This is a genomic window from Paenibacillus turicensis, assembly GCF_050461185.1.
Classification (GTDB): domain Bacteria; phylum Bacillota; class Bacilli; order Paenibacillales; family Paenibacillaceae; genus Fontibacillus; species Fontibacillus turicensis_A.
Genome location: NZ_JBCMOR010000005.1, coordinates 840,779 through 898,449, shown reverse-complemented (window position 1 = coordinate 898,449; position 57,671 = coordinate 840,779). Strand labels below are relative to the sequence as shown.

Genomic DNA, 57,671 nt, shown 5'->3' with positions numbered 1-57,671 from the left:
TAATGGGGAGTCCGAACGTTTGCTAGTAAAGGCTGCACTTGATCGGTGTCATTCACCAGAATATGTGTTGATTGGCGGCTTAGGCGTAGGATTCTCGCTACAAGAAGTGTTAAAGGATCATCGAATAAAGCAAGTTACGGTGATTGAAATTGATGAAAACGTCATTAAATGGAATTCCTCATGGCTTGCTAAATCCAATCATAATGCAACTAGTGATGCTAGATGTCATCTTATTCAGGCTGATATGATTACCTGGATGAAGGAAACAACGATGAAGTTTGATTTGATTTGTTTAGATATCGATAATGGCCCAGACTGGGTAGTATACGAGGAGAACGGTTCCCTCTACAATCAAGCGGGATTACAGACAATCCAATCTCGATTGCGTCCTGGTGGATGCATAACCTTTTGGAGTGCTACCGCATGCCCTCAGTTTGTACAGCTGCTCCATTCATTTTTTGGAGAAGATGCTGTTGCAGTTAAAGAAGTAACACAACAGCGTGGTGAGCCTGACTATATTTTTATTGTGAAACCATCGTAAAAAGGAGGGTTAACTAAGTATGAGCATTCAGAAGATTGCTGATCGAAAAAAAGTAGATAAGCATGTATTAGATATGCCATGGTTTGTTCAGCAATTTATTGATTATAAGCTCCCTGACCTCTCCCCGTCTACACTACTGGAATATATTCGTGATTATGAGCAATTTTTTAACTGGTTACGTGCTGAAGGTTTATCCCACGCATCTGCAAATACAGAGGTGACCTTAACTGAGCTCGAAGTTTTGCGGATGGAAAGTATCGTTGCTTATCGATTACATCTGGCTACCCGTTTGGAGGGTACAAATTCTAAAATTACGATTTCCCGTAAAATGTCTTCACTCCGCTCATTATTTCATTACTTGAGTCAAATTGCGGAGGATGATGACTTTTATCCTTTGTTAAAACGTAATATTATGGCCAAGGTTGAAATAAAACGTACACACAAGCCTAAAGATACCGCTGCTAAATTAAGGGGTAAAATACTAGAGGAAGATGAGCTTCTTGAATTTATAGGTTATATTGCAGAAGGCTATGAAGCAGATATCGAAAATAATAAACAAGCCTTATATGCATACCAGTTAAATAGAGAACGTGATGCCTGTATCGCAAGTCTTATACTTAATTCGGGGCTTCGCGTATCAGAGGTTGTGAATTTGAATCTGGATGACCTTGATCTTGACAATAAGCTAATCTATGTATTTCGCAAGGGTAATAATGATGAAACGTTTAAAACACCCGTTTATTTTCGGGAGCAATCTAAGGATGATTTAGCACAATATTTAAAGCTAAGAACGACAAGATACAAAACACCTAAAAAGGAAAAGGCATTATTTGTCGCGATTCCAAATGGTAAGCACGAGGGTAATCGAATGAGCAAGCGTGCGATTCAGGCTATGATTATTAAGTATGCCAAACGCTTTGGTAAGCCATATCTCACCGTTCACAAATTGCGCCATTCCTTTGCAACCGACTACTATTTACAAAATGATATTTACAAAACAAAAGAACAGCTTGGTCACGCTTCTACAGAAACAACTGAAATTTATGCTCATCTTACTGATAAAACGATGTCTGAAGCGATTGAACGACGTGGAGAATAAAAATTTAAAATATCATCCCTAAGCTAACTAACTGCTAAAATGGGCTTCCTGTCTGCAATCTACTCTTATTGTGATTACAGCAGGAAGCCCATCTTATTTTTTGTTTACTATTTGATGTTACATTGCAGGAATTGTTGAAACAATGCCTCCACTCGATCTGAAATTTGTAAAATCTGTGCTTTATTGAGGTTATCATAATGGATTCCCATCACAACGCTTACGGTGCATTGGAGTTGATTAGCTGCACGTTCGGCGATACTTTCAGTTAACGTATGTTCTTTATGATGTGGAATAGCTATAGTCTCAACCTTAGGCTGCCCATCATGCCAATATGCAGTTGAGGTCGCACCAATATGTGCTTCGCCCCCAGTTATGAGCAGCAACACATCAGAGCCCGCTTCAATTACTTCTAGCTTAATATCTTGAAAAGTCATCATGACCACATTGCCCCCTATAATAGCTCTCCTTAAATAATTCCACGAATTTCATCTAACGAATTAATTTTTTCAGCTTGCATCCATGTTTCAAGATCCTGAAGTAATTGTGTGCCAGCGTGTAAATTCATAAAATTGTATGTGCCAACTTGTATGACCTCTGCACCTGCCATTATAAATTCAATAATATCACTTGCACTTGTAATTCCGCCCATCCCCATCACTGGTATAGTAACAGCCCTACAAACTTGATGTACCATTCTAAGTGCAATTGGCTTAATCGCAGGCCCTGACAATCCTGCATACGTATTATCAAACACACTACGACGCTGCTTGATATCAATCTTCATGGCAGAAAACGTATTAACTAGGGACACGCCATCTGCACCTTCCTCCTGACACATGACAGCCATACCAACTATGTCTTCCGCATTTGGAGATAGCTTAATAACTAATGGGAGTGATGTAGTTTGGCGAATTTTACGTACAACCTCTCTAGCTACTTCCGTTTGGATCCCATACGCCATTCCACCTGCTTTAACGTTTGGACACGATATATTTAATTCGATCATATCAACAGCTTGTTTATTAGAAGCAATCCGTTGTAGGTTATCCTCGTGAATTAATCTTGCACCCTCCACATAGTCTTCAATCGTATTCCCGCCAAGATTGGCAATCCGAACAAGATCAAGACTTTCCCATTCGGGACATTCATCTTGGAGAAAACGTTCAACACCAGGATTTTCTAATCCTACACTATTTAGCATTCCGGAAGGTGTCTCATATACTCTAATCCCTTCATTACCTGGTTTAGCATTTAACGTTAAGCCTTTACCAGATATGCCTCCAAGCTTATTAATATCATACAACTTGCCATATTCCTGGCCAAAACCAAACGTACCTGAAGCCATAATAATCGGATTTTTAAATTGAATTCCAGCGATGTTACAGGACAAGTCAATCATGCTAAGATTACCTCCTCTGCACGAAACACCGGACCATCTGTACATGCCTTTTTACGCTTGTCGACACACTTAACGCTGCAAACAAGACATGCGCCTATCCCACAGGCCATCCGATTTTCTAGAGAAACATACACATCTGCATTACTTTTAGTATGTAGCTGCTTTTGCTGAACAGCTCTAAGCATGGGATGAGGGCCACAGGAGAAAATATAGTCATATTCATGGAAATCGACCTGATCTAGTATAATGCCTCCGATATTAACTTCAACCTTACCCGTTGTTGCTTCTTGAAACTCCTGTATCATATACCCTTCCTTACTATAACCAAGGTAAACATCTGCATGAGGAATACTTCTAAGGGCATGATAAAAAGGCGCAATGCCAATTCCGCCTCCAATAAATGCAACTTTAGCTTGTTCATGCACCTCAGGAAAACCATTACCAAATGGTCCATCCAATGAGATTGGATCACCTGGCTTTAGTTTAGAAAAGAGGCTTGTCCCTTCTCCTACAGCTAAATATAAAAATTCAATATAATTTTCATCAAGATCAAAAATACTCAAAGGCCTAGACAATACAGGATAGTTATCCCAAGCTCTTAGCATATAAAACTGCCCCATCTTACCTGAAAACTGACCTGATACTCTCATACGGAACACACTAGGTGCTACTTCTAAGTTTGTGATAACCTCTGCCATGTTCTCTCCCCTTCCTATCGCAACCAAACACTGCATATTAAGATGCAATTTTTCTCTCATTAAGTCTGTGATATTAATCACATTATAGCACATTGAATCTAATAAAGCGTATAAATTCACAATGTTAACAAAATTATAAAAAACAAAAAAAAGGGCATAACATTAAGACATCACTCAAAGGAGATTATTTCAATGCGTATATGTAAGACTTCTATTTTGCTTGCGTTGTGCATATTCATTACGAGCCCTATAAGTGTATATGCTACTAGCAATTGTAATCATTTAGTTCAGACAGCTAACCCCATTGTTAATATTGAAAATCAACAGAAGGATATTCCTGTTTCAAGCCGCCCTTTAAAATTAAAGGATCTAAGAAAAAAATATCCAGATACATTTAAATTTCAAGGTCCTCATGTTCAGCAAATTGCCTTAACCTTTGATGATGTTCCTGACTCTAGGTTTACCCCGAAGGTTCTCGACCAATTAAAACGACAAGGGGTTAAAGCTACTTTTTTTATCGTAGGTCATCGTGCTCAAAAACATCCAGATTTAGTCCGTAGAATTCATGCAGAAGGTCATATCATCGGTAACCATTCTTATACTCATCCTCAGTTTAAACGACGCACAGTCAAGCAATTCGAAGTTGAAATTAAAAAAACAGAAAAGATTATTGAAAATATTATTGGTTACCGTCCTAAGCTGATCCGTCCTCCTTATGGTGAAATTAATGAAGCTCAATTAAAGTGGGCTCAAAAAAATGGTTATTGCGTCGTAAATTGGAATGTGGATTCATTAGATTGGAAAGGTCTGAATAAGCAACAGGTAAAGAAAAATATAATGAAGGGAATTTCTCCAGGTGCAATCGTGTTACAACATGCAGGTGGTGGAACTAGCTCTACTTTAGATGGTACAGTACAAGCAATACCTGAAATTGTGCAAGCGATTAAAAAGCGTGGTTATAAATTTGTTACCTTACCAGAGCTATTGCATACCTCAAAAGCAGTAATAAAAAAACAGCCTCCTAACTAAAGTAGGAAACTGTTTGTTGAATTATTAGTCTAAAATATAAAGCTTAACATCTTGAAATCCAAATGTGCTTACACTTGCTTGACTACCGGGAATAAAAATGTCAATACGATTACCTTTAATTGCGCTTCCTTGATCTGTAGCTGTGGCAACAAACGCCTTTTTAGGTAAACCAGGATGGCTATGACCAGTCACTAGCACCTTTGTTCCCATCGGAATCACCTTAGGATCCACTGCAATAGTTCCTAGCTTTAACGGGCTACCAAAGTAGTCAACAGCACCCCACTTGCCATTTTCACTTGCCGCAGCAGAATATGCTGTTGCTCTCATATCAATGGTGCTTGAATAATTAAATGTTTTGCCCCAAGCCTCAACTACCTTCTCGTTCGCAAAAACATTTAAGGATGGCTCAGGTGTGCCAGTGTTTGAATTTAAAATTTCAATATCCTTATTTGAAGATTGTGTTACTTTACCATCTGGAATCGTGATAGAGAGTCCTGCGTAGATATTGTTTGCTTCAATTGTTGGATTGCTATTCATCAGCTTGTCCACATTCACGTTATACTTCTGTGATAGCAAATAATAAGTATCTCCTTCTACCGTTGTATGTACAGTATCTGCATATACAGGTGCACTTTGTAGCAACAAGCTCACTGCGACTGAGGCAACAATTGGCTTCAGACTTTTAATTAAAAGTTTAGGTTTTAACATGATGTCCTCCTTTTGTTTTGCCTGTTTTAATATATCACAGTTTTGTAACTATTTGCAGATGAAATTGTTTCCATTCTGTAATATTTAACTTAATCTTTGAGGTGATCCTATGTTGCTTGAAGCCTTTTATCATGTTCCACGAGACAAGTGGGCCTATGCCTATAATGAAAATACGATACATTTACGAGTCAGAACAAAGCATCTAGATGTTGAAAAAGTAAATGTGTTATGTGGAGATAAATATGATTGGGCTGGAACGTTTGCAGAAATTTCGCTAGAAAAAATTGCACACGATGTCATGTTTGATTATTGGGAAACCGCTGTTACACCAAAATATAAGCGTTTATCCTACTACTTTAGTTTAAGTGCAGGTTCGGAAACTGTCTTTTTATTGGATACAGGCATTCAGCATGAAACTCCAAATCCCCCGGAGCAATGTTTTGAATTTTCATATATTCATGAAATTGATGTATTTAAAGTTCCTGAATGGGCAAAAAAAGCAATTTTTTATCAAATTATGCCTGATCGCTTTGCAAATGGAGATCCCTCGAATGATCCAGCCAACGTTGTAAGCTGGAATTCTAAGCCCGATAGACATAATTTTATGGGAGGAGATTTGCAGGGGGTAATTGAGCATTTAGATTACTTAGTTGACCTCGGGATCAACGCCATCTACTTTACCCCTCTGTTTTTGTCTCATTCCAATCATAAATACGACACGATCGATTATAAGCAGGTTGATCCCCATTTCGGGAATAATGAATTACTTAAAGTACTTGTAAAAGCGTGCCACGACCGTAACATTGCAGTTATTTTAGATGCGGTATTTAATCATTGTAGTGAAAAATTCCCTCCCTTTCAGGATGTATTAAAGTATGGGGAACAATCGAAATACAAGGATTGGTTTCATATACGTGAATATCCAGCCCAGATTAAGGACGGACGTCCAACGTATGATACTTTTGGATTTTTTGGATATATGCCTAAATTTAATACTGCCAATGAAGAGGTACGGCAATACTTATTAGATATTGCACAATACTGGATTAAAGAGGCTAAAATTGATGGGTGGCGACTGGATGTTGCTAATGAGGTAGACCATCATTTTTGGCGACACTTTAGGCATGTGGTGAAGCAAGCAAATTCTGAAGCTTACATTATTGGTGAGGTGTGGAGTGATTCATTAAATTGGCTTCTTGGCGATCAATTTGATTCTGTCATGAATTATCCCTTTGCAAATAAAGTACTGCAATTTTTTAATGGAGGAATGGATGGCTATCGATTTGCTTGTGAAATGGGCGGTTTAATTATGCGCTATCCGCAACAAACCAATGAGGTAATTTTTAATATGCTGTGTAGCCACGACACACCACGTTTATTAACAAGTGTAGGTGGTGATAAGCGTAAGCTGAAGTTATGTGTAGTCTTTTTGTTTACTTACATTGGAACACCTTGTATTTTTTATGGAGATGAAATTGGGTTAACAGGAGAAAGCGATCCAGACTGCCGCAAGGGCATGATCTGGGGTACAGATCAACAGGATCATGAGCTTTATGACTTTTATAAATTAATGATTAAACTTCGTAAAAAGCATGATGCTTTAAGGCATGGACGTTTTTCCTTTTTAAAAGCAGAATCAGGAGACCCTTGTATCATCTATGAACGGATTGATGAAACCTTTCATTTTACAGTATGGATCAATAATACCGACCAGACGGTTACATTAAGTCATCCTATGCTCACTAATGACTGGCGTGACGCGCTTAGTGAAGATCTGCTTCACAGTGAACCAAATCAGCTCAATGTAACATTAGAACCGTATGGTTACCGTATTTTATATCGTAAGCTGTAGAGAAAAAGCATTCTCTACAGCTTTATTTATTTTGAACTTGGTGATGTTGAATAGCAGCATTGTAGACATCAATATACGCTTGCGCTGACTTAGACCAGCTATGATCTTCACTTAATGCACGCTGAACAAGATGGTTCCACTTTTCTTTGTTATGTCGATACATGCTGACCCCTCGCCGTAACGTGTACAACATATCGTGAGCATTATAATTTTTAAATGTGAATCCATTTCCACGTTCTTCATACTCCTGATAGCTATGAACGGTATCGTTTAATCCCCCCGTTTCACGTACAACAGGAATGCTGCCATAACGTAACGCAAGCAATTGACTAATACCGCAAGGCTCAAATCTAGATGGCATCAGAAAGAGATCACTACTAGCATATACTCGATGAGATAAGCCCTCATCAAATCGCATAATGGCAGCCATTTGTCCTGGAAAACGATGGGCGGCTTCACTAAACCAGTGCTCATAGTGATGATCACCAGTTCCAAGTATTACAAATTGAACACCATCCTGAATTAGCCATTCATCCAATACACGTGTAACTAAATCTAGTCCCTTTGGCTCAACTAGTCTTGTAACCATCCCTATAAGTGGGACATCCCCTTCTACGTGCAAACCAACCTCTTGCTGAAATTTCGTCTTATTTTGGGACCGTTTTTGAAGACTTCTTTGATATTTTACTGCAATAAGCTCATCATGGTTTGGATCATACACCGCTGTATCAATTCCATTCACAATCCCTGTTAATCTACTATCTATGGATTGTAATACACCTTCTAAGCCATAACCATAAAAAGCAGTTTTAATCTCATTGGCATACGTAGGACTGACTGTGGTAACATGATCCGAATACTTAAGTCCTGCCTTCATAAAGCTAATATTTCCTTGAAATTCAATTCGTTCTGGATGGACATAATGTGCTGGTAAGCCAAGGACATCACCTAGCATTTCAGAGGGATATATGCCTTGATATAATAAATTGTGAATCGTAAACACAGTGGCAATGCCCTCATAGCTCTCGCGAACTTGATATTGCTCTTGCAGCAATAAAGGGACCATAGCTGTATGCCAATCATGGCAATGTAATACATCAGGATAAAATTCTATCAAGGGCAAAAGCTCTAAAATTGCTTTATTTAAAAATGAAAAACGCTCTCCATCATCATGATAGCCATACACTTCATCGCGACCAAAATAATATTCATTATCTATAAAATAAAAGGACACGCCCTCTAGCTCTAAAGCCTCTACCCCTGCATATTGTTTTCTCCATCCTAAACTAACCTCGGTATGACCAATATGTTTCATTTGAGCTTTATAATGAGCTGGTATTTTTGCATATTTAGGCATAATGACTTTTACATTATGTCCCTTCTCACTTAACACCTTAGGTAAGGCGCCAATAACATCTGCCAGCCCCCCTGTTTTTATAAATGGTGTTGCCTCTGCGGCTGCAAATAAAATTTTCACCCTTTGCCCCTCCTCGACTTTTCCACATTTCTTTTCCAAATCGTAATACTTAGCGCAGGAATGTCCATCACGATACTTTGTTTTTGCTCATGCCAAGCGACGATCTCCGATTTTAGTTGGTTAGCTATAGTGTTGCCCTTTCCACCAAAATTTACATCATCACTGTTAAAAACAAGCTCATATTGGCCTTGCATTGTGACGCCTACTCGATAATTTAATCGTTCAACTGGTAAAAAATTGATGACAACTAATACTTTATCTCTTTCCCTTTTGCCTTTACGCATATAACAAATGACACTTTGTGTTTCATCATGGGGATTAATCCACTGGTAACCGTCAAAGCTATGATCCACTTCCCACAATGCACGCTCCGCTAAATAAAATTGATTAAGTGCTTGGTTATACAGAGCCATTTTGTTATGCATTTCATATTGCTCCTGCAAAAACCAGTCTAGTTCGCCATCCTCTCTCCACTCAATAAATTGGCCAAATTCAGCACCCATAAATAACAACTTTTTACCAGGAAACGTCATTAAATAGCCAAGCAACACGCGCAGGCCAGCAAACTTTTGTTCATACTCCCCAGGCATTTTGTTCAGTAATGATTTTTTGCCATGTACCACCTCATCATGTGAAAAAGGCAATATATAATTAGCAGAATACGCGTAACAAATAGGAAAAGTTAGTAGCTGGTGCTGTAATGCTCTTGCTTCAAAAGGTGTTTCAATATATTTGAGCGTATCGTTCATCCATCCCATATTCCATTTATAGTGAAAGCCTAGACCACCTTTGGCTACAGGAGCGGTTACTCCCTCCCAAGCACTTGATTCCTCAGCAATCATCATGGCATGAGGACAATGTGAGCGCACAGCTTCATTTAATTTTTGTAAAAAAGCGATCGCTTCTTTATTTTCCAATCCCCCATCCTCATTAGGCTCAAATTCGTCACTTTTCTTCTCAAAATCAAGTCGTAGCATACTAGTTACTGCGTCAACGCGTAGCCCATCAAAATGATAATAGCTAAGCCAATAGAGCGCATTTGAAATTAAAAAGGATATTACCTCAGGCTTACTAAAATCAAAGCTTAAAGTGCCCCAACCCGGCTTCTCTGCCTTTAAAGGATCTCCATATTCATACAAGGGTGTACCATCAAATTGTCTAAGGCCATGCTCATCCTTCGTGAAATGACTTGGAACCCAATCCAAAATAACACCTATGTCATGATTGTGACATTGATCCACAAAATACATTAAATCCTTAGGTGTACCATATCGACTTGTTGGTGCATAATAACCGGTTGTTTGATAACCCCAAGATCCATCGTAGGGATGCTCTGTTAGTGGCATTAGCTCAATATGGGTATAACCCATCTTTTTAATATAAGGAATAAGCTTCTTTGCTAATTGTCTATAGCTGTAAAGTTCCCCTGCACTTGTCTGCTTCCATGTTCCAGCATGTAATTCATATACATGAAGTGGTTTTTCGTAAGGAATGCGCACCTTTCTTCGCCAAGCCTGATCCTGCCAACGATATCCTGCAAGCTCATAAACAATTGACGCTGTTGCAGGTCTTACCTCTGCATAAAAAGAAAATGGATCTGCTTTCAGGCTCCGCTTACCATCCGCACCAATGATATCGTATTTGTAAAAAATACCTTCGGTGATCCCAGGGAAAAAGCGACTCCAAATTCCTGAATCGGGTATCTTATATAATACATCGTTATCCCCGGACCAATGATTAAAGTCTGCGGCAAGACCTACCTGCTTTGCATGTGGTGCCCATACTGTAAACCTGACACCGGACTCACCATTTTCAACACTGAAATGAGCGCCAAAGCTGCGGTAGCAAATGTATAACGTGCCTTGATGGAACAACTTGATATCACTTGCTGATATGATTTTAGCTTTATGTTTACTTGACATAAGATCACCTATTTTAAAATAATGTCTGCTTTCACCTGCACGCAGCGATGGAATAAAGGTTAAACGTATAGAAATTACAGGATTGAAAAAGTATATGTAATATTTTCTGAGAATTTCCATATTTTTAATTTCAACGGTATTTATATCTAAGTTTATGTATGTAGCACACATGATAAACATACGGGAGGAATCAAGCATGAGTAAAAAAAATTGCATCGCCATGTTACTAGCTGGAGGAGAAGGTAGACGCTTATCACCACTCACCTCAAAACAAGCTAAACCAGCGGTCCCCTTTGGTGGGCATTATCGGATTATTGATTTCCCCCTCAGTAATTGCGTGAACTCAGGTATCGATACGATTGGCGTACTTACCCAATACGAAGCTGAATCTCTACATCATCATATCGGCGAAGGGAGCGCGTGGAAGCTCCCACGGTGTGATAACAACGGCATTACATTACTCCCCTCTTATAAAACAAAGGGAAAAGAGTACGCAGGTACGGCAGATGCCATTTTCAAAAACATCGCTTATATTGATCAACACGAACCCGAACAAGTACTCATTTTATCAGGCGACCATATTTACCATATGGACTATCAAGCTATGTTAGAGTTTCACCTTAGTCACAATGCTTCAGCTACGATTTCCGTTATGCTTGTGCCATGGGAGGAAGCACATCGTTTTGGAATCATGTCTACAGACAGTAGCGCCAGAATTACGGAGTTTACAGAAAAACCGCAGCTTCCCAAAAGTAATTTAGCTTCGATGGGTATTTATTTATTTGATTGGCAATTTTTAAAAAGTCATTTGTTGCTAGACGCTGAAGATGTATTTTCAAGTCATGATTTTGGTAAAGACATTATCCCTAAAATGTTGGCAAGTGATGCGCCACTCCATGCTTATGAATTTAATGGGTACTGGCGTGATGTAGGTACAATTAACAGCCTATGGGAAGCCCATATGGATTTGCTGGATGAATCACTTCCATGGCATCTTCATAATGAGCGATGGCCTATGTTTACAAAGGAACATGATTATGGTGAATTTAACAGACTCAAGCTTCCCTTAAATGCAATGGATCATTCGATGATTCACCATCGGTGTTATATGGATGGTCAGGTTCAACGATCTGTGATCTTTGGGGGTACACAGGTTGGAAGGAACTCAAAAATTAATGAAAGTGTAATTATGCCAAATGTTACAATTGGAAAACACGTCACGATTGAGCATGCCATCATCGGTGAAGGTGCTGTCATTAAGGACGGTACAATTATTACTGGGAATCCCAATGACATTACAGTGATTGGTCCTAACGAACTGATATCCCCTAAAATGGTTTTACGTCCACAGCCTTCCCGAATCCTTCAGGATGTATACGATCAAACAGCCCGTCTTCGTGCAGGAGGATTATCGTCGTAATAAATTACAATTGAAAAAAAGAACTGGATTAAGAGTCCTTTCTCTCATCCAGTTCTTGTTGTTCTGTTAAATTATTTTGCTCAGCTAACAAGCGTTCCGACTCACTTTCACCCTCTAACAGGGGTAATGTTACAGAAACTGTCGTACCAACACCTAGCTCACTAGCAATGTTCATTGTCCCATGATGCAAATCAATGATTTGTTGCGTAATCGCAAGCCCAAGACCAGTACCTCCGCCTTGATGATTCACTTGGAAAAAGCGATCTTTAACCTTCTTAAGATGCTCTTCACTAATACCAAGTCCACTATCTCTAACCTCAACTAGCACTTCACTCTCATTTCGAATACTCATCACGATATCGATCCAGCTATTTTCATTAGAAAATTTCACAGCATTATCTACAATGTTCAGAAATACCTGCTTTAAGCGATTGCCGTCGCCAATAGCAAGCACAGGCTTCTCTGACTGATTGTCCAGCTTAAGCTGAATTTGCTTTTTCTCTGCTTTTGCCCACACATTTAGCATCGTTTCCTGCAAGAGCTCTTTCATATTGACTTCACCAACGACTAGCTTCATTTCATTTTGCTGTAGCTTAGAGAAATCTAATATTTCTTCAACTAGGCCAATGAGACGATCGGTTTCCTTTGCAATGATCCCCATCCCTATTTTCGTTTCCTCAGGATCAAAGCCTCCAGAGGTCAAGGTTTCACTCCAGCCTTTAATCCCAGTTAGAGGTGTACGAAGCTCATGAGAAATTGATGAAATAAAATCATCTTTAATTTGATTACTACGGACAATCTCTTCAGCCATATAATTTAATGTTGTGGCTAGCTCACCTAATTCATACTTATAATCGCCTTTGATTCTCGTATCAAACTTACCTCTCGCCATTTCAGCAGAGACGGCCCTAATATTATTGATTGGCTTCACGATAGAGTTCGCTAAACCAACGCTAAACAAAGTAACCAAGGCTAACACTGCACCACAAATCCCAATAGAAATGAAGGTTAAATTCAATAAACGCTTATTAACGAGTTCCAAGGAGGTAACGTACCTAATGATATAACGATCCTCACCCTTTAGCCTTAGTGGTGTTGAAACTGCCATAACTAGCTCACCAGTACCCGATTGTCTTCCAATCCACTTACTTCCAAGATTACCTGACAAAGCACCTGTTACATCGCTCGTTTGAATTGGCTTGTCACTTTGGAACTGAGTACTGCTCGCTCTCACTTCGCCTTTACGGTTAAGTATAGTTAGCTCCGTATTTGGAATAGCGAGAAAACGCAACATTTCAGTAAAATAATTAGGATCATTTTCAGCGTAAGCTTTAAAGTAATTTTCATAATCATTCGCTAATCTTGAAGAAGGATTGGAGATATGATCATAAATAGTATCGTAATAATAAGCTCGAATGGATACGGTAAAAATTCCCCCCACTAAAAACAAGGTCACAAATACAACAATGACATAGTGGAGAACAATTTGCCGACCAATCCCCTTTTTGATCATTGATCTTCGCCCTTCCATTTATAGCCATGTCCCCATACAGTTTGTAGGAAGGCGGGTTCAGATGGGTTGTCCTCAATTTTTTGACGCAAGCGACGGATGTTTACATCTACAATTTTAGGATCGCCCATATATTCTTTCCCCCACACATGATCTAGTAATAGATCACGACTGAGTGGTGTATTTTCTTTTTCAAGGAAAAACTGAATAAGCGAAAATTCCGTTGGTGTTAGCTCTACGGGCTGTCCATTTTTCTTAAATTGCTTGGAAATCAAATCTAACGTGAACGGTCCAGAACTAAATGATACTTTCGCATTACTTTCACGATATACATTTACTCTACGTAGCAGTGATTGAATACGAGCAATTAATTCTGTCGGGCTAAACGGCTTGCTGATATGATCATCTGCACCTACCGATAATGCGTAAACCTTATCTTGCTCCTGTACCTTCGCAGTTAAAAATATAATGCCTAATCGTTCGTTGGTTTCGCGTATACGGCGACATACTTCAAAACCATCGATGCCTGGAACCATCACGTCCAGTAATGCAATATCGATGTCAGGTACCCGTTGCAATTGATTCAAAGCATCATGCCCATCCCCTGCTTCTAATACTTCGAAACCGTTTCGCTTTAAATTGATCACAATAAAACTACGAATCGACTCTTCATCTTCTAATATTAATACTTTGCTCAAGTATACCGCCCTCTTTCTCCCACTTTTTTAACGCTTAATTTCTTTTTCGCTTTTATCGAATTTCAAGTCAGTATGGCTGCGAAAACCGATCATTTTATCTTTATCACTATCAAGTAGCTCCCATTCATCCTTGTTTTGCTCCCATTCTGAGCGAGAGAAGAATCGAATTTCAGCTAATGTTTCACTATTGTCAATCCGTATAAAACGAATATAACGATTTTTATCAGAATTTTTAGTATCAATTGTAACGTTCCCGTACCATTCTGTAGGGAAATTAAAATAGAAACGTCCTGCGGAATCCATATATTGCTGCATTACAAATTTTAATCCTTTTTCATCATCCCACTGGTAATAAGAATACAACCAAGGAATTTCATCATATGAAATGTATTCCCAGCCTTTTGGCATTTCCGGTCTTCCTATTTCCAATATCCCATCATCGTTGACATCACCACTTAAAATAGGAACGGCTTTGTACGTATAATCCTGGTTCACCAAATCAACGAGCTTCCCATCACGCATAATAATGATATGAGAATAGGCGTCTTTGGCTCCTAATCCTGCATCAAGAATAATGCCACGTGTTTTAGGTGTTACATTGCCATGAACAATATTGTAGTACTCTTGAATGTGATCATCGAGTTGAATATGGTCTAACTCTTGAAATAAATTGTTGTTATATTGATACGTAGTAATAATCGCATATTGCTGCTTACGTAACGTTACAATCGTTAAATCTGCTTTACCATCGTGATTAAGATCATCAATCATATAATAATTGTAAGGCAGTGAGACTAGTGTTTCTACCTTGCTACCTGTATACGAATAGACCGTTAATCCCTTTTGGGCCTCATTATTTTCACCAGAGTAACCGACGATAATATTAATGTGACCATTGCCTGTCATATCCTTAAGCTCAAAAGATTCAAGTATTTGCCCCTCAATGTCAAATTTCGTTTGTACTTTCCATTGATCATTAATATTACTTAATATTAAACCATGGAGACGTACAACCTCCTCAGGCGTTTCATAAAAGACTATCGCTTCCTTAACTCCATCCTGATTAAGATCCGCAACTCGAATCGAGCTTACATCATTAGAGTTACGCGGCCTGACAATCGTGGCGCCCTTCATTTCACTTCTGATCTCATTGTTTATAACACTCAGCAAAGTAGATTTATCTGAAGACAATGAAGGTTCACGCATCAACAGCTTAGGGTCTGTTATGATGCTGCAGCCACTAAGCAAGATGAGTAGGAAGCTGAGCCACATCAGATTGATGCCTTTTTTTACTCTTATTTTATTTCTCATAACAAGTGAACCGACCTCTTCTCCTCTGCAGTTAGTCTACGACCTGCTACATCAAATGTAATTGTGCCATCTGCAATGCCAATAAGGCGGTGACAATACCGCTGTGCTAAATCTATGGGTAATGCAGTTACAATAATTTTATTTTGCTCCTCACATAGCTTTTTTAATGTAAGTATAACCTTTTCAGCCGTTTTGGGATCTAGTCCAAGTACGGGTTCATCCGCTGCCATAAATGTAGCACCATGGACAAGCGCCCTGCAAATGGCTACACGTTGCAACTCTCCACCACTTAGGACACCTGCCTTGAGGTGTGCTTTATCAAGCAAACCAAATTTCTCAAGCTCATCCATCGCACCCATATAATCATTAGAACGAATCATACCTGTTAATCGTCTTAGCCATGATGTTTGTCCTGCTTGTCCGATAAGTACATTTTTAAGCGCAGTTTTATCTTTATTTAATGAAGGATTTTGCTCTAGGTATGCCGCTTGGGAGCGATATTTTCGCGAGGCTTTCCCCCCACCAGAAATTACTTTTTTATCATCCCACTGTAAATCTCCAGCATCCCATTTTAGTTGTAAGGCAATGGAGCGCAAAAATGTACTTTTCCCACTCCCACTTGCTCCAATTAGCCCTACAAATTCACCTTGCTCAAATTGTGTTGTAATATCATTAAGGATCGTTTTTTTATTTTGCTCATGTTCATCATAAACAGATTGCTTCAAATGAGTTACTTTTATCATTTCCGTATTATCTCCTTTTCGCCTCTCCAGCTCCAGCTTACCAATCATTAAGTCAAATACGTAGGCTCATTTCATTGATTATACCTAAAAAGTGATTAAAAACGATTACACCATTTTAACATTTAACTTACAATTTAAGTTGTTTGTTGTTGCTTTTGCTTGAAGAGAACACCTGAAAATGTAAAAATCAAATAACTAATTCCTAAAAACACAAATAATAGACCTGCATTTCCAGCCTGCATCACATAACCACTTACATTTGGCCCAATAATACTACCTATACTAAAATGAAACGAAGCAATCACGTTAGCAATTGGTAGCATATGCTTAGGTAAAATATCAGCAGCATAAGCTAAGCCAAGCGAGAAAAAGGAACCAACTAGGCCCCCTGCTCCTACAAACAGCAGTAAGGTAGCCATAAGATGATTGCCGACAAACGGAACGATGAGGAATAAAATACCTCCGCCAAAACCAGCCAACATCAAAATCGGCTTGCGTCCATACCGATCGCTTAAATATCCTAAAGGGAGCTGAAGAATCAACCCACCTAAACCGAAGAAAGGAAGCAAGGTTGCTATTTCATTTGAAGTAAATCCGATCCGAAGTCCATAAATAGGAAAATTGCTGTTCATTGCGGCCTCCATATAACCGTATAATAATGAAGGTAATAACGCAAACCAAGCCAGCTTATATATTTGAACATAGCTACGTTTTGGCTTAGATTCATGGCTCTCAGTTTTTATTTTTTCTGGATAAACCTCTGGCATAAACCTCATAACAATAAGAAACGAGAGTAGAAATAACAAAATAACAACTACAAAGGGAACCCAGTCACCTAAAAACATTAGCCGAATTCCTAAAGGCCCAATGCTAAAGCCAAGCCCATACGACATACCATATAATGAAATGTTTCTTCCACGCTGCTCCGCAGGTGTTATAATTAACATCCATAGCTGTGAGGCAAAATGAATAGCACTATCGCCAATCCCAACTAAAATACGTAATAATATCCACCATCGCATATCTGTTACCCACAAAAACAAAGGCATCGCAAATATTACAAAAACTAAACCACCTGCCATCAGCTTTTTAAAGCCAGTTATTCCCAGTATTCGTTCTGCTATAATAGACATTGCAAAGGACCCTACGTATAATGCCGCTGCGTGTAGCCCATTTACTGATGCAGGGACCCCCTGTTTTTCCATCATAATAGATAGTAATGGTAGTAACATGCCTTGACTTAGGCCAGACATAATAATGACTAAAATTAAAATTTTAAAAGGTGTAAAAAAGGTAGAGCTTGGTCGATCCATTACAGACATGTTCAAAATACTCCTTCTTGCATGGTTACAAAACAAAGAAAATCGTCAACAAACTGTGACGACTTTGCGCTGAATTTGGTACAGTTATACATTCCTATACACATTATAGTGGACAAGGCCACACCTAACAAGAGATAATAAAATGGTATGCTAAGTAATCAAGTGAAGGAGTGCTAAACTCATGACATATCAATTAAAGATTGATGTATCGCCTGTTTATGAATTGATTAGCAGCTTTTTAATATATACAACACAAAAATGGGTAAATAATTTAGATGTTGGTTCTCAGTGGATTGAAGATGCACATCAATTGATAAGTTCTGAGCATCATGCTGACTTTGAAGCAGCTAAATTACTTCCATTTACAGATTACGATCATTTATACGCATTAGCAATTACACGCCAAGCTGAGGTAGGGATCCCTGAGTTTCTTGATTTTCTTAATATGCAGGAGGCGACTGCGCTCGCTGATGATATCTCTTCGCTTGTTCCTCATGTTAAAATAGAGGATATGGTACGTATTAAGGAAAAATACACCCCATTACTGACTGTATGGTACGAATGCTACTTCACTACAGTAGAGGATCAATATGTCCCTCTTCTAATGGAAGATGCTGCTGAAAAATTAATATTAGCTAATAAAATGGATATGGATATGTTAATTGAGTATGCTTCAGGTGGACTCGTGCTCGAGCCGGAACAACACATTGATAAAGTTATCCTGCTCCCCACTATCCATCTTAGACCGCTTAATACTTACTATTTTTATGAAAACTTGCTGTTTATCCAGTATCCGATTGATTTACCTCAGTGTGATGAAGATGAGCCTCCAATTTCATTGCTTCGTTTAACTAGAGCGATATCTAAAGCGGAATATCTTCGTTTATTACGTTATGTCGCACTTGGACCTAAATCAATGCATGAAATTGTTGCGGCACTTGGAATCACTAGAGATGAATTATTGCATCAGCTACTTATTTTGCGTGTAGCTGGGCTATTACGTACCCACCTTCTTGGGCAAGATGACGAGAAATTTAGCATTCGCCCGGATGGTGTAGCAGAATTACCTATCTTCTTAGAATCATATATTCGTTTGTAGCAAGGAGTGAACTTTTTTGAAATACGGACAACAAATTTTGTTTGATTTAGATGATACACTTGTATATTGCAATCGTTACTTTGAAATGATTTTGGAGCAATTTTCTGAAAAAATGATTTCGTGGTTCCCAGCTTCTCGATTAACTAAAGCAGAGGTGCGTTCTAAGCAAATAGAGATTGATGTAGCTGGCGTGCACATTGTTGGTTTTACCAGTATTCATTTTCCAAATTCATTAATAGAAACTTATCATTATTTTTGTAAGGAATTAAATGAGCCTATAGTGCCACAATATGAGGACGAGTTGATGTTGCTTGGCATGAGTGTGTATGAGCAACCCGTTGAGGCTTATCCTGGGATGGTAGATACGCTTACCTCGTTGAAAAATCAGGGGCATGAACTATTTTTGTACACGGGTGGGGAAACTGTCATCCAGAGCCGGAAAATCGAGCAAATGAAGTTGGCTCAATTTTTTCAAGATCGGATTTATATCCGAAAGCACAAAAATATCGATGCATTAGAAGGTATTTTGTCATCGAGACACTTTAATCGAAATCATACTTGGATGATTGGCAACAGCTTACGTACAGATATCATGCCTGCGTTAACAGCAGGACTAAAGACAATTTATATTAATTTGCCTGATGAATGGGCATATAATGTCATTGAATTACAACCTCCATCTCGTGGCACAATGTATACTGTAAACTCACTTCAAGAAGTTCCCGACATCATATTCCACAACACATCTTTTGCAAAAACACAACAAAATTAATTTTCTTAGTGATTTCCTTAACGACTGCCAAGCCTTCTTGGCAGTTCTTTTTCACAATTTACATATCAAAAGGTGGTACACATGAGTAATCAAATAAAACAGCAAGGTAGCAAGCCTACATTAACAGAAGGTCCGATTGCCAAAACGTTATTTTTCTTTTCTTTACCGTTACTATTTGGGAACATACTTCAAGCACTGAATAACTCCATCAACTCGATCTGGGTTGGTAAATTGTTAGGAGAAACTGCACTCGCGGCTACGTCTAATGCAGGGATTATAATGATGTTCTTGCTAAGTGCTGTATTTGGAACCTCTATGGCAGCAGTTATTTTAATTGGACAAAATTTAGGCGCCAAAAAAATTGATGAGGCTAAAAAGGTTGTCGGCACAAGTGTTGTTTTCTTTATTGGCTTATCCTTGATCATCGGTGTAATTGGTTTGTTATTCACCCCAACCATTTTGGAGCTAATGAATACTCCCTTAGATGCTCAAGAAATGGCAATATCCTATACACGTATCTTATTTGCAGGAATTCCCTTTATGTTTGGATATAACCTCGTTATGGCTGTGCTTAGAGGTTCTGGCGACTCTAAAACACCATTTTACTTCATGCTTATTTCAGCAATTATCGATATTATTCTTAATCCACTACTTATAAAAGGAATTGGTCCATTTCCTGAAATGGGCATTGCCGGTTCATCCGTCGCAACCTTTATTGCTCAATGCACTTCATTAACACTATTAATTATTTATTTATATCGTAAAGAATACTTTTTACGCATTCAAAAGTCTGAACTACATTTATTACGAATCAATTGGAAAATTATCCGTACGTTAGTCAACAAAGGTGTGCCGATGGGATTACAAATGGTTGTAGTGTCATTAAGTAACTTACTTTTAATTCATATCGTAAATTCCTATGGCTCAGAAGCTACGGCTGCATTTGGAATATCTAATCAATTGTCTGGATACGTCCAAATGCCAGCGATGGCAATTGGCGGTGCAATCACTTCAATGGCTGCCCAAAATATCGGAGCTGGTCGGTGGGATCGGATTCACAAAATTACAATCACAGGGGTCATCTTCAATATCCTGTTCACTGGTTTTGCTTCTGCCTTAATTTTATTTTTCAATCGCCCTGTATTATCTATTTTCCTCCCTGCTGAAGGAAAAGCGATCGAGCTTGCGGCACATATTAACATGATTACTTTGTGGTCGTTTATTTTATTTGGTATTTTCAACATCGTTGCAGGGGTTGTCCGCTCGTCTGGTGTAGTTATGATTCCGTTGTTAATCACCACCTTCTCCCTGCTATTTATTCGTAATCCATTTGCTGAATATTTAAGTAGTCATTATGGATTTGATGCGATTTGGTGGAGCTTCCCAACGTCCTTCTTGTTTGCTGCAATTATGAATACCTTATATTACGTATTTGGGAATTGGAAGAAAAACAAGATGATGACGGCGACTTCTTAAATTTTAAGTTTTACGTAAGGAGAGCAATAATATGAACAATAACTTTGGCAAATATGGTATTCCACCAACATTGCAGATTTTGTTAGACATTAAAAATAGGGTGGGGTATGAATCATTTGATCGAGCTTTACATTTCGACACTTCACTCGGAAATTTTCGTTATTTTAATACACCTATGGACGTTGTTATTTTTGGCACAATTGGGGTGGATGGCATTCATTATGGCTTCCTCACTGATTTTGGTCAATGTGATAAATTGGAGGATTCCCCTATCGTTTGCGTGAGTCCGATGGATTTTGAATGTCCTACTCGTATTATTGCTAATAATCTACGTGAATTTTTAGCATTAAACTGGGATGATTCAGCGCTTTTTTATAATTACTTTGAAAGTGAAGAGGACTATTTAAATAGCAAAAAAAGGTGGGCGGAGGAATGCTCCCGCTCACCTTATCAACCAACAGAAGCTGAAAAACAGACTGAAAAAGAGATTCGAAAAATGCTGCTAGATCATATTAATTTACCAGTTATAGATAATCCTTATCAGCATATTAAAATGGTCGAGCAGGAGCGATTCAATCACATTACAATAGATACCCAAGATCATCTAGGGGTTATCACTCCATTGCCTAATGACACTGTTCATCTGTATTTTCCAGTTGATGATTCCATCCCTGATCTTGAGGATTTAAAGGAGTTTTTTTCGGTGGCTCCACTTGCCTCAAAGCAAGTCTTGTTTAGAGACATTCAGTCTAATTCGTTAATGATAGATCATGAGCCTTTACTGAAAATTATTTTCCAGGAATTAAAAGATCAAGGTTTGTATAATGAACTGAATCGACTAGTTCATAGTTAATTATTATGAACCAGCCCCGCGATACCGCTTCACACCTTGATTCCAAGCGGTAATCCCAATCGTTAAAAAGACAATACCTACGACTGGGGTTAGGTATGCCATCTGGGACAACCCTTCCTTTTGCAAAAATAAAGAGGCAGGGTACACCCCTACAAATGCAAACGGAATAATCCATGTTAATAACACTTGAATCGCTCGATTGTAAATTGTAACAGGATAACGCCCATAACCTTGAATGTTATACATAAGGGGTAAAATCCCCGTTGGTGCATCTGAGTAAAAAGAAATCGATGTTAGTATCGTATAAATCCCTGTGTAAATCGCTACAGCACTTAGCGTAAGAATAATAATTGCTGGAATGCTCCACCAAGGCCACACGAGATCAAGCTGTGCGCCACTGACGATCATAATAACAATACCAACAATCGAGCCCATTAAGGCAGGAGGATCTACATTTTCAAGAAAGATTTGAAATAAATTGTGGGCTGGTCTTGTCATGATCCGATCCATTTCCCCTTTTACAATGTAACGCTCACTAAAGCCCCATAAGTTCACAAAGCAGCTAAACACACCATAAGGAAGCATAAAAAATCCATATACAAAGATGACCTCATTTTGGCTCCAGCCACCTAAGCTATTTGTATGCATAAAGATGACAAAAATAAAAATCAAATTCGTCACCTGAAACATCAAATCTGAAATGACCTCAACCCAAAAATCAGCACGATACGTTAAACGAGATTTCATATAATTTTTAAGATATTCATTAATTAGGCCTAAATAATACACTTTTCTTTAACCTCCTTGCACAAATACACGTCGTCTTGAAGCGTGGTACAACATCACCATAGGTAGCAATAGAACGATAAACCACACAATTTGAATACCTAACACGTTCCAAATGCCTACGCCTTCAATTCGACCTGTAAATACAGAGCCTGGGAGATATGTGATTGCTTGAAAGGGTAAAAATGAAAGTAGCTTAGACATCCATTCTGGGAACAAGCTGATTGGAATAATTAAGCCAGAAAACAGATCCACAACAACCCTCTTCATCCGCATAAAACCTTCGTTATTTTCCACAAAAAATGACATAAGTCCTGTAATCATATTAATTTGCGAATTAATTAAAAAACTAAAAAACAACATCACCAAAAACCCTGTCCATGCAACCCACGAGGTGGGCAACGTCACTGGAAATAATAAAATCGCGATCAACATACCAGGAATCATAAACAAAAGAAAACGAAATAGGCCTTCGCCAAAGCCTTGCATCATTTTAACAAACAAATAGTTGTAAGGACGAATAAACTGGATCGCAATACTCCCATCACGAATATCATTTGAAATTTCACGATCTAAATTGTTAAAATAAAATGCTCTCGCCATCCACGAAACGGCAATATAGGTCGTCATTTGTGATGCACTAAAGCCTCCTAGCCCTCCCCCACCACCGTAAATCGCCTTCCAAGTGAAATAATAAACACCAATATTCAGCGTATAAATTAAAATCCCTGTATAATAATTCACCCGATAAGCAAGCATTGTCAAAAAACGAATTCGAATAAAATCAACATAAGCACTCATCTGACTTTCTTTAAACATGTGCAGCTAACTCCTCATGCTCAGATGATTTTGCCGCAGGCTTTTCTGCTGAACCAGAGCTATAAATACTTCGTACAATTTCATCCGTATTTGTCTCAATAATTTTAATATCTGTAATGTCCGCTTGTCCTACAACACGGCTTAATACCTCTGATACATTGATTTCAAGTGGAATAAATACTTTTGCACCAAGCTCATTTTCTGCACTCCATGTCACGTTTAGTCCAGAAGTCCATGATTTTAAATGGTCAATTTTTGTCCCAGTACCAAATTGGAAAATCACTTCACGTCCTGTTCCCCAACGTGTCTTTAATTCATCCAAGCCACCATCATAAATGATTTGACCATCATCCAGCATAATGACACGCGAGCAAAGAGCTTCAATATCTTGTAGATCATGCGTTGTTAGCAAAATAGTTGTGCCATGCTCCCGATTCATATCCTTCAGAAACTCCCGAATTTCCGATTTAACGACGATATCAAGACCAATGGTTGGTTCATCCAAAAAGACAATCGATGGATTATGAAGCAAAGCCGCCACAAGCTCGCAGCGCATACGTTGCCCAAGACTTAATTTACGGACAGGACGATGGAGCAAATCTTGTAACTGCAATCGCTCCACTAGCTCATCCAAACGTTTCTTGTACGCTGCCTGTGGCACACGATATACTTTGCGTAATAACTCAAACGATTCGATGACACCGATATCCCACCATAACTGACTACGTTGTCCAAAAACAACACCGATATGCTGAACAAACTTTTCTCTTTCTTGAAAAGGAACGTATCCGCCAACCTTTAAAGAGCCTGATGTCGGTACTAAAATTCCTGTCAGCATTTTAATCGTTGTTGATTTCCCCGCCCCATTTTCACCAATATATCCACAGATTTCCCCTTCAGGGATTTGGAAGGTAATATCCTTCACCGCAGGTACTTCACGATATTGTCGTTTAAATAAATCTTGAAATGCACCCTTTAAGCCTTCTCTATTTTTTTGAACCTTAAATGTTTTCCTTAAATCCTGAACCTCTATAGCTGCCATCCTGAAGCACCTCTTTTCACTTTAAGCCTATTTTGCCTGTATTTTTAAATTCTAGACTTAATGATTATAGTCCAAGCCATATGTTTCGTAAACCTTGTGAAAAGTGAGAAAACACAAAGAAGCGCTCTCATAAAAGAGCACTAACAAAAAAACGCCCCTTATGGTGAGGAGCGTTTTAGCATAATAAACTTGGGTGCAAATTTGTATGATGAGGTTTTATTTCACTGCATTCCCTGCATAATTGCATTAATAATGCCTTGCTGTGTTACTGTATTATTATAACGGTTAAACAAGGCAAAGCCATATTGGCCATTAAATCCGTTATCCCAATACACTGGAACAAATTTATATTTTTTAGCTGTTGCTGTGACTGCTTTGGCATACGCTTCTCTGTACTTATTATTGTTTGAATCATGTGAGGTTTTATCTATAGAGCCAAATTCACCGATAACGACAGGATAACCTTGGACACCAAATTTATCATACATCATTTTAAACTGAGAATTTAAATAATCCTCTTGTCCCCAACTTGATTTCTTAGCAGGATTGGTAGCTGTTGCACCCCACTGTGTAATGTTTCCATTCTCTTCACCCGCAAAATCCCATGGAGAGTAGTAATGTGCAGAAATCATAATTCTTTTTTCATTACTCGGAATACTCGTGGATCTAAAGTTATCACTTGGCACTACAAAACCATAGTTCCCAGCGGTAAAGTCAATATTCGTATTCCAACCAGGGACAAGCAACCATCTTGAACCATTATTACCACCAGTTTTTCTTACTGTATCTACGAAAATTTGATTATAAGCGTTGAGATTAGCATAATAAGATGGATTCGGGTTACCATATTGGCCATCAAACACTTCATTCATCGATTCAAAAATAAGACGTTCACTATAACCTTTAAATTTATTTGCAATTTGTTGCCATACCTTTTCAAACTTCGCTTTGATTTCATTTTGGTTCCAGCCATTTACGAGCAGCCAGCTCCCTTGCACAGAATTGAAGCCATCTCCATGAATATTAATGATGACGTACAACCCTTCACTATGGGCATAGTCGACTACAGTCTTAATACGATCGAGCCAAGCACTATTAATTGTATAATTGGGAGCGCTTCCAATTTTGCTTAGATAAGATACAGGAATCCGGATTGTTTTAAAGCCTGACGCCTTTACTTTTTTAATTAGGTCCTTCGTGATCGTTGGATTGTTCCAAGCCGTTTCACTAGGGGTACCGTTTACAGATGCTTCTAAGGAATTACCTAAATTCCAGCCTGCCCCCATCTCATACACAACTTGATTAGCATTGGCAGCGGATGCTGGAGCCGTCCAGCCTGTTAAACCAACAGTCGTTAACAAAGCTGCAACAAGACCTAACATCCCATATTTTTTAAGTTTAGCTAGCATATCCATTCCTCCATTTTAAATTAAGAGATTTAAAATATTGAGTTTAGAATATAATGTTTAATTTTAATGTTTAAAATAATGAAAACATTTGTACTTCAAATTGTGCCTAAACTCTCACTCCTCTCTATTAAATTATGAAAAGAAATTACGAAACTAGCAGGAAAACTTTATCATAAAAAGAAAAATAACCTATTTCACCATAACAATATCATATTTATGGAAAAATAGGTACTCTGATTCATTATTTTTTACTTTTTTTTACACAAAAAATCATTTTAGAACAAAATTTGATTTATCCTATTTTTTTAATCCTCTTTTATTTTTCATTCTTGCTCTATGATAATATCACGACAACGTAAAATTAGCTCTGACATACCTTCAAAAAGCACATGAACCTCATATCCACCATCCACGCAGTATAATTCACTGTATAGCCATGCATGATTTACAATCTGACCTTCCTGCAAAATTATTTTCGACTCAACAAATGTAATTTTGTTATTTAGCGTAAAGCCCCCACTTGTATCTAAGAAAAGGATTAGATTAGCATCTGATTCGTTCTCAACATTATCGTCGTTAGAATTAGTGTCAACAAGATTAATTTCGAACTTCAATTCTTTTACCCAACAATCGTGAAAATTAAATTTCTGCCGAAGCTCTTTCGGTATTGCTTCTTGACTTTGCGCCTTCTGAAATTGCTGTAAGCCGTCATTCGTATTTTTTTCACTTTGTTTACTATACAAATTTAAGAGTTTAAAAACTTCTTTAGAGCAATAGTCTAATGCAAATACTCGAATATCCGCAATCTTGTCTAAAATAGGCACTGGAAGCTTAACGCGATAATGTTCGCAATTCCACTGAAAGCTATCTTGGAATCTCTTTTTCCATTCAGTTTCATCAAAAGGGGGCCTTGCTTCAAATTCAGCAACCTGCTGTTCAAATCTAGTCCGATTCTCTAAGCTCATCTTAGCAATGATTTCATCGATATTTTGGATTTTCTCTTTGCCTTCAAGCCATACCTCTACAGGGTTCATATCCATTAACATTTTTGTTGGGCCATAATTATAAATCTCACGCTGCTCCTCAATAAAATGCTTCTCTTTCTCCTTATAAAGGTACAAAAATAAAGCCTCATTAAAGTTCCCAGCTTGTTTATGTACCTTTTTACCAAGGTTTAATCCCATTTGCTGACTTTGTATATACCATTCCTTCGTTAAATATTTCATTCTTCCCCTCATTCCACTAGTGTTGAAAATAATTTTTATTGATTGTAGACAACCGATTTAAACACTTCATCTAGACGTTTATTAGAATCATTTTTCTCTTTTAAGTACTTAGTTTGTGATTGTGAGTTGCCTTGTGAGCTCATGCTCGTAGCCAGTTGCTCGAAATAATGGATACGCTCCTCTAAATATAAGTTTAGGTCTGTAATTTGCTCACCATAGTCTAGCTCATCGCCACTTCTCTTTTGCTCTAATAAAGATTGAACGCTATTAAAAATTTCATGCTCCTGTGGTATTAATTCATCAACAAGGATTTGAAATTGAACAGGTGGAATCGTACCATACTTTTCAATCCATCCACATGCCAGAATAGGTCGCAGCACATAAAAATATTTTTTAAGCTTCACTTGCTCCCCTTTTAAATACTCTCTATAGTTACCCTTTGCCATATGCAAGTAATGGAAAATACTTGATTTTGCTGAAAATAAATCAGATACCAAATTGTACAAAGGAATGGTCAGATGCTCCTGATTTAAATATTGAATTGGTGAATGGAGCCATTCTAGTAATGGTGGATTTGATTTGCGTAATAGCTGTAATGCCTTGCGTATATCCCATCCATTTACATCAAGATCATTTTCGAGAGGGCGTTCAATCACATCTCTTTGCTCAAAAATTGTTAAATAATCGTCAAGAGGACGTACATATATAAACCTAACATCATAATCACTATTTTGTGATTCAAACCCCCATGCCCGACTCCCTGACTCACATGCGTATATAATTTGAACCTGCTCTTCTAGCTCAATTTGTTGTAGCTTATGTAATATTTGTTCCTTCATTTTCACAACCTCCTTAAATACATCTTTACAGCAACTAAAAATCATTTATAAGCCTATCATGACTGAAACTGCCACACATTAACATGGCAAAAGTATTACAACATCCAAATTTTATAACATTTCTGCTAAAATAGAAAAATATATAGCACAGAAACGAGGTTAGACCTATGGCGAAAGAAAGCTTTGACAAAGAAATCCAATTACTCCGCATGCTTGTCTTAACAAGTGGCACATTTAACCGAACTGAATACGCTAAAAGACTAGGTATCTCTGTACATACTTTAGATAAAACGTTACGTAGATTAAAAGATATGATTGAAACTAGCTATCAACCTGAGACGAACAAATCAGAACAAAGCTTCGACTCAGCGATCGCCTACAATTATTACGATGCTCACGATCCATTGCTATTACTACTATTTAGAGCAAAGTCAGTTAAGCAAAGTGAGATTGTACGTTTATCCCTTATACTAGCAGCATTAAATGAAGGTCCACGCACCGTTATGGAAATGTTAGAATTATCCACGACTGTGACTACAGAGGATTCCACGTTGCCTGATGAAAAAACGATTCGTTCTGACCTAAAATATTTAGAAAGCGTTGGCGTTATTGCTAAACTTGGCACACAACGCCCTTTTCGTTACAAGCTAAATAATGAGCTTGTTACAGCGCTTACTAGTGAGGAGCTACTAGATTTATATGATTATATTGATGTGATGTCCAATACGCAGGTTCCTGCCGTTCCAGGGTACTTATTGCGTGATGGCTTAAAAAAGCAACTCTCTTTGTTTGATCAACAGCATGAACTCTTTTTATATAAATATCATTATTACTCTAGAATTTTAGATGAAGCTCATTTATTTTCATTATTAGCTGCGATTGCTTCTCATCGTTATATTACATTTACTTATTTTTCACCCAAAAAGGAAGTTAGCTACACGTCACAAAATAGTAATCCACAATTTCAGAAAGCTTCTTCAGGAAGTTTACAAACGACATTACCTTTAAAAATCGTTTATGATCACCAGTATGGTAGATGGTATTTGCTTGGCAGCAATCGAGAAGGCATTCGAAAATTTCGAATGGAAGGCATGACTGGTATTACAGAAGAACATGTGGCAGAACAAAAGCATTTTGAAGACAAGCTACAGTCATTAGAGGACGCTTTGCAATATAGTTGGCTTATCGATACAGGTAAAACAGTCAAGGTACGCGCCTTTTTTTACACCCCTACTGGTGCGCCAATTAATTTTGTAAAGGAACGTGTTCTTCTTCAAGGACAATGGGGAGAAATTGTGGAAGAAAATGAAGAGGGTTTTATTTATGAAATTATGGTGAATGGAATTACTGAGATTAAACCTTGGTTAAGAAGCTTTGGATCTAGCTGTGAGGTGCTGGAACCAAGATCACTTCGGCAAGATTTGATTCAGGAATGGCAGGAAATCAAAACCTTTTATGAACCAAATTAAATAAGTTAGTAAAAAAAGAGGATATATTTGTAATAATTCCAGTTGATAACATTTTTTATATTATCTATAATAGAAATGACTTCCATATATTTCTTACTTAACATTTTATGAAAGCGCTCTATTTTAATAGAAAGGGGCTGAGCTGCTTCCAAAATTGATTTGATAAAAAATAGATTAGAAATGATTGGGAGGTTTTATGATGCTGAAAGGTAAACTTTTTAAAGGCGCTTTAATCGTTACATTACTTAGCTCTATGTTTATTATTCCACCAGCTCCAAAAGCTGAAGCAGCTGACTTTAAATGTACAAACGGATATGTTGGTTTAACCTTTGACGATGGCCCAAGCCCACAACATACACGAAGGCTACTTACTGCATTAAAGCAAGCTGGCTTAAGAGCAACTTTATTTAACGTCGGACAAAATGCACAAAATAATCCTGGTTTAGTGAAGGAGCAAAAAGATGCTGGAATGTGGATCGGAAATCACTCCTTTACACATCCCGATTTGACCAAATTAAACAACTCTCAAATCACTTCAGAAATTACTCGCACACAACAAACGATTCAATCTTCAGCAGGAGTGACACCTAAATTGTTCCGTCCACCTTATGGCGCTACAAATAACAATGTAAAAAATATTATAGCTCAAAACGGCCTCAAGGAAGTATTGTGGAATGTCGATTCTATGGATTGGAATGGCGCTTCCACAGCACAAATCGTAGCCGCTGCTAACCGACTTAACAATGGCGATGTTATTTTATTACACGAACAATTTAATGCAACAATCCAAGCTATTCCTCAAATCGCTCAAAACTTACAAAACAAGGGGCTCTGTAGCGGTATGATCTCCCCTACCACGGGCAGAGCAGTTGCACCTGACGATAATCCAGGAAACCCTGGAAACCCAGGTGGTACTGTGGTACGAGTTGAAGCTGAGAATATGACTAAAGGGGGTCAATATACTGGCAATATTACTTCCCCATTTAATGGTGTGGTGCTATATGCAAATAATGACTCTGTAAAATTTACTCATAACTTCACTAGTGGAACGAACAATTTTTCACTCCGCGGGGCATCCAATAACTCCAATATGGCACGAGTTGATTTAAGAATTGGAGGCGTTTACAAGGGAACGTTTTATTACGGAGGTAGTTACCCTGCTGTGTATACGATAAATAATGTAAGCGCAGGCACTGGCAATCAGGTTGTTGAGTTGATTGTGACAGCAGATGATGGTACATGGGACGCATTTTTAGATTATTTAGAGATTCATTAATGCTCTATTTAGAAATCAGTACTTGACAATGACTAGTGGCTGGTAGCTACGATCCAGAGAGTTCTTGCGATTGTTGTTAAAATCATATTCCTTTTAAAATATATTTATGGTTGCAATTTTATTTTAAGAGACAACCTTCAGAATCTCTCTGTCTCTTCGCTAGTTTGGGTTAGTGGTCAAGCACTGATTTCAAGATTTGGCCTTAATTAATGGCATAAATAATATAATAATGGATTATCAATAAATGAAAAAGTCCTGATAAGATGAGCTACTCAACTTGTCAGGACTTTTCATATTTGTATAGATGGAGCCTAAAAACGAACTAACGATCTAACTACAGCCTTGGATCGATTTCCTTTTCCGCTGCTACTTCAAACAATAGATTTGCTGCAATATTTTTATACTGTTTATTTTCAGGCGTAATATCCGCTAACTTTACACCAAGCATTTGTCTTCCTAAACGATACTCATTTAGAGAAGTTTTTAGTTTACGTTGGATATTTTTTTGCTTGAACAGTTTTTTGTATTTATATGGGAACCGGTAATCATAGCCGTATACAATGCTTAAATATTGTTCATTTCGCACCTTCATATATGGCACAACGTTATCTGTTACATATTCTGGCTTAATGACCACGCCTTCCATTTGCTTCGCTGTCGTGAGTGTATTGAAGTATTCCCTTGCTAATGAATAGCTACCTTCACCTTCTAAATCTAGTACTACAAATTCATCCTCAGATAAAAAGGAATAAATTTGAGATGTTGCCCAGTCTGGTATAGACTCACTTCCATCTTCATAAATAAACTTTAAGATTGAAAATGGCTTATAATTGATTTCTACTGATGAATCATCTGAAGCATAAATTTCAAGCTGTCTCTTATACACTTCAAATGCCGCTTGTTGATCTGACACAGGAACATGTCTTTCCATAATTTCACCAACATGCTTATACGTTTGATAGACTGCTGAACCATATTTTTCGTTTAATTCAGCTTTTGTAACTTTAAACTGCTCTTGCTTAAATCCACTTGCCTCAAACTGACTCCTAAGCTTAGCAAGCTCATTATCAAACCCATGTTCAGCGAGAAAACCTAACTCATCTCCTAAGCCTTGCTCTATCACTTTAAACTGGCGATCAATTAAGCCAGCCCCCATGACACGCCAAGGCAGTAGTTCACCATCAAGCACCATCACTGTAATCTTATTTTCATCCATATAGGTACCAAATTTATTTAATAATGAAGTATAAATCGAAGTGAGGTCTACCCCTTTAATTTTATATCCGTTCCGACTAATTGCATAACAGGCTTCAAGCTCACGATTTAAGTAAATATTACACCGAGAACCCATATATTTTGGTTGGAGCACAACCTTCCCCACGCCACGATGTTTAAAGTAATCTAGTCCTCGCTCTAGCGATTCGAGTTCCCCTGTTTCTTCATTTTTATCTGCAGGTGACATTGTGCCTGAAATAAAGTTAACTTGGTTGTGTGTACAATAAGACAATCTACGTAAATCCGCTTCTGCCAATTCATGAACCATTACCCCAGTATTTTCACGTGCAAACAGGATAGGAAGCTCATCATCTTGCATTACCCCATTTTCACAGGATACTGATTTAAAAAATGGCTTATGCGCAATTTCAACTCCAGTTAGTTTATTACCATGTACCGCACCTGAATCCACATGCACTTTATTTTTCACTCGGAACGCATGCTTGGCAGCGACATGACCAAAAATATGAAAAGGATGGTTACTCACTGCTTCGTGCTCAATAAATTTAATTTGCCCCTCAATCGGCTCAGTTCGATCTAATCTAAAATTGCGCTGGTGCTTCAAGGACACATTGTCCAGTTTACCAATATACTTGTTCTGACATGGAGCATGGGTAATATAAAAGGAAGCGTGCTGTCCGCCTTGACTTGTATAAAATGGCATTGCAATTTCACATAAATGGTTAAACTTATCCCGCAACTGTGCATCTTCCATCAGTACCTTTGTGGAATCAAAGTAGGAGTTTAATAAATCCTGATCTATTCCCTTTAGCTCACCACGTAAGTATTTGTACACAAAGTTCTCATGGTTCCCAAGTACAAAGTAAAAATAGGCCTGATTATCGTACAAAAAGTTAATGATCGCGGCTGTATTTTTCCCTTTATCAATCCAATCCCCGACAAGCACTAATCTTGTATTTTCTAACTGTGCGCTTGCCACAAGCTTCCCATCTTTAACCGCATAACCATAGCGTTCAAGTAAGGAAATTAAAGATGACAGACACTCGTGCACATCCCCAATGACAATATAGTTATAATTACTAGGTAAAAAGGTTTGATGATATAACGCAACATTAGCTATTTCTACAGTGTAGGCTGGATTAGGTAGATCGGCTAATATAAAATCTTTAGCACGAACTTTGTGAATTTGATGATAACCTTCACGCGCTAACGCCCCTAACACTTCCTTACGCATGCGGTTAAGATGCGCGGTAATTACCTTTTTAGAACGATCAGATGCATAGTAATCCTTGCGATCCCGATAATCGAACAATACCACTTCTAGGTTGTAATGGTTTTGCTTCGCAATGGCGCTCACCTTTTGTCTAAAATCCTCTGCAAGTCCAGTTGTATCTACAACTACAAATTGAGCATTGATCGGAAAGCTAGTCACCGCCTGTAGCTTCTCAAACAACATATGAAACGCACCACTGCTCGCCTCCAGCATAACCTGATCATATTTATCATATTGGTAGCCTAATAGCTCTTGTCTAATTTCATCGGAAGATATATATTGCACATTACTTTGGACTTTATTGTTCGCTGTACTATGCATCGTGCTTTGTAACGTGCCTTGAACAGTGTCGTCCATTTGATTGTTTAAAGCAAGCCCCGCCTGTAGCTGAGGAATTAAAATTTGCTTCGCAAAGGTTGTTTTTCCACATTCCGTAGGTCCAACAAGCATAATAATTGTATGTGTATTTAATGTGATTTTCATTATTTACTCCTCCTTCCCTTTTACAATGACGCCTTGGGTTGTATAAATTCCATTTACCGCATCGCCGATCTCAATATACTCATAATAAAATCCAAGCTGTTCCAATAGCTCATGTATCCAAGCTTTAAACTTTGCTTGCCCCATTTCCCACTTGTGATCCTCATGTCTAAACTCATTAAGTCCATAATAGGTATTAAAATCCGCGTTTGGCGTTGTGATGATTAATTGTTCAAATTTAACATGAATACATAATTGAATGATCAGCTCTGTCGCTTGCTTCACCGTCATATGTTCAATAACCTCGGTCAAAATCACATCACATAACTCTCCGTTATATTGAGCTAAAAACTGATCTAATGAGCTGAATGTTGCTATATTATCTATATTTTTATTTTCTGCCTTACGGGCTACGGTTTCGATACATGCTTCGTCAATATCAATCGCATAATAGCTGTCTTCAATTTTTTCCGCAAAAGGAATCGCATAAAACCCTTCCCCACATCCTAGATCAAGTATTGACTTGTTAAAAGGTAAGTGTTCCCTAATAAAGTTGCGTCGTTGAAGCGCAGTACCCCCATAAGCAAAATCAATGTTGTACCATTTCGTTTGCTCCATTACTGCTTTATATTTTTGGAATCTATTTTTTCCATTCAAGAAATTACGAACAAATAAACTACGAATATAAAATGGAGCATCGATGATTCCAATACTTTTAATATATTTATCTAAAATACTGTCTGTCACATCCAAATGTTCATTACCAAACATCGCTAAAAATAGACAAAGTACATTGGCCGTATGGAGAAGCTCATATAAACTAGTTTGAGACGTTAATGTTAAGGAATAGCTTTTATGCGCCTTATGCTCCATTTTGAACTGAACATCTGTAATGTGCTGCTCAAAAAATGTAATATATTTAGGTAGCTCAATATGAATTAGATTAATAAATAACGTATGTGTATAGCCTGCTTGATCTTGCTCATGCTGCACCTTGGTTGGGGCTGAGAAAAACTCATGAAATGCATTAAGTGGAAATAGCGGCGTATTGTATCTGGATACGTTTAAATATTCAAATTCTTCTTGCTGATGCTGCTTAAAGGAAACCTCGTTGTCTGCATCTCTAAAATAAACATTGTAAGTTGCTTCATCACTGTACCAGCCATAGGCTAGCCCTTTACGAACTGCACGAACCTGCATCCCTGATTTTGGATTTTTTCTTATTAAAAAGCTGAATGCAGGATTAGTTGATTTTAATTGTAAAATTGCCATGTTCTTTCGCTCCCGACTAATTTCTTATGTACTTATTTTGCATTAAATTCCCATACCTGAACATGGCAAAAGTATTACAAAAGCTATTTATTTAAAAACAAGAGCGCCTTAATTAAACTGTTCATGTCTTCCCTATTGAGAGCTACAATATTATTAAGCTATAATTTAAGCATTAACTGAAATCAGGGCTTGACAGCTGGGCCCAAACTAGTGAAGAGACAGAGAGATTCTGAAGATTGTCTCTTAAAATCAAATTCCAACTCTATATGTACTTATATACAAAGGAATATGATTTTAACAACAATCGGCGCAAGAATGCTCTGGATCGTAGCTACCAGCCTCCAGTCGTTGTCAAGTACTGATTTATGAATACACCAAAGGAATTGAAGCCAATGATGAATCCATTTGAAAAAGTGTTTAATTATCAACTCATGAACAGTCTAGACTCATCTGGTATTTTTATTGTCACTGCGCAAGAACGTGCTTGGTTAAAGATGATGTTAGCTCATCCTGCGGCAAAAAGTGCGTTTGATAATGCTACTTTAGAGAAATTAACTACTATATTAGCTAACGATAAACAAATGGAGTTTTCCACTCATCTCATGCAAAAGGGTCAAAGCAAGGAACGGGAAATTTATCACCCACTTCTCCGTCCTCTCCGAAAAATGATTATGGATCAACAAGGAATGAAGTTATCTTACGAAATTAAACGTGGGGGAATTCATGAGGATATTAGTGGTATCCCTTATAAACTTGAATTTTCAATGATAAAAAGACAATGGTTTTTATTATGGTTTCATATGAAAAATCGTAGATTAATGTCCACACGCTTGGACAAAATTGTGAATTTGACCTCACAGGAAGTTGAGTTTGAGGACTTGAATAGGATTTTGAATCATGTAGAACAGTTCATTCAAAGACATAAAACTAAAGCGAAAATCTTAATTAATCCTATGTTTAATGGTGAACTGTCTAGAATTTTATACGCTTTTTCTTATTTTGAAAAAAAGGTGCATTACGATGAAGAAGAACATACCTACACCATCGAGATCCAATATGCTAGTAATGAGGAAGAATTTGTGTTATCCCGTATCCGTTTTTTAGGACAGCGAGTAAAGGTGTTAGAAGGGGATTATCTTAAAAAGCGGCTACTTGAGGCTGCAACGAAGGCGCTTGAGCGTTATCATGCTGAATAGATTGATTAGAAAGTCATTGCTAATATAAGTATATCTAATGACTTTCTTATCTTTATCCTTGTTGTACCTGCACTTCTACGCCTACTTTATTCACATAATTTTCAATTTCATTAAGATTAATAATTTCATCACTATGAGTTATAACTCTCTCATCATGCGAAACCAAAATAATAATTTTATTTACTTTTATTTGGTTAATGATATTTAATAATATATTTACACTTGAATGATCGATCATCGAGGTAGGCTCATCCATGATGATTACATCTGCCTGTTTAAGTAAAGCACGAATAATTGCAGATTTCTGTCTCTCTCCTCCAGATAATATTAGCTTATTTCCCTCCCTAGAACTTTCAAGATGCTCAAGTCCAAATAATGAGATATATTCATGATATTGTGCATGATCTAATCTAGTTAGATCAAGACCATACGTGATGTCTTCAAAAAAACTTTGTTTCATAACGACCGGATCTTGAGCTACAACTGCTAGTTTTTCCCTCCTTAAATGTTCAAGATTAATTTCTGAAAGTAGATCATCATTGTAGGTTATATGCCCATTTTGACTAGCGTATAGCCCTGCAATTAGCCTAATTAAGCTTGATTTACCTATTCCATTACGTCCAATAATGCTATATACTTTTCCTCTTTCGAAAGTGTAGCTGAAATTTTGAATTAAATCACTTTCTACAGTGTAGGAGAAATTTATATTCTCTAATTTAATCTTATGAATTGAGGCAATGATCTTCTCATTCGATTCTTCGGTTTCTATATCCCAATGTCCATTCATTCTTGATAATGATACCCTTGCAGTTTGGAAAGTCTGAATAAACTCAATAAAAAAATGTAGGGAACTGATGCTTATATTCAAATATGAAGTTACAATCGTTAACTCTCCTAGTGTCACAGTTCCGTTTACAACACCAATACCACCAATTAGCATACACAATATATTAGTAACAATTGTAGCTATTCCACTTATACTAGAAGATAAATTAAGTATTGTTAGATTTTTTTTCAATTTATGAAAGAAAAGATGACTAACTGACCTAATATCTTGCTTAAATAATGGCAACCAAGCATTCATTTTAACAGTATCAATCATAGCTAGCTGTCGATTCGATTCAGAAAAAAAGGCAGATTGTTGATTCATAAATTCAAGCGATGTTTCTCGAATTTTTGTTCGAAAAGAAAAATAAATGAGAAGGTATAGAGGTAAGCTCACGATAAAAATGATAAAAATAAGGCTGTTTATTTTTAATAATAGATAACCAGAAATGATAAATGTAATGACTCTAGGTATTCCATTTAAAAAAAAATCTAATAAATATCTAATAATTGCATTACTATCATTATTAATTTGCTCAGTTACATAGGATGATTCTAACTGACCAAAATATTCTATGGATGAGTTTTGAATATGCTCAGTTGTTGAAACAATATAATCAACAGCCATTCTAGTATTCGTCATTGCATAGACTACACTGCTAAAGAAACCAACTATACTACTAAAAAGATTTAATATTAATAATATTACTATCCAGTTAATCACATCATTATAGGATGGTTGTACTGATAAAATGTCTATAAAATCCCCAGTGATTAAAGGAATAACTAGAGCATTAATAATTGAAGTTGTATTAGTAAGCAAGATTAATAATAATAATTTATATTTATATTTGTAAGCATGGCTAGTAAATATCTTATAAAATGTCATGCCTCATATACTCCTTTTAAAATCAATTCATTATGTATTATTTGATTTAAAGAGCCCGAATTTCATCATTCGAGCTCTATTAAGTTTATAATTATTTCTACGTTCCCTCTATTGCCCGTGGACATAGTGCTTTACTCACACATTTACTTGCACATGGCTTACTCTGACTTGCACATACATTAATTTGGCAAAAAGTACCTTGACAACCACATGCTGCACTTGGACCTGTAGATGCAACTGGCTTTACTAAAAAATTCATCTTAAAACCTCCCATAATAAAATATTTATTATGAAGCTTTGCTATGCTTGATTAGCCACAGCAAAGTCAGCATAATCTAACAATTTTTTCTCCATCACATACTTATAGCTCGAACATCGATCCATCTTCTCATGTAATCTAGAGTGTGGGCAGCCCCCCATACACACCGGTAGGAATTTGCATCCTGTACACATGTCATCTTCACAGGGATCATACATCATGTATTGCAAAAGCTCTGATCTGTTGTGCGAAAAGTTATTATTTACTATATTTTCTATTGCTACATCTTTATTTCCCACATCTATCCAGCAGGCATATACATACCCTTCCGGGTCAATTACAAAGGATTCAGCAGAGTCAGCTGTACAATAACTACCTATCGGCGTTGGACAGGATAGGTGTCCTGTATTAAATCCTAATTGGGAGGCAGTCTTATCAAATTTATAACTGGTATGAGAGTAAGATTCCGTTGTTAAACATACGTTTGACTGATAGCAGTCATTAGAATTGTGTACATGACCAAGATACAAGCTTACTTTTTCTTTTAGTCCATATTGATCAAAAACATCAAGCAAATGATCAAGTTCAGGTTTATTCGAATCATCTATATTAATTCGTATAGAAATCGAATCTAAAATATCAGCAACATCCTTTGTATTTTTAAGGATTCTATTAAAGGTTGGTTGTCCACCAACTAATGGTCTTCGTTTATCATGAATATGCTCGGGACCATCAATTGTAATTTGTACAAATCCTACACGGTAACTTTTTAGTTCTTCAGCAATTTTTGGTGATAACAGATATCCATTAGTAATGATTCCAGCTTGATAACTAACATCGTTTTCATCACATAACTTAATAATTTCAGATGATAAGTAACGAATTGTATCCATACCGATTAACGGCTCCCCACCATACCAGGTGATGTGCAGGTTATTTATATTTTTGATTCGATTTTTTATTAGGTCCAAAATTGCTTGATGAACTTCATCACTCATTTTATAGGCATTTTTATTATCTTTTTCATAGCAATATGTACAACCCAAGTTGCAGTTAATTGTAGTTGCTATGGTCAGCCCTAAATGACGAGAGGAATACCTCTCTGACATTAATTTCATTTTGACCAAATCCAACTCATTTACATCCTTATTCAAAATAAAACCACCATACTCCAAGTCCTTTTTAAATTGATCATCCAGGGCATTCATATCTTCATTATCCATAAATTGCTTAAAGCTATCATACTTATCATTTTCCATTAGAGCTAAAGCACCCGTTCTTGAGTTATAAGCTAGAACTTTGGAGTCAGCTTCATAATCATAAAAAAAATTGTAATTTGATATTTTCATAAAAATCCTCCTCTATAATTGTTTTACTTGGAAATAATATTTTTGTTTATTAACAAGAAATATAATCTATTTATTTATTTTTCTATTATTAAATATTATATTATGCTTAATTGTATATTTTTACCTATAATACCAATAAAAATTGCTTTTAAATATAATATTTGTCATAATTCACTACAGTTTAAATAATAATTATAAAAAAAGAACCATCAATATGATGATTCTTCTATATAAGAATTCTATTTAATTAAAGAGTTTAGCTTTGTTCATTTTCAACCATTCTTACTTCTAACTGGCCCGTCACTTGATCTGCGAGGATAATTCTACCCTTAATACTTTCATCATTCTGTTTAAAAGTGAGTAATTGGGTTTGCTTTTTTTCAATTAATGATTTCAACATCGACGCAGTGATCGCTTTACCCTCAAATTCCTTCCATATTACAAAACCACAACCTTGCTTATAATGGCTACAACCGTAGCCCCTCCGACCTTCAATAAGTTGTCCACCACATCCCACACGCGGACAGGTTCCTAGTGGTACAAAGCCACCTGTATTAAGCTTCGTAGAGGCAGAACTAGAAATAGAAGGCTTTGCAGACGAAGATAAGCTTTTCTTGCCTGCCTTCGGTTTATTGGTTAGATCGCCCTTGGAACTTACACTTTTCTTGTTCTCATCCTTTGACTCAAATAAAGAAGCATCTGCCTTCGGTTGTACACGTACCTTATCGATGATGGACACTGTAAATCGCTTCACATTTTCCATAAACTTTTCTCTAGCCGCTTCTCCTTTGGAGATTTGGTGTAATCTTCGCTCCCATTGGCCTGTCATCTCAGGTGACGTTAGCAGTTCTACCCCTGCATGGCGAATAAGCTCAATGGCAGTGCGTCCTTTTTGGGTTACCGTAATCCGCTTGCCTTGCATCATTATGTAACCTACATTTTTTAAACGTTCGATCGTTGCGGCTCTTGTCGCAGGGGTTCCAAGTCCCCCCTCCTTCATCGCATCTCTTAGTTCCTCATTTTCAAGCTGCTTGCCTGCACTTTCCATCGCTTTTAATAATGTACCCTCTGTATACGATTTTGGAGGTTGCGTCGCTTTTTCCTTCGCTTCTGCTTCTACGCAATTTACAGGTGTTTCTTGTTCTACAGAAAAAGGCTTGTCCACAAGCTCTTCGCTTTCTTCGTCCTCGTCCTTTTTCTTGCTACGCTTCGCGGTTTTGTCCTCCGCAACCTGACATACCTTCCAGCCAAGTGAAAGTAGCTCCTTCACATTCGTTTTAAAGGTCTCCTTCTCCACCTCTGTCAAAACGGTATGCTGCTTATACATAGCAGGAGGATAGAAGTGGGACAAAAATCGTCTCACCACAAGATCATAAATGTGCTGTTCTTCCTTGCTTAACGTACCCGGCTTACGAAGTGTAGGCAAAATCGCATGGTGATCCTCTACTTTAGTTGGATTACATACCGCTTTATTATTGACATGTACCAGCTTCGCATTTCCACCATTTACAAGCTCCTGATAGTTTGTTGCTCTTAGCATCTGGAATACCTTTTGCATGCCGTCAATATTTTGTTCTGTCACATAGTTGGAGTTAGTACGTGGATAACTAATGACCTTATGCTTTTCATATAAGGCTTGGGCAAGATCCAATGTCTTTTTGGCAGAATACCCGTATTTCGCATTGGCTTCCCGCTGTAATAGAGTCAAATCATATAGCTTATAAGGATATTCCTTCGTATCCTTGACTTCATAGGACGTAATACGTCCCTCTTTCCCTCTAACCTTGTCCGCTATCCCCATAGCCTTATCCTTGTCTGTTAGGCGGTCACCCTGCCACATTCCACTATAGAGCCTTTCATCCTGCTTAAAGCTAGCTTTCACCTCATAATAAGTAAGAGAATCAAAGCTTTCAATTTCCTTTTGTCTATCATAAATTAAAGCTAGCACGGGCGTTTGTACACGCCCCACAGAAAGCAATGTTCGATGCTTTGTTGTAAAAGCACGTGAGGCATTCATACCAATCAGCCAATCTGCTTCACTTCTTGCTCTAGCTGCTTGGGTGAGATTTTCAAACTCAGAGCTATCATGCAGCTTATCAAAGCCCATAGAAATACTTTCTGCAGTCAAATCTGAAATCCATAGTCTTTTTACAGGCTGGTTCAGCTTTAATTGCTGCTGGATGAGTGCAAATATGTATTGTCCTTCACGCCCCGCATCACATGCATTAACAACTGCATCACAGCGCTTGGCTACTTCCTTAATAATTTGAAGCTGATCCTTTGTTTTAGGATTAGGTACAATTTTAAATTGCTCTGGTAAAATAGGTAGGTCCATAAAATTCCATTTTTTATATTTCACATCATAAGCATCTGGCTCTGCTAATCCTAGTAAATGACCAATGGCCCATGTAATGATATAGCGCTCCCCCTCCAAATAGGATCTGTTGTTTTTCGCCTTTGGCTCAATAACAGCAGCAATTGTTCTGCCCATATCCGGTTTTTCGGCAATTACGAGCGTTTTCATTGATATAGCGCCCCTTAAAATCTAATATATTCGCTAAAAAAAAGCTACGCACAATGCGCAGCTTTAACCGCTAACCATTATTATATCATATTATGGAAGCAAGGATGAACCCATCAAAAATTTGTCTACCTCACGCGCTGCCTCACGACCTTCATGAATTGCCCATACGACTAAGCTTTGCCCTCTACGCATGTCGCCCGCAGCAAATACTTTATCTTTATTCGTTTTATATTTGCCATAACGTGCTTTTACATTGCCACGACGATCTTGATCTAATTGGAGCTCATCCATTATGGTGCTCTCAGGACCATCAAATCCGATCGCAATCAGAGCCATTTGTGCAGGAAAGACCTGTTCTGTACCAGGGATTGGTGCATATATTTTGCGACCTGTCTCATCTACAGAACGTTTAATTTGCACCGTGTGTAATTCTTTCAAATTTCCATGTTCATCCCCAACAAAGCGGGTGGTCATAATTGAGAATTCCCGAGGGTCCTCACCAAAAATTGCCTTTGCTTCTTCTTGGGCGTAATCCAAAGTATATACGTTTGGAAATTGTGGCCAAGGGTTGTTAAGCTCATCACGCTCTAATGGTGCTTTGTCATGTGTACCAAACTGGGTAACACTTTTACATCCATGACGAAGTGCTGTCGCGACACAATCTGATCCTGTATCTCCACCACCAATTACGATGACATCCTTGTTCTCAGCAGAAATATAGTTTCCATCCTGAAGCCCCGAATCCAAAAAGCTCTTAATGGTGCTATTTAGATAAGGCATCGCATAATGCACACCTTGCAAATGGCTACCTTCAATGTTAAATTGACGTGGTTTTGTTGCACCTCCACACAGCACGACAGCATCAAATTGCGCTGTTATCTGCTCAGTTGAGATATCCTTGCCAATTTCCGTATTCGTTACAAAGTTAATTCCTTCTGCTGCTAATAAATCTATACGGCGTTGTACAACCGCTTTATCAAGCTTCATGGTAGGAATGCCATACATGAGCAAGCCGCCGATACGATCTGAACGCTCATACACCGTAACCTGATGACCTGCCTTATTCAGTTGTGCCGCACATGCCAAGCCTGCTGGTCCTGAACCTACAACAGCAACCTTGTAACCTGTACGATGCAAAGGAATTTCGGGTACAATCCAGCCTTCCTCAAAACCTTTGTCTACAATTGCATGCTCAATCGTTTTGATCGTGACGGGCTGTCCGATTAACCCAACGGTACAAGATCCTTCACAGGGTGCTGGGCACACACTACCTGTAAACTCAGGGAAATTGTTTGTTTTATGCAATCGATCTAGTGCATCGCGCCAAAGTCCACGATAAACTAAGTTATTCCATTCTGGAATTAAATTGTGAAGAGGGCAACCCGCTGTTCCCCCATGCATATCTATGCCTATATGACAATAAGGCGTTCCGCAATCCATACAACGGGACCCCTGCTGTCTAAGTTCTTCATCTGACATTGATTTATGAAATTGCTCCCAGTCCTGTACCCGTTCAGAGGGGCTACGGTCACTTGGAAGTACACGCTTATATTCCATAAACCCTGTTGGTGTTGACATTTTTAGTTCCCCCATCCGCATCATCATTTAAAAAGTTAGCAACGTTGTGCTAGTCGTATCTTGATGTTAGCATCAGGGGGAATCGTTATTAATGGATAATTAACATAATAATTTGCACTATTATGATTTTAAATAATTTTGCTTCGTTACGCATCCTAATAAATTGCCAGCAAGCTATGACGATAAACTGCTGTAGCTATAGCCTTACGACAAACGATGATACGTTAAAAAGCTATAATCATAGTTATTTTTTTCATCACGAACACCTGCAATTTCTTGCACTAACTTGTATTGATTCCAATCGATTTCAGGAAAAACAACGTCACCAGGTACCTCTTCCTTAATCAACGTCACAAGCAAAACGTCAGCATAAGGAATTAGATGCTGAAATAAACCAGCCCCACCAATGACCATGATCTCTTCGGTTTTAGCTAAAGCTAATACTTGGTCGATGTGGTGCAAAACTGTCGCACCCTCCGCAACATAAGAAGTATCATTTGTAAGAACAAGGCTTTCACGTCCTGGAAGTGGCTTACTCCCCATTGACTCCCATGTTTTGCGTCCCATCACCATTTTTTTGCCCATCGTTTGTGCTTTGAAATACTTTAAATCCGCAGGTAGTCGCCATGGTAAAGCATTATCTCGTCCGATCACACCATTTTGCGACATCGCCCAAATGAGTGTTAAGCTCATCCCATCACCTTCTTTTTAAGAAATTAGATATATAATTTTCCTAATATTGCCCATCTAAATCCCAACATTTCAGCTATTAATTAAGGTTGTTTAATCTTGAAATCAGTGCTTGACAACCACCACAAACTAGCGAAGAGACAGGGAGATTCTGAAGAGCGTCTTTAAAATCAGTTTCTCTCATTAAACTTTATTTCCATCATAAGAATCTGATTTTAACAACGATCGTAAGAACTCTCTGGAACGTAGCTTCTGTCCTCCAGTTCTTGTCAAGTACTGTTTTATAAATAGGACCTTAATTAAACAGCCACAATCCCTTTAATGGTTGGATGATGCTCATAATCAACGAACTCAAAATCATCGTACGTATAGTCAAAAATAGAATCTGGCTTACGCTTAATCACTAGCTTCGGTAATTCAAACGGTTCACGTGCTAATTGCGTATGCACCTGCTCCATATGATTGGAATAAATGTGTACATCGCCACCAGACCAAATAAACTCGCCTACTTCAAGGCCACATTGCTGTGCAACCATATGTGTAAGTAGTGAATAGCTAGCGATATTAAACGGTAAGCCTAAGAAGGTGTCCACGGAACGCATCGTCAGCATACAGGATAGCTTGCCACCTGCGACATAAAATTGAAACACAAAATGACAAGGAGGTAGCTTCATATTATCAACTTCTGCTACGTTCCATGCACTCACGATATGACGGCGAGAATCCGGATTTGTTTTGATTGCTTCGATTACTTTTGAAATCTGATCAATTTTTGTACCGTTAGGACTTTCCCATGCACGCCATTGCGAGCCATACACTGGACCTAAATCCCCATTTTCATCTGCCCATTCATCCCAAATACGCACACCATTTTCTTTTAAATAAGCAATGTTTGTTTCACCCTTTAAAAACCATAACAATTCATGAACTACGGATTTTAAATGAATACGTTTGGTCGTTACAAGTGGAAATCCTTTGCTAAGATCAAAGCGAAGCTGTCTACCAAACACAGATAACGTCCCTGTGCCTGTACGGTCTTCCTTTGCAACACCGTTATCTAATACGTCCTGTAATAAGTCTAAATAGGCTTTCATATTTTAAGCACCCCGTTACTTTTTATAATCTAACTCATTATATCAAACAGGCTCTTTTTTTCAATCGGTAGCTAGATTATGATTTGTTTATTGGGGTAATGACTTTACCATTTGGTATAGATTTTCCATCTTGTTCCTGCATCCCACCTTCTGGCATAGGAGGACCATCAATATCTCTAAAGTACAGTGGTAAACCTTCTGACATAAACATATTTGTTGTTGCAGGGTTTTGCTGTTGGTGATGGATGTGTAAATGAGGTTCACTACTATCTCCCGAATTTCCTACTTCCGCAACAATCGTTCCCTCCTGAACATGATCTCCCTGCTTGACCCTAATGGAATCCTGCTTTAGATGAGCAAGTACTAGAAACGTCCCAGTTTCATCTAATTTTATATAAATATGATTACCTACCATTGAGCCATCGCTCTCTTCATTGATACCATGGTCTTGCTCTGAATCTATTGCCTCCACAATCGTTCCCGAGGCTGGCGCAACAACTTCTGCCCCAAATGATCCAAAATCCTCAAGTGAATGAGATTCCACAGATACTGGTAACACCAATAAATCGTAAGCAAATCGTTCATTTGGAGCAATCACATGATAATTTGTAGCGAGTGTATCCCCACCCCAACCAACAAGCGCAGGTTGACTAAAGGGCCAGCGTATCGTAACCGCAGGTGTCAATTCATTTAGATTAACAGGATATGGAAACTGAGCGACACCAAAAAACCAACTGATAGGAAAAGCTAAGCCCGCAAGCAAAATTAATTTTATTACAAACCATCTTCCTATTTTTTGCTTTTTACCATATCTAATCCATAAACCTTGTCCAAGGCTAAACAATAAACCAACAGTAGCTAATATGGAGAAAAGTTGGATTAACCACCAGCTAATAACACCAGCCGTCCCTTTCACAAAAAACACCATGCTCCACAAGGTTAGTAATAAAATGCTTAAAGTAATTACATCCCCCTTCGTCCTTCTTAATTGTTTGGATCCTACGTCTGCTTCTAAATTACTAATTTTCATGATTACACCTTCGATTTCTTGAATTATTAATTTGTTAATTTATTGATTGCTTAACTTCATTGGTTCTTCAGGTCTCACTTTGTATGTAGTTTATAATGACAGTCTAAAGTATTCTTTTTAAAATAATTGGAATTATTTATTACGACTCTATAACATTTTTCTAATTTTTTAGCTGTAATAAAATAACAAACTGGACTAAAATAAATGTAGAGTCGCTTGTACAAATGGAGGCGGAAAAATGAACGATTATATTCCATATTTAAAGAATTTATTGGCGGAAAAGGTTAGCTTTAAGCTCATAGAAAAAGAAGCTGAACAATTTTATAATGCGCATTCTTTAGAAGATTGCTACAAGACAGGACTTGAACTGTATAAGTCAAGTAACTACCAAGTTCAAGAAGCAGGTGTTTATCTGTTAGGATATGCTGCTACTGAATACAGTTACGCTTTGTCTTTCCTTAAAGATGTAGTTAGCCTTCATGAGAACTGGAGAGTGCAAGAGATATTGGCGAAAGCATTTGATATTTACTGTAGACTCATCGGTTATGAAGCAGCTTTACCTGTTATAAAGGATTGGCTAGCCAGTGATGTTGCTAATACACGTAGAGCAGTTTCTGAGGGACTGAGAATATGGACAGGCCGCCCCTATTTTAAAGAAAATCCTCAAGTTGCCATAGATTTATTGTCTGCTCATAAAGAAGATGAAAGTTTGTACATGCGTAAGTCAGTTGGAAATGCATTAAGAGATATAAGCAAAAAACACCCAGAGTTGATTTCAAAAGAACTTCAGCAATGGAATTTATCCTCAAAAGAAGTAGCACAGGTTTATAAATTAGCAAATAAATTTATTAGCGATTAATATCATTACTCCATACAAATCCGAATACAAACATGTAGTTAATTCATAAGGAGTTAGCTACTTTTTTATGTCTATTTATTCAGTAAGTCATAGGATAGTTTAAGCTAAAAAATTTTTTATCTTGTTACAGTTAGCTTTGAGTGTCTACGATAAACATAGATTTATATAAAAAATAGTAAAGGTTCCATCACAGAAAGGAATAAAAGATATGTTTAATCCTTTATTTTTATTTGCTCAAAAACCTAATCTTTGGGAACGAAGTAATAATCTCTTTTGGGATGACAGTCATATCTCGTCCAAAATGCTTGAAGCTCATCTTAACCCAAATTGGGAAGCAGCAAGTCGTAAACACAGTGATATTGATGCATCCGTAAACTGGCTTTCAAGACTTATCCCAGCCTGTAGCAAAATACTTGACCTTGGTTGTGGTCCAGGGCTATATACTAAACGCCTTTCTAATCAGGGATATGAGGTAACCGGTTTGGATTTTTCTAAACGCTCGATCGCCTATGCACAAGAGCATGATCAGCAAAGCGAATATATTTATCAGAACTATTTGGAGCTTGATTATACTGAAGCTTTTGATGCTATTACTTTAATTTATTGCGATTATGGGGCGCTTACTTATAATGAAAGACAAACTTTACTAGGAAAAGTTTTTTGTGCTTTGAAGCCTGGAGGTCAGTTTATTTTTGACGTCTTCACTAAGAAAACTCAACAAAGTACGCAAGACACTTCCTCATGGTCTATGTACCAAGACGGTGGTTTTTGGAGTGCGGAGCCACATCTCTGTCTTGAAGCCGAGTACTATTTTGAAAATAATTGTATAAAAGCTAGTCAAGCCATTATAGTTACAAAAGATGAGGTTCATAACCATATAATCTGGAACACAGTATTTGATCTAGATACGCTTATCCCTGAGGTGCTCCCTTTTGGTTTTCAGGTAAATGGAAAATACGATGATATTTGTGGCAGTCCATTTACTGGGGAAGCGGATACGCTTTGTCTTGTTTTGAAAAAAAGCTAATACACATCACAAATTACATAAAAATTTTTATAAAAAAGTAAACAATAAAGCAATGTAGGATAAGAAGGATAGAATGTTAGACCCTACAATAAAATTAACCGTACGGGAGAAACAAGAGGTGATGATTTGGAACAAATAAAAGCAATACAACGAGCCATTGATCTTATAGATGAACAGATTACAGATAAATTAACGATCACTGAGCTCGCTAATGCAGCAAATTTTTCGGTATATCATTTTAGTCGATTATTCACTAATTTAACAGGAATGTCCGTCATGGTGTACGTCACTCGAAGAAAACTACAATTTTCTCTTTATGACCTTTGTCGGGGCAAAAAAATTGTAGATGCGGCTATGGAGTATGGATTTGAAACCCATGCTGGATTTACTAAAGCGTTTAAACGGTGCTTTGGATATCCCCCTTCCCTGTACCGCATTCATGCTGAAGCAACTTTACCAAAGAGAATTATACTATCGGAAATAAAAAAACACTTACTAGGAGGAACGATGTTGCAACCTCAAATTATTAATATGAACGCTTTTGTCATTGTTGGATATACAAGCCAACATGTTATGCCCGATGTAACCCGAACAGGTGATATTCCAGCTTATTGGGACACGATTAACATGGAGTATGCTAATCCTCTCACCCTGCTACATGATACCTTTACAAAATCTAAGCATTGTGAGTATAGCGTCTGTTTTGATGCGAACCTAGCAACAGGAGCCTTTACTTATCTTCTTGGAGTTGGTATAGACAACGACGAAGATATGGATCAAATCCAAAGTAATATGTTTAAAAAAGAAATGCCAGGTGGCTTATATGCTGTATTTACAACACCACAGGTTCAAAGTGAAAAGTACACGGAGTCCATTCATGACCTTTGGAAAACGATTCTAGAGAATTGGCTTCCTAATTCCCAATACGAATATGATGAGGAACGCTGGGATTTTGAGTATTACGATGAGCGTGATCATGCGTGGGAGCATAACAATAAGGTGCAAATGGATATTTGTATTCCTATTCGTAATCGACAGTAGATTGATTAAAATTATTTTTAAAATCGAAATCTAACAGCAAAAAGCCAGTGTATTTCACTTTGTACTCATTGTGAAAGTCCACTTGGCTTTTTATAATAGCAACTTTAAATAAAAACATACTCCCCATCACCAAGCACAATACTTTTCCCTTTTAGCGCTGGTGCCTCTGTTTCAAACACAACTTGCTTGAACTGATTTTCATCTCCTTGCTTAAAAACAAAGAATTTATCACCAACTTGCAAACTAAAATTATGATCCTCTAGCTCTGTAACAGCTAGTCCAAACAACGAACCCCAATGATTAGCTACAGCGGCAGGATTAGAGACATGGAACACAGCACGTTTAATATCTACCTGTCCCGCAGGATGAGGTTTGATGACGCCAGTTGAAGTAAGTCTCTCCAATCTTTCCTCATCATTGCCACTCCACTGAATTATAAACGGATAAACTAACCCCTCAAAGTCACCATCTATGGTCATCATCCGCCACTCTATTAATCTACCTGCGTTGTCTAATCGCTTACCATCAAGAATTGGAGATAATGATAACCCTGCCGCATGAAGAGTAGCCGCTACTTGGTCGATATCATCTGTACGAAGCACAACTCGACTTAATTGCTCATGCTCAGGTAAAGTTTTTACCGCATCTCTCACAACAATATTATGTTCACTCGCCTTTGCTAGCTCAGCATTTTCAATGCCTAGAAATTCGAGATAGGTTAAGCCAAAGTAACTCAAAGCATTATAGGTTCCCCAATCCTTATGAGAACCTCCCTTAAAGGCCGCCAGACCATGTTCCTCAAACACTTCAATCGATTTAGATAAATCGTTAACATAGTGTACCAAATGATCCCATTTCACTGTTGCCATCGTTATTTCACTCCCAATTCCGTAGTACGTTTCACTGCTGCAAGTACACTTCGTTGTAGTCCAGCCGCAAAATCACTATGATTTAATTCGTATAAACCATGCATTCCAACACCACCAGGAGAATTGTTAATATCAAGCAGTTGCCTTGGATGTAGTCCTGTCTGTTGTAGCATTGCTACTGAACCAAGCATATTTTCTAATGCTAGCTTCCAAGCTTGTTCACGAGGTAATCCTGCAAGCACCCCTGCATCAACAAAGGATTCAAGAAAATAATAAATATAGTTCGGGCCTGCTACACCAAACCCTGTAAAAGTATCCAGCAACGCCTCATCTATATACTGCACCTTGCCAAATCCAAGTAGAAAGGACTCCACCTGATCACGCGTAGCATGTGCATTTAAAGTAACGCCACTATACCCGTATCCTGTATCTGTTAGCGTGTTTGGAATAACCCGAATAATTGGACGGTTAGCCCCAAAATATTGAGCTAATTGTTCAATTGTCACCCCTGCCACGATCGATAAGATAGACGCATTAGATGGGGCAAATTGCTGAACGAGCTGTCCAAGTGCTGTTAAATCGTCTTGGGGTCGTACCGCAATGACAATTAAATCTGCGTTAGACAAATGTTGTTGTTGTGTCCCATCCGTTTTAATTCCATACTTACTGTTCAAAAATTGAAGTCGTGCTTCATTAATATCCGCGACACTTATTTGCTCCACAGCTAACGTCCCATTGGCAATGCTTGCGCGAATGATCGCTTCTGCCATCTGTCCGCCACCTATAAAATGAATAGCTTGCTTACTCACAAGAACCACTCCCCTGATTAATTAACTTTATACTAAGCTTATACTTAATTAATTGTTTTTCCACGCCTCTGGCATAATGAAGCCTTTATATTTATCTAAGCCTAGAATGTATTCCTCAAATTCCTTAGATTCATAAGCCGCTTTTAAATCTTTCGCCCACTGACTATTTTCATCTTTTTTATTTATAGAAACGATAATTCTATGCTGCATCGGTGTGTTTTCAATTTTCAAAGCATCTGTTATCTTTCTGCCTGAGCTAGCGATAAAATTACCATTAATAATTCCGTAATCTACGTCCTGAAGTGACACTAAAATTTGAGCTGGGTCCAATATTTTGATATCAATTTTATATTTGGCTGGCTCCATGGAGTTAATGTTAAAATCAGCGACACCTGCACCATCCTTAATTTTGATCCAACCCAATTCTTCCAAAATACGAAGCGCGCGCTCTTGATTTACTGGATCGTTAGGTACAGCAACGGTTGTCCCATCTTTGACATCATCTAACGTAGTATGATTTTCAGAATAAATACCTTGCGGAGCTCCAGGTACATAAGCAATCCCTACCATATCTGCATTGATTTCCTTGTTAATTGCCTCCATATAGGCAGTGCTTTGGAATATGCTTGCATCAATTGCCCCTTCCTTCATCGCTGGGTTTACTTGCATATTTTGCGAAAAGGTTTTAATCTCCACCGTATATCCCTTTTTCTCTAGGATCGGCAATATAGATTGGCGAAATTGCTCTTCATACGTACCTACACCAAAACCAACTGTAATTTTCTTTTTATCCCCGTTACCTGCTTCTTTACCGCTACCACCGCCATTCCCACAAGCGGTTAGCAACGCTAAAACTCCAATCAATAATATACCTACTATCTTTTTTAAGTTATTTCTCTTATTCGTCTTCTCCATCTTTTTCATCCTACTTTCTGTCTCTATTCAAATATGGTATTTTTAAATTGCTCCAATGCTTCATCCGTTACATTTATTGGAATTGCACAATTAGGAGTAAGAATAAACGGCTTGTCCTTCATAATCTCCAAGGCTGCTCTTGCCTGCTGCTTAATCTGATTAATATCATTGACTGCAAATAACCCGTGATCAACGCCCCCAACTTTAGTTGCTTTCACCTTTGCTTCTAACCCTGCGTTTCCCTCTGCTACTGTATCCCAACTGATCCCATCAATCACATAATCATTAAATTTCTCAGGTTGTGCATAAGAACCGCAGGTATGAAGGATGTTTTTTCCATTACGTGCAGCCTCTAAAACGATAGAATCATAAGGCCTAGATAGCTCATCAAAGCTTGCTTTATCAAATAAATCAGGGTGAGCCGTCCCCGTCACCGCATAAAATAAACCATCAGAACCTGCTTGCTGTAATTTTTGCACATAATCTGCTAAGGTTAGTGAAATTACATGCAATGCGTGATGTGCCGCAGCACGGTGCTCTTTAAACAAGGAGTCTAATGTTACAGGCTGTTCAATCCCAAACACGGTTTTTGTCACATAAGCAGAACGACCAACAATAAAAAGCAAGACTGTTAACGGTGAAAATATCGTTTGAATAAGAGGGGTGTCTGGAAGTCCTCGCCGAATTTGCTTAACTGCATCTAAATGCTCTTTTAAGGAAGGTGCTTCTTCTGCTTTTTTAACTTCAAGCTCCCAGAGATTTGCTGCTGTTGGTACCACCGTCGTTACTTGTCTAGGGAAAACTGTCTCATAATGATCAAAATCATATTGATTTCCCCAAGCCTCCGCCAAATAAGTGGCTCTTGGGTTGATTTTTACAAAGTCCCAGTCATATCGGTTCGTAAAAGAAATCGTAGCTTTAGCTAAATCATCCGCAGTCTGCTCTTGATCAATAAAATGGCGCCAACCACTGACAATAGGACGATCTGCCTTTTTTCCCGACAATATGGCTTTAAAGCGGTCTTGCTTACTCCACTCACCCATTTCCCCCTGCTCCTCTCAAAAATAAAAATCACATCTATTTAGCGTCTCTTTATCCTCTATTGTCTTTAGTAACGACGAATTTTTCTAGCCAACGTATTCCCTAACGACTGAATGCCTTGTACTAAAATAATTAAAATAATAACAGTAGCGATAACAACAACCGTATCAAAACGTTGGTAACCATACACGATCGCCAAGTCTCCTACACCACCACCACCTACCGTACCTGCCATTGCCGTCGCCCCGATAAGTCCAATGGTCGCTGTGGTTAACGATAAAATTAATGATCCTACCGCCTCTGGCAATAAAAAGTACCAAATAACTTGAAAAGGCGTCGCGCCCATCGATTCTGCCGCTTCTACAATTCCTGGGCTGACCTCTAATAACGAATTCTCGACTAAGCGTCCAATATAAGGGGCAATGTATATAATTAGCGGTATAATCGCTGCGCTTGTTCCGATAGAGGTATGGACGACAAATCTAGTAAACGGAACGATCGCTACGAGTAAAATAATAAATGGCAAGGAACGAACAATATTAATAATTGGATTAAGTATGCTGTAAATCACCTTATTTTCTATAACTCCACCAGGACGAGTAATGACAAGCAATACGCCAAATGGAATCCCTAACAAGGAGCCAAAAAACAGCGAGATACCAACCATCTGAACCGTTTCAATAAACGCCTGCAAAAACTGCTGGCTTGTGATTGTGGTTGAGAACATCAGATTCCACCTCCTCTACAGTAACGCCATGACTTATCAAGAAAGACACTGCCTTATTAATTTCTACAGGATCACCATCAATTTGTATAATCGCTGTACCCAAAATCGTCTCTTGAATTTCAGTCATATTTGCAAATAACAGATTAAATCTAATTCTAAATGCTGAAATCATTTCATATAAAATAGGCTGTGATGCAGATTGACCTACAAAGCTAAGCTTATAAACTACGCTTTGAGCCCCAACGTGGATCAATTTTTGTACAGATGGGGTCATTGTGTTTTGAATGACTGTTTTTACAAAGTTTTGCGTAGTCTGATGTTGTGGACTTCCAAATACTTCTAACACACTACCTTGCTCGATAATTCGCCCTTCCTCCATCACGGCGACTTTATTACAAACCTCTTGGATCACGGACATTTCATGTGTAATGATCATCACCGTAATGTTGTATTCTGCATTAATTTTTTTTAATAGCTGTAAAATCGAATGAGTAGTTTGTGGATCTAAAGCTGAAGTTGCTTCATCACATAATAAAATAGAGGGGTTTGAGGCAAGCGCTCTAGCAATACCAACACGTTGCTTTTGTCCACCCGATAATTCATTGGGATAACTGCCCGCTTTATCACTTAATCCAACGAATTCTAGTAATTCCGTCACCCGTTTAGAAATTTCTTGTTTATTTTTTTTAAGGAGAACGAGGGGGATCGCCACATTATCAAATACTTTTTTAGACTCTAGCAAATTAAAATGCTGAAAGATCATGCCAATATTTTTTTTCGCTGTGCGTAGCTCTTTGTCGCTATACTTACCTAAATTACGGCCGTCAACCCAAACCTCTCCTTTTGTTGGTCTTTCTAAATAGTTGACTAATCGAATTAATGTGCTTTTGCCAGCCCCACTATAGCCAATAACACCAAATATATCGCCCTTTTCAACCTTTAAACTAATTCCCTTCAAAGCTTCAATCGTCTTCCCTTGTCGAGTGAACGATTTATACACATTTTTTAATTCGATCATGTCTATTCCCCCCATTCAAAATCAGTTGTTATTTATATTTAGTTTCACTAGCGCCTGCTCTGCTAATAACGCAAAATATTTAGCGGCGGGTAAAATCGCAGCTTCATCCACATCAAAACGAGGGTGATGTAATGCATGCGCTGGACCAGCTCCAATATTAACAAAAGCGCCTGGGATGTGCTGCAAATAAAATGAGAAGTCCTCTCCACCCATTTGGGGTGGGATATCAAGCACCTCATATCCAAACTGTGAGGCAATCTCCTTCGTAAAATCAGCCCATTCCGCATCATTTATCGTTGCTGCTGGACCTGGATACCAATGTAGCTGTGCCTGCGCTCCTGCTGCTGCAGCAATTCCTTCAATAATGCGTGTCATTTGTATCGGAATTTGGGCACGAAGCTCCTCATTGTAAGTTCGCACTGTTCCCTCTAATTCAACCTTTTCGGGTAACACATTCCATGTAAAACCACCATGAATACGAGTTACGCTTAAAACCAAAGGTTCTGTTGTAGTATTTTGACGGCTCACAATGGTTTGTAGTGCAGTAACGATCTGCGCCGCTGTAACAATCGCATCCACCCCATGCTCTGGTGTCGCCGCATGTGCGCCAACTCCTGTAACCGTAATTTCAAATCGATCTACACTCGCAGTTAAAGCGCCTGATCTTGTTCCAAAAACACCAGTATTTAAAAATGGTGAATTATGAATACCAAAGATGGCATTTACATCTGCAAGTCCACCTGAGTCTAGAACACTTCGTGCGCCATGTCCTGTCTCCTCGGCGGGTTGGAACAACACTCTGACTTTTCCAAGTAATTCACTTTCACGCTCTTTTAACAATAAAGCCGCACCTAAAATCGTTGCCGTATGAAAATCATGTCCACACGCATGCATTTTTCCAGCGATTTCTGAGGCAAAGGGTAATCCCGTCTGCTCCTCTATTGGAAGCGCGTCAATATCACAACGAATGGCTACAATTGGTCCAGTACCTTGCCCAATTTCTGCAATGAGTCCTGTTTTTAATGGTAAATCAAGAATATGAATGTTGGCATTGGTTAACCATTCCCTAATTTTCTGTGTCGTTTTGAACTCTTCATTCGCTAACTCTGGCTCTCTATGTAGGTTTCTACGAACCTCTATTAACTTGTTAGCTAATGCTTGATCAACTTCATTATTTAATTTATTCATAGGTTGCGCCCTCCCTTTTTTGCTACGTATTTTCTGTAATTAATCCAAAATCTTATGTAGCCGTTCAAACTTTTTTATACTATATTCCAATTAATCCACTTAGTCAAGTAGGAATTAAACTTTAAAAAAAGCCTAAACTATTCATCCGAAATACTGATTAGAATTTCGAATAATAGCTCAGGCTCTCAGGTTATAAGTTGTAAGTAAATAATAAATATATTAAATATGAGTTATTGAATCGTTATCTATGAAAATTATAACTCTATCAAACTAAAGCTTGATGTCCTTCACAGATCCAAGCAAATCCTCTGCCATTATAGCAAGAGCCTGTGAAGATGAATTAATCTCTTCCATCGTCGCAAGCTGCTCCTCTGTTGCGGCGGAGACATTAATCGCACCTGAGGAGGTCTCTTGTGCAACAGCGGCAACCCCTTGCAGAGATTCTGCTAACAGATGTGTAGCATTTGACATGTGTTGAGAAGCTTCAGAGACGGTTTGAATTTGATGATTTACAGCATCTACTGCATCCTGTATACCCGTAAAGGCTTGTCCTGCTTCAGATACAGCTACAATTCCTGCCTTCACGACTTCTGTACCTGTCTGTACAGATTCAATGGTACGTTCAGTATCTGACTGAATGGAACGAATGAGCTCATAAATTTGGCTACTTGATTCCGCAGACTGCTCCGCTAATCTACGCACTTCATTGGATACGACTGCAAAACCACGACCTGCTTCTCCTGCCCGTGCTGCTTCAATTGCAGCATTTAGCGCTAGTAGGTTCGTTTGCTTTGAAATACCGGCAATAACATCTACGATTTTTCCAATTTCTTCGGATCGTGCCCCTAAGCCACCCACTTCTTCAGATATTTGTTCAACTGTGCTTTGAATATTTCCCATTTGCTTCACTACTGTCTGTATGGAAACACGACCTTCTGCTGCATTTTGGGCGGCTAAAAATGATTTTTCAGCTACTTGCGAAGCGGTATCCGCAATATTATTTGCCTCTATAGATAAATTACTTACAAATGTAACGCTTTCTTGTACCGCAGTGATTTGCTTCTCAGCACCAACAGATACCTGCTCAATAATTTCGACAACCTGCTCCGTTGCTTTGGTAGTTTGCTCTGCGCCAGCGGTTAGCTGCTCGGAGGAAGCGGCAACCTGCATGGCGTTTTGTGACACTTGTTCAATTAGACTGCGTAAAGTCACTAACATGGCATTAAACGAGGAGGCTAACACACCAAGCTCATCCCGATTTTTAATCTGGATTGGTTCACTACTAAGATCCCCACTTGCAATAAGCTGCGCAGCTTTCGTAATTTGAATCGTTGGTTTGGAAATCAATCTAGCAATCCAAAATGAAATAACAGCACCTAGCAAAACAGCACCAATAGATATAAAAATACTCGTCTGTTTAGTTGTTTCCATATTATCAGAGATAGTCTGCGTTTCTTTGACTAGTAACTCTTCCTGTTGCTTTATATAACGATCTGCTGTTTCTAGAAATTTATCAATAATCGGATCATTTTTTTGAGCTGTACGCATGTAATCTTCCACTTTATTTTGTTTCTTAAACTCAATCATCGCTTCGGCATTACTGACATAATTCCCTTGTAGTAAATCGAGTCCTTGCAATAATAACCAGTCGTTACGATCTGTCGTTTTACTCTGAATTTCTTTGCTG

50 protein-coding genes (2 of these 50 running past the window's edge) are annotated in these 57,671 nt (G+C 38.1%); 15 read left to right on the top strand and 35 right to left on the bottom strand.

All coding sequences use genetic code 11. The annotated features are described in order from the left end of the window. On the top strand, positions 1-541 hold the 3' portion of the coding sequence (locus tag ABE099_RS06270; protein ID WP_430028438.1) for a spermine/spermidine synthase. Its footprint begins 128 nt before the window's first position; only the last 541 of its 669 coding nucleotides appear in the window; its start codon lies off the left edge, out of view; its stop codon occupies positions 539-541. A gap of 19 nt (positions 542-560) precedes the next feature. Further along, a complete protein-coding gene (xerS, locus tag ABE099_RS06265; RefSeq protein ID WP_430028436.1) occupies positions 561-1,640 on the top strand; it encodes a tyrosine recombinase XerS in 1,080 nt (359 codons plus the stop codon). Between the two features lie 107 nt (positions 1,641-1,747). Here the strand turns inward: xerS and ABE099_RS06260 are convergent, their stop codons facing one another. From ABE099_RS06260 to ABE099_RS06250, 3 genes are read right to left on the bottom strand one after another with little or no spacing between them, the layout of a single operon-like run. Continuing rightward, a complete protein-coding gene (locus ABE099_RS06260) occupies positions 1,748-2,077 on the bottom strand; it encodes a hypothetical protein (protein ID WP_430028434.1) in 330 nt (109 codons plus the stop codon). A gap of 29 nt (positions 2,078-2,106) precedes the next feature. Then, complete coding sequence (locus tag ABE099_RS06255; RefSeq protein WP_430028432.1) at positions 2,107-3,039, bottom strand: dihydroorotate dehydrogenase; 933 nt, start codon at positions 3,037-3,039, stop codon at positions 2,107-2,109. Continuing rightward, a complete protein-coding gene (locus tag ABE099_RS06250) occupies positions 3,036-3,737 on the bottom strand; it encodes a dihydroorotate dehydrogenase electron transfer subunit (protein ID WP_430028429.1) in 702 nt (233 codons plus the stop codon). The genes ABE099_RS06255 and ABE099_RS06250 overlap by 4 nt, the downstream gene beginning before the upstream one ends. 192 nt (positions 3,738-3,929) lie before the next feature. Between ABE099_RS06250 and ABE099_RS06245 the strand changes: the two genes are divergently transcribed. Beyond that, positions 3,930-4,766, top strand: coding sequence for a polysaccharide deacetylase family protein (locus ABE099_RS06245; RefSeq protein WP_430028427.1), 837 nt, complete (start codon positions 3,930-3,932; stop codon positions 4,764-4,766). 24 nt (positions 4,767-4,790) lie between these two features. On the opposite strand, the gene ABE099_RS06240 is transcribed toward ABE099_RS06245, so the two are convergent. Then, complete coding sequence (locus ABE099_RS06240; RefSeq protein ID WP_430028425.1) at positions 4,791-5,474, bottom strand: 3D domain-containing protein; 684 nt, start codon at positions 5,472-5,474, stop codon at positions 4,791-4,793. Between the two features lie 109 nt (positions 5,475-5,583). Here ABE099_RS06240 and ABE099_RS06235 point away from each other — a divergent pair, with 109 nt between their 5' ends. Next, complete coding sequence (locus ABE099_RS06235; RefSeq protein WP_430028423.1) at positions 5,584-7,326, top strand: alpha-glycosidase; 1,743 nt, start codon at positions 5,584-5,586, stop codon at positions 7,324-7,326. Between the two features lie 22 nt (positions 7,327-7,348). Here the strand turns inward: ABE099_RS06235 and glgA are convergent, their stop codons facing one another. Further along, the gene (gene glgA / locus ABE099_RS06230) at positions 7,349-8,803 is read right to left on the bottom strand and encodes a glycogen synthase GlgA (RefSeq protein ID WP_430028421.1); all 1,455 of its coding nucleotides are present in this window, start codon (positions 8,801-8,803) and stop codon (positions 7,349-7,351) included. After that, the gene (glgB, locus tag ABE099_RS06225; protein ID WP_430028419.1) at positions 8,800-10,725 is read right to left on the bottom strand and encodes a 1,4-alpha-glucan branching protein GlgB; all 1,926 of its coding nucleotides are present in this window, start codon (positions 10,723-10,725) and stop codon (positions 8,800-8,802) included. Before glgB ends, glgA begins: the two co-directional genes overlap by 4 nt. Before the next feature lie 196 nt (positions 10,726-10,921). Here glgB and ABE099_RS06220 point away from each other — a divergent pair, with 196 nt between their 5' ends. Beyond that, a complete protein-coding gene (locus ABE099_RS06220) occupies positions 10,922-12,145 on the top strand; it encodes a glucose-1-phosphate adenylyltransferase (RefSeq protein WP_430028417.1) in 1,224 nt (407 codons plus the stop codon). Positions 12,146-12,173: 28 nt separating this feature from the next. Here the strand turns inward: ABE099_RS06220 and ABE099_RS06215 are convergent, their stop codons facing one another. The 5 genes from ABE099_RS06215 to ABE099_RS06195 form a co-directional block, all read right to left on the bottom strand. Further along, positions 12,174-13,658, bottom strand: coding sequence for a sensor histidine kinase (locus tag ABE099_RS06215; protein ID WP_430028415.1), 1,485 nt, complete (start codon positions 13,656-13,658; stop codon positions 12,174-12,176). After that, positions 13,655-14,353: a response regulator transcription factor gene (locus tag ABE099_RS06210; RefSeq protein ID WP_210087603.1), complete on the bottom strand. Its 699-nt coding sequence runs from the start codon at positions 14,351-14,353 to the stop codon at positions 13,655-13,657. The genes ABE099_RS06215 and ABE099_RS06210 overlap by 4 nt, the downstream gene beginning before the upstream one ends. A gap of 27 nt (positions 14,354-14,380) precedes the next feature. Next, positions 14,381-15,664: a hypothetical protein gene (locus ABE099_RS06205; protein WP_430028412.1), complete on the bottom strand. Its 1,284-nt coding sequence runs from the start codon at positions 15,662-15,664 to the stop codon at positions 14,381-14,383. Further along, entirely contained in the window at positions 15,661-16,407 is a 747-nt protein-coding gene (locus ABE099_RS06200) for a phosphonate ABC transporter ATP-binding protein (protein WP_430028410.1), read from the bottom strand. The genes ABE099_RS06205 and ABE099_RS06200 overlap by 4 nt, the downstream gene beginning before the upstream one ends. Before the next feature lie 134 nt (positions 16,408-16,541). Then, complete coding sequence (locus ABE099_RS06195) at positions 16,542-17,729, bottom strand: MFS transporter (RefSeq protein ID WP_430028408.1); 1,188 nt, start codon at positions 17,727-17,729, stop codon at positions 16,542-16,544. Between the two features lie 181 nt (positions 17,730-17,910). Between ABE099_RS06195 and ABE099_RS06190 the strand changes: the two genes are divergently transcribed. The 4 genes from ABE099_RS06190 (at position 17,911) to ABE099_RS06175 (ending at position 21,929) form a co-directional block, all read left to right on the top strand. Continuing rightward, positions 17,911-18,828: an ArsR family transcriptional regulator gene (locus tag ABE099_RS06190; protein WP_430028405.1), complete on the top strand. Its 918-nt coding sequence runs from the start codon at positions 17,911-17,913 to the stop codon at positions 18,826-18,828. A gap of 16 nt (positions 18,829-18,844) precedes the next feature. After that, positions 18,845-19,600 (top strand): HAD family hydrolase, encoded by a 756-nt coding sequence (locus ABE099_RS06185; RefSeq protein WP_430028403.1) that lies wholly within the window; start codon positions 18,845-18,847, stop codon positions 19,598-19,600. 81 nt (positions 19,601-19,681) lie between these two features. Continuing rightward, entirely contained in the window at positions 19,682-21,076 is a 1,395-nt protein-coding gene (locus ABE099_RS06180) for an MATE family efflux transporter (protein ID WP_430028401.1), read from the top strand. Between the two features lie 31 nt (positions 21,077-21,107). Then, on the top strand, positions 21,108-21,929 hold the full coding sequence (locus ABE099_RS06175) for a hypothetical protein (RefSeq protein WP_430028399.1): 822 nt from the start codon (positions 21,108-21,110) through the stop codon (positions 21,927-21,929). A 3-nt stretch (positions 21,930-21,932) separates the two neighbouring features. On the opposite strand, the gene ABE099_RS06170 is transcribed toward ABE099_RS06175, so the two are convergent. The 6 genes from ABE099_RS06170 to ABE099_RS06145 all read right to left on the bottom strand — a co-directional run bounded on the left by ABE099_RS06170 (position 21,933) and on the right by ABE099_RS06145 (position 28,050). Beyond that, a complete protein-coding gene (locus tag ABE099_RS06170; protein WP_430030500.1) occupies positions 21,933-22,676 on the bottom strand; it encodes an ABC transporter permease in 744 nt (247 codons plus the stop codon). A gap of 48 nt (positions 22,677-22,724) precedes the next feature. Then, on the bottom strand, positions 22,725-23,534 hold the full coding sequence (locus ABE099_RS06165; protein ID WP_430028397.1) for an ABC transporter permease: 810 nt from the start codon (positions 23,532-23,534) through the stop codon (positions 22,725-22,727). Further along, on the bottom strand, positions 23,527-24,576 hold the full coding sequence (locus ABE099_RS06160; protein WP_430028395.1) for an ABC transporter ATP-binding protein: 1,050 nt from the start codon (positions 24,574-24,576) through the stop codon (positions 23,527-23,529). Before ABE099_RS06160 ends, ABE099_RS06165 begins: the two co-directional genes overlap by 8 nt. 221 nt (positions 24,577-24,797) lie before the next feature. Continuing rightward, positions 24,798-25,985 (bottom strand): glycoside hydrolase family 5 protein, encoded by a 1,188-nt coding sequence (locus ABE099_RS06155; protein ID WP_430028393.1) that lies wholly within the window; start codon positions 25,983-25,985, stop codon positions 24,798-24,800. Positions 25,986-26,308: 323 nt separating this feature from the next. Further along, complete coding sequence (locus ABE099_RS06150) at positions 26,309-27,211, bottom strand: DUF4085 family protein (protein WP_430028391.1); 903 nt, start codon at positions 27,209-27,211, stop codon at positions 26,309-26,311. A gap of 35 nt (positions 27,212-27,246) precedes the next feature. Continuing rightward, positions 27,247-28,050 (bottom strand): nucleotidyltransferase domain-containing protein, encoded by an 804-nt coding sequence (locus ABE099_RS06145; RefSeq protein WP_430028389.1) that lies wholly within the window; start codon positions 28,048-28,050, stop codon positions 27,247-27,249. A 167-nt stretch (positions 28,051-28,217) separates the two neighbouring features. Here ABE099_RS06145 and ABE099_RS06140 point away from each other — a divergent pair, with 167 nt between their 5' ends. Then, complete coding sequence (locus ABE099_RS06140; protein ID WP_430028387.1) at positions 28,218-29,519, top strand: helix-turn-helix transcriptional regulator; 1,302 nt, start codon at positions 28,218-28,220, stop codon at positions 29,517-29,519. 199 nt (positions 29,520-29,718) lie between these two features. Continuing rightward, positions 29,719-30,795, top strand: coding sequence for a polysaccharide deacetylase family protein (locus tag ABE099_RS06135; RefSeq protein WP_430028385.1), 1,077 nt, complete (start codon positions 29,719-29,721; stop codon positions 30,793-30,795). Between the two features lie 334 nt (positions 30,796-31,129). Here ABE099_RS06135 and ABE099_RS06130 read toward each other — a convergent pair whose 3' ends face one another. Both ABE099_RS06130 and ABE099_RS06125 read right to left on the bottom strand, forming a co-directional pair. After that, positions 31,130-33,787 (bottom strand): metallophosphoesterase, encoded by a 2,658-nt coding sequence (locus ABE099_RS06130; RefSeq protein WP_430028383.1) that lies wholly within the window; start codon positions 33,785-33,787, stop codon positions 31,130-31,132. Positions 33,788-33,790: 3 nt separating this feature from the next. Continuing rightward, positions 33,791-35,056 (bottom strand): class I SAM-dependent methyltransferase, encoded by a 1,266-nt coding sequence (locus ABE099_RS06125; RefSeq protein ID WP_430028381.1) that lies wholly within the window; start codon positions 35,054-35,056, stop codon positions 33,791-33,793. A gap of 365 nt (positions 35,057-35,421) precedes the next feature. Between ABE099_RS06125 and ABE099_RS06120 the strand changes: the two genes are divergently transcribed. After that, positions 35,422-36,252, top strand: coding sequence for a WYL domain-containing protein (locus tag ABE099_RS06120; protein ID WP_430028379.1), 831 nt, complete (start codon positions 35,422-35,424; stop codon positions 36,250-36,252). A 52-nt stretch (positions 36,253-36,304) separates the two neighbouring features. On the opposite strand, the gene ABE099_RS06115 is transcribed toward ABE099_RS06120, so the two are convergent. The 8 genes from ABE099_RS06115 to ABE099_RS06080 form a co-directional block, all read right to left on the bottom strand. Next, positions 36,305-37,966: an ATP-binding cassette domain-containing protein gene (locus ABE099_RS06115; RefSeq protein ID WP_430028377.1), complete on the bottom strand. Its 1,662-nt coding sequence runs from the start codon at positions 37,964-37,966 to the stop codon at positions 36,305-36,307. 97 nt (positions 37,967-38,063) lie between these two features. Then, on the bottom strand, positions 38,064-38,225 hold the full coding sequence (locus tag ABE099_RS06110) for a hypothetical protein (protein WP_430028375.1): 162 nt from the start codon (positions 38,223-38,225) through the stop codon (positions 38,064-38,066). Between the two features lie 41 nt (positions 38,226-38,266). Continuing rightward, the gene (locus tag ABE099_RS06105) at positions 38,267-39,574 is read right to left on the bottom strand and encodes a radical SAM protein (RefSeq protein WP_430028373.1); all 1,308 of its coding nucleotides are present in this window, start codon (positions 39,572-39,574) and stop codon (positions 38,267-38,269) included. Between the two features lie 256 nt (positions 39,575-39,830). Continuing rightward, positions 39,831-42,098 (bottom strand): DNA topoisomerase 3, encoded by a 2,268-nt coding sequence (locus ABE099_RS06100; protein WP_430028371.1) that lies wholly within the window; start codon positions 42,096-42,098, stop codon positions 39,831-39,833. A 90-nt stretch (positions 42,099-42,188) separates the two neighbouring features. Next, a complete protein-coding gene (locus ABE099_RS06095) occupies positions 42,189-43,676 on the bottom strand; it encodes a glutamate synthase subunit beta (RefSeq protein ID WP_430028369.1) in 1,488 nt (495 codons plus the stop codon). Positions 43,677-43,880: 204 nt separating this feature from the next. Beyond that, positions 43,881-44,369 (bottom strand): dihydrofolate reductase, encoded by a 489-nt coding sequence (locus ABE099_RS06090; RefSeq protein ID WP_430028367.1) that lies wholly within the window; start codon positions 44,367-44,369, stop codon positions 43,881-43,883. A 296-nt stretch (positions 44,370-44,665) separates the two neighbouring features. Beyond that, complete coding sequence (gene thyA, locus ABE099_RS06085; protein WP_430028365.1) at positions 44,666-45,460, bottom strand: thymidylate synthase; 795 nt, start codon at positions 45,458-45,460, stop codon at positions 44,666-44,668. 76 nt (positions 45,461-45,536) lie between these two features. Beyond that, positions 45,537-46,490, bottom strand: a complete 954-nt coding sequence (locus tag ABE099_RS06080; protein ID WP_430028363.1) for a M23 family metallopeptidase — start codon at positions 46,488-46,490, stop codon at positions 45,537-45,539. 238 nt (positions 46,491-46,728) lie between these two features. Here ABE099_RS06080 and ABE099_RS06075 point away from each other — a divergent pair, with 238 nt between their 5' ends. The 3 genes from ABE099_RS06075 to ABE099_RS06065 all read left to right on the top strand — a co-directional run bounded on the left by ABE099_RS06075 (position 46,729) and on the right by ABE099_RS06065 (position 49,417). After that, positions 46,729-47,349 (top strand): DNA alkylation repair protein, encoded by a 621-nt coding sequence (locus ABE099_RS06075; RefSeq protein ID WP_430028361.1) that lies wholly within the window; start codon positions 46,729-46,731, stop codon positions 47,347-47,349. Between the two features lie 208 nt (positions 47,350-47,557). Continuing rightward, on the top strand, positions 47,558-48,376 hold the full coding sequence (locus ABE099_RS06070; protein ID WP_430028358.1) for a class I SAM-dependent methyltransferase: 819 nt from the start codon (positions 47,558-47,560) through the stop codon (positions 48,374-48,376). A gap of 126 nt (positions 48,377-48,502) precedes the next feature. Continuing rightward, complete coding sequence (locus ABE099_RS06065) at positions 48,503-49,417, top strand: AraC family transcriptional regulator (RefSeq protein ID WP_430028356.1); 915 nt, start codon at positions 48,503-48,505, stop codon at positions 49,415-49,417. A gap of 104 nt (positions 49,418-49,521) precedes the next feature. On the opposite strand, the gene ABE099_RS06060 is transcribed toward ABE099_RS06065, so the two are convergent. The 8 genes from ABE099_RS06060 to ABE099_RS06025 all read right to left on the bottom strand — a co-directional run. Beyond that, positions 49,522-50,286, bottom strand: a complete 765-nt coding sequence (locus ABE099_RS06060; RefSeq protein WP_430028354.1) for a VOC family protein — start codon at positions 50,284-50,286, stop codon at positions 49,522-49,524. Positions 50,287-50,288: 2 nt separating this feature from the next. Continuing rightward, a complete protein-coding gene (proC, locus tag ABE099_RS06055; protein WP_430028351.1) occupies positions 50,289-51,095 on the bottom strand; it encodes a pyrroline-5-carboxylate reductase in 807 nt (268 codons plus the stop codon). 48 nt (positions 51,096-51,143) lie between these two features. After that, positions 51,144-52,010: a MetQ/NlpA family ABC transporter substrate-binding protein gene (locus tag ABE099_RS06050; protein WP_430028349.1), complete on the bottom strand. Its 867-nt coding sequence runs from the start codon at positions 52,008-52,010 to the stop codon at positions 51,144-51,146. A 23-nt stretch (positions 52,011-52,033) separates the two neighbouring features. Next, positions 52,034-53,053 carry a uroporphyrinogen decarboxylase family protein gene (locus ABE099_RS06045; RefSeq protein WP_430028347.1) on the bottom strand — a complete coding sequence of 340 codons (1,020 nt, stop codon included), beginning with the start codon at positions 53,051-53,053 and terminating at the stop codon, positions 52,034-52,036. A gap of 65 nt (positions 53,054-53,118) precedes the next feature. Next, a complete protein-coding gene (locus ABE099_RS06040) occupies positions 53,119-53,778 on the bottom strand; it encodes a methionine ABC transporter permease (RefSeq protein WP_430028345.1) in 660 nt (219 codons plus the stop codon). After that, entirely contained in the window at positions 53,729-54,796 is a 1,068-nt protein-coding gene (locus tag ABE099_RS06035; RefSeq protein WP_430028343.1) for a methionine ABC transporter ATP-binding protein, read from the bottom strand. The genes ABE099_RS06040 and ABE099_RS06035 overlap by 50 nt, the downstream gene beginning before the upstream one ends. 21 nt (positions 54,797-54,817) lie before the next feature. Next, positions 54,818-55,984, bottom strand: coding sequence for an amidohydrolase (locus ABE099_RS06030; RefSeq protein ID WP_430028340.1), 1,167 nt, complete (start codon positions 55,982-55,984; stop codon positions 54,818-54,820). 270 nt (positions 55,985-56,254) lie between these two features. Further along, a protein-coding gene (locus ABE099_RS06025) for a methyl-accepting chemotaxis protein (RefSeq protein ID WP_430028338.1) crosses the window boundary here: on the bottom strand, positions 56,255-57,671 show its 3' portion. It continues 284 nt past the right edge of the window; only the last 1,417 of its 1,701 coding nucleotides appear in the window; its start codon lies off the right edge, out of view; its stop codon occupies positions 56,255-56,257.

What these genes read in the sequence shown, in the direction of transcription:
- xerS (WP_430028436.1), top strand. Translation starts at nt 561, where the DNA reads ATGAGCATTCAGAAGATTGCTGATCGAAAAAAAGTAGATAAGCATGTA.
- ABE099_RS06260 (WP_430028434.1), bottom strand. Translation starts at nt 2,077, where the DNA reads ATGATGACTTTTCAAGATATTAAGCTAGAAGTAATTGAAGCGGGCTCT.
- ABE099_RS06255 (WP_430028432.1), bottom strand. Translation starts at nt 3,039, where the DNA reads ATGATTGACTTGTCCTGTAACATCGCTGGAATTCAATTTAAAAATCCG.
- ABE099_RS06250 (WP_430028429.1), bottom strand. Translation starts at nt 3,737, where the DNA reads ATGGCAGAGGTTATCACAAACTTAGAAGTAGCACCTAGTGTGTTCCGT.
- ABE099_RS06245 (WP_430028427.1), top strand. Translation starts at nt 3,930, where the DNA reads ATGCGTATATGTAAGACTTCTATTTTGCTTGCGTTGTGCATATTCATT.
- ABE099_RS06240 (WP_430028425.1), bottom strand. Translation starts at nt 5,474, where the DNA reads ATGTTAAAACCTAAACTTTTAATTAAAAGTCTGAAGCCAATTGTTGCC.
- ABE099_RS06235 (WP_430028423.1), top strand. Translation starts at nt 5,584, where the DNA reads ATGTTGCTTGAAGCCTTTTATCATGTTCCACGAGACAAGTGGGCCTAT.
- glgB (WP_430028419.1), bottom strand. Translation starts at nt 10,725, where the DNA reads ATGTCAAGTAAACATAAAGCTAAAATCATATCAGCAAGTGATATCAAG.
- ABE099_RS06220 (WP_430028417.1), top strand. Translation starts at nt 10,922, where the DNA reads ATGAGTAAAAAAAATTGCATCGCCATGTTACTAGCTGGAGGAGAAGGT.
- ABE099_RS06215 (WP_430028415.1), bottom strand. Translation starts at nt 13,658, where the DNA reads ATGATCAAAAAGGGGATTGGTCGGCAAATTGTTCTCCACTATGTCATT.
- ABE099_RS06205 (WP_430028412.1), bottom strand. Translation starts at nt 15,664, where the DNA reads ATGAGAAATAAAATAAGAGTAAAAAAAGGCATCAATCTGATGTGGCTC.
- ABE099_RS06200 (WP_430028410.1), bottom strand. Translation starts at nt 16,407, where the DNA reads ATGATAAAAGTAACTCATTTGAAGCAATCTGTTTATGATGAACATGAG.
- ABE099_RS06195 (WP_430028408.1), bottom strand. Translation starts at nt 17,729, where the DNA reads ATGTCTGTAATGGATCGACCAAGCTCTACCTTTTTTACACCTTTTAAA.
- ABE099_RS06190 (WP_430028405.1), top strand. Translation starts at nt 17,911, where the DNA reads ATGACATATCAATTAAAGATTGATGTATCGCCTGTTTATGAATTGATT.
- ABE099_RS06180 (WP_430028401.1), top strand. Translation starts at nt 19,682, where the DNA reads ATGAGTAATCAAATAAAACAGCAAGGTAGCAAGCCTACATTAACAGAA.
- ABE099_RS06175 (WP_430028399.1), top strand. Translation starts at nt 21,108, where the DNA reads ATGAACAATAACTTTGGCAAATATGGTATTCCACCAACATTGCAGATT.
- ABE099_RS06170 (WP_430030500.1), bottom strand. Translation starts at nt 22,676, where the DNA reads ATGAAATCTCGTTTAACGTATCGTGCTGATTTTTGGGTTGAGGTCATT.
- ABE099_RS06165 (WP_430028397.1), bottom strand. Translation starts at nt 23,534, where the DNA reads ATGTTTAAAGAAAGTCAGATGAGTGCTTATGTTGATTTTATTCGAATT.
- ABE099_RS06160 (WP_430028395.1), bottom strand. Translation starts at nt 24,576, where the DNA reads ATGGCAGCTATAGAGGTTCAGGATTTAAGGAAAACATTTAAGGTTCAA.
- ABE099_RS06155 (WP_430028393.1), bottom strand. Translation starts at nt 25,985, where the DNA reads ATGCTAGCTAAACTTAAAAAATATGGGATGTTAGGTCTTGTTGCAGCT.
- ABE099_RS06150 (WP_430028391.1), bottom strand. Translation starts at nt 27,211, where the DNA reads ATGAAATATTTAACGAAGGAATGGTATATACAAAGTCAGCAAATGGGA.
- ABE099_RS06145 (WP_430028389.1), bottom strand. Translation starts at nt 28,050, where the DNA reads ATGAAGGAACAAATATTACATAAGCTACAACAAATTGAGCTAGAAGAG.
- ABE099_RS06140 (WP_430028387.1), top strand. Translation starts at nt 28,218, where the DNA reads ATGGCGAAAGAAAGCTTTGACAAAGAAATCCAATTACTCCGCATGCTT.
- ABE099_RS06135 (WP_430028385.1), top strand. Translation starts at nt 29,719, where the DNA reads ATGCTGAAAGGTAAACTTTTTAAAGGCGCTTTAATCGTTACATTACTT.
- ABE099_RS06130 (WP_430028383.1), bottom strand. Translation starts at nt 33,787, where the DNA reads ATGAAAATCACATTAAATACACATACAATTATTATGCTTGTTGGACCT.
- ABE099_RS06125 (WP_430028381.1), bottom strand. Translation starts at nt 35,056, where the DNA reads ATGGCAATTTTACAATTAAAATCAACTAATCCTGCATTCAGCTTTTTA.
- ABE099_RS06120 (WP_430028379.1), top strand. Translation starts at nt 35,422, where the DNA reads ATGAATACACCAAAGGAATTGAAGCCAATGATGAATCCATTTGAAAAA.
- ABE099_RS06115 (WP_430028377.1), bottom strand. Translation starts at nt 37,966, where the DNA reads ATGACATTTTATAAGATATTTACTAGCCATGCTTACAAATATAAATAT.
- ABE099_RS06110 (WP_430028375.1), bottom strand. Translation starts at nt 38,225, where the DNA reads ATGAATTTTTTAGTAAAGCCAGTTGCATCTACAGGTCCAAGTGCAGCA.
- ABE099_RS06105 (WP_430028373.1), bottom strand. Translation starts at nt 39,574, where the DNA reads ATGAAAATATCAAATTACAATTTTTTTTATGATTATGAAGCTGACTCC.
- ABE099_RS06100 (WP_430028371.1), bottom strand. Translation starts at nt 42,098, where the DNA reads ATGAAAACGCTCGTAATTGCCGAAAAACCGGATATGGGCAGAACAATT.
- ABE099_RS06095 (WP_430028369.1), bottom strand. Translation starts at nt 43,676, where the DNA reads ATGTCAACACCAACAGGGTTTATGGAATATAAGCGTGTACTTCCAAGT.
- ABE099_RS06090 (WP_430028367.1), bottom strand. Translation starts at nt 44,369, where the DNA reads ATGAGCTTAACACTCATTTGGGCGATGTCGCAAAATGGTGTGATCGGA.
- thyA (WP_430028365.1), bottom strand. Translation starts at nt 45,460, where the DNA reads ATGAAAGCCTATTTAGACTTATTACAGGACGTATTAGATAACGGTGTT.
- ABE099_RS06080 (WP_430028363.1), bottom strand. Translation starts at nt 46,490, where the DNA reads ATGAAAATTAGTAATTTAGAAGCAGACGTAGGATCCAAACAATTAAGA.
- ABE099_RS06075 (WP_430028361.1), top strand. Translation starts at nt 46,729, where the DNA reads ATGAACGATTATATTCCATATTTAAAGAATTTATTGGCGGAAAAGGTT.
- ABE099_RS06070 (WP_430028358.1), top strand. Translation starts at nt 47,558, where the DNA reads ATGTTTAATCCTTTATTTTTATTTGCTCAAAAACCTAATCTTTGGGAA.
- ABE099_RS06060 (WP_430028354.1), bottom strand. Translation starts at nt 50,286, where the DNA reads ATGGCAACAGTGAAATGGGATCATTTGGTACACTATGTTAACGATTTA.
- ABE099_RS06050 (WP_430028349.1), bottom strand. Translation starts at nt 52,010, where the DNA reads ATGGAGAAGACGAATAAGAGAAATAACTTAAAAAAGATAGTAGGTATA.
- ABE099_RS06045 (WP_430028347.1), bottom strand. Translation starts at nt 53,053, where the DNA reads ATGGGTGAGTGGAGTAAGCAAGACCGCTTTAAAGCCATATTGTCGGGA.
- ABE099_RS06040 (WP_430028345.1), bottom strand. Translation starts at nt 53,778, where the DNA reads ATGTTCTCAACCACAATCACAAGCCAGCAGTTTTTGCAGGCGTTTATT.
- ABE099_RS06035 (WP_430028343.1), bottom strand. Translation starts at nt 54,796, where the DNA reads ATGATCGAATTAAAAAATGTGTATAAATCGTTCACTCGACAAGGGAAG.
- ABE099_RS06030 (WP_430028340.1), bottom strand. Translation starts at nt 55,984, where the DNA reads ATGAATAAATTAAATAATGAAGTTGATCAAGCATTAGCTAACAAGTTA.